General features: G+C 65.4%; 42 protein-coding genes and 1 pseudogene (1 of these 43 running past the window's edge). 24 read left to right on the top strand and 19 right to left on the bottom strand.

The window, feature by feature from the left end:
• Positions 1-1059 carry the 5' portion of a proprotein convertase P-domain-containing protein gene (locus tag BM125_RS14940; RefSeq protein ID WP_175498112.1) on the bottom strand. Its footprint begins 477 nt before the window's first position, so the window shows 1059 of its 1536 coding nt (coding positions 1-1059); the start codon lies at positions 1057-1059; its stop codon lies beyond the left edge, outside the window.
• Between the two features lie 540 nt (positions 1060-1599).
• On the opposite strand from BM125_RS14940, the gene BM125_RS14935 reads away from it, so the two are divergent.
• Complete coding sequence (locus tag BM125_RS14935; protein ID WP_092409408.1) at positions 1600-4008, top strand: penicillin acylase family protein; 2409 nt, start codon at positions 1600-1602, stop codon at positions 4006-4008.
• A gap of 54 nt (positions 4009-4062) precedes the next feature.
• Here the strand turns inward: BM125_RS14935 and BM125_RS14930 are convergent, their stop codons facing one another.
• The 11 genes and pseudogenes from BM125_RS14930 to map all read right to left on the bottom strand — a co-directional run bounded on the left by BM125_RS14930 (position 4063) and on the right by map (position 17924).
• Positions 4063-6006 (bottom strand): hypothetical protein, encoded by a 1944-nt coding sequence (locus BM125_RS14930; protein ID WP_139225038.1) that lies wholly within the window; start codon positions 6004-6006, stop codon positions 4063-4065.
• Positions 6007-6164: 158 nt separating this feature from the next.
• Entirely contained in the window at positions 6165-7343 is a 1179-nt protein-coding gene (locus BM125_RS14925) for a hypothetical protein (RefSeq protein WP_139225037.1), read from the bottom strand.
• A 10-nt stretch (positions 7344-7353) separates the two neighbouring features.
• Complete coding sequence (locus BM125_RS14920) at positions 7354-8022, bottom strand: C40 family peptidase (RefSeq protein WP_139225036.1); 669 nt, start codon at positions 8020-8022, stop codon at positions 7354-7356.
• 28 nt (positions 8023-8050) lie between these two features.
• Positions 8051-9058: a hypothetical protein gene (locus BM125_RS14915; protein WP_139225035.1), complete on the bottom strand. Its 1008-nt coding sequence runs from the start codon at positions 9056-9058 to the stop codon at positions 8051-8053.
• A gap of 192 nt (positions 9059-9250) precedes the next feature.
• Positions 9251-9871 carry a hypothetical protein gene (locus BM125_RS14910; protein WP_092409398.1) on the bottom strand — a complete coding sequence of 207 codons (621 nt, stop codon included), beginning with the start codon at positions 9869-9871 and terminating at the stop codon, positions 9251-9253.
• Positions 9872-9880: 9 nt separating this feature from the next.
• On the bottom strand, positions 9881-11737 hold the full coding sequence (locus BM125_RS14905; RefSeq protein WP_139225034.1) for a hypothetical protein: 1857 nt from the start codon (positions 11735-11737) through the stop codon (positions 9881-9883).
• A gap of 340 nt (positions 11738-12077) precedes the next feature.
• Positions 12078-13220, bottom strand: coding sequence for a succinyl-diaminopimelate desuccinylase (dapE, locus tag BM125_RS14900; protein WP_092409393.1), 1143 nt, complete (start codon positions 13218-13220; stop codon positions 12078-12080).
• A 67-nt stretch (positions 13221-13287) separates the two neighbouring features.
• Positions 13288-13650, bottom strand: a complete 363-nt coding sequence (locus BM125_RS14895; RefSeq protein WP_092409391.1) for a Spx/MgsR family RNA polymerase-binding regulatory protein — start codon at positions 13648-13650, stop codon at positions 13288-13290.
• Positions 13647-14627, bottom strand: a complete 981-nt coding sequence (dapD, locus tag BM125_RS14890; RefSeq protein ID WP_245778941.1) for a 2,3,4,5-tetrahydropyridine-2,6-dicarboxylate N-succinyltransferase — start codon at positions 14625-14627, stop codon at positions 13647-13649. Before dapD ends, BM125_RS14895 begins: the two co-directional genes overlap by 4 nt.
• Positions 14560-17070, bottom strand: a pseudogene (gene glnD / locus BM125_RS14885) ([protein-PII] uridylyltransferase); the annotation flags it as partial. The pseudogene glnD and the gene dapD, both read right to left, overlap by 68 nt.
• An 86-nt stretch (positions 17071-17156) precedes the next feature.
• Positions 17157-17924 (bottom strand): type I methionyl aminopeptidase, encoded by a 768-nt coding sequence (gene map / locus BM125_RS14880; RefSeq protein ID WP_092409388.1) that lies wholly within the window; start codon positions 17922-17924, stop codon positions 17157-17159.
• Positions 17925-18233: 309 nt separating this feature from the next.
• Here map and rpsB point away from each other — a divergent pair, with 309 nt between their 5' ends.
• The 19 genes from rpsB to BM125_RS14785 all read left to right on the top strand — a co-directional run bounded on the left by rpsB (position 18234) and on the right by BM125_RS14785 (position 42289).
• Positions 18234-19145 carry a 30S ribosomal protein S2 gene (gene rpsB / locus BM125_RS14875; protein WP_092409386.1) on the top strand — a complete coding sequence of 304 codons (912 nt, stop codon included), beginning with the start codon at positions 18234-18236 and terminating at the stop codon, positions 19143-19145.
• Positions 19146-19365: 220 nt separating this feature from the next.
• Positions 19366-20238, top strand: a complete 873-nt coding sequence (tsf, locus tag BM125_RS14870; protein ID WP_092409384.1) for a translation elongation factor Ts — start codon at positions 19366-19368, stop codon at positions 20236-20238.
• A gap of 269 nt (positions 20239-20507) precedes the next feature.
• Positions 20508-22070 carry a serine hydrolase gene (locus BM125_RS14865; RefSeq protein WP_175498111.1) on the top strand — a complete coding sequence of 521 codons (1563 nt, stop codon included), beginning with the start codon at positions 20508-20510 and terminating at the stop codon, positions 22068-22070.
• Positions 22071-22243: 173 nt separating this feature from the next.
• Positions 22244-22966, top strand: a complete 723-nt coding sequence (gene pyrH, locus BM125_RS14860) for a UMP kinase (protein ID WP_092409380.1) — start codon at positions 22244-22246, stop codon at positions 22964-22966.
• A 306-nt stretch (positions 22967-23272) separates the two neighbouring features.
• Complete coding sequence (frr, locus tag BM125_RS14855; protein ID WP_092409378.1) at positions 23273-23830, top strand: ribosome recycling factor; 558 nt, start codon at positions 23273-23275, stop codon at positions 23828-23830.
• A gap of 189 nt (positions 23831-24019) precedes the next feature.
• Positions 24020-24787 carry a polyprenyl diphosphate synthase gene (gene uppS, locus BM125_RS14850; RefSeq protein WP_092409377.1) on the top strand — a complete coding sequence of 256 codons (768 nt, stop codon included), beginning with the start codon at positions 24020-24022 and terminating at the stop codon, positions 24785-24787.
• On the top strand, positions 24784-25611 hold the full coding sequence (locus BM125_RS14845; protein ID WP_092409375.1) for a phosphatidate cytidylyltransferase: 828 nt from the start codon (positions 24784-24786) through the stop codon (positions 25609-25611). Before uppS ends, BM125_RS14845 begins: the two co-directional genes overlap by 4 nt.
• Complete coding sequence (locus tag BM125_RS14840; protein ID WP_092409373.1) at positions 25608-26786, top strand: 1-deoxy-D-xylulose-5-phosphate reductoisomerase; 1179 nt, start codon at positions 25608-25610, stop codon at positions 26784-26786. The genes BM125_RS14845 and BM125_RS14840 overlap by 4 nt, the downstream gene beginning before the upstream one ends.
• Before the next feature lie 76 nt (positions 26787-26862).
• Positions 26863-28209: an RIP metalloprotease RseP gene (gene rseP, locus BM125_RS14835; RefSeq protein ID WP_092409371.1), complete on the top strand. Its 1347-nt coding sequence runs from the start codon at positions 26863-26865 to the stop codon at positions 28207-28209.
• Positions 28210-28282: 73 nt separating this feature from the next.
• Positions 28283-30637, top strand: coding sequence for an outer membrane protein assembly factor BamA (bamA, locus tag BM125_RS14830; protein WP_092409369.1), 2355 nt, complete (start codon positions 28283-28285; stop codon positions 30635-30637).
• Between the two features lie 218 nt (positions 30638-30855).
• Positions 30856-31413 (top strand): OmpH/Skp family outer membrane protein, encoded by a 558-nt coding sequence (locus tag BM125_RS14825; protein ID WP_139225033.1) that lies wholly within the window; start codon positions 30856-30858, stop codon positions 31411-31413.
• A complete protein-coding gene (lpxD, locus tag BM125_RS14820; protein WP_092409365.1) occupies positions 31410-32453 on the top strand; it encodes a UDP-3-O-(3-hydroxymyristoyl)glucosamine N-acyltransferase in 1044 nt (347 codons plus the stop codon). Before BM125_RS14825 ends, lpxD begins: the two co-directional genes overlap by 4 nt.
• A complete protein-coding gene (gene fabZ, locus BM125_RS14815; RefSeq protein ID WP_092409363.1) occupies positions 32446-32919 on the top strand; it encodes a 3-hydroxyacyl-ACP dehydratase FabZ in 474 nt (157 codons plus the stop codon). Before lpxD ends, fabZ begins: the two co-directional genes overlap by 8 nt.
• Positions 32916-33686, top strand: coding sequence for an acyl-ACP--UDP-N-acetylglucosamine O-acyltransferase (lpxA, locus tag BM125_RS14810; protein WP_092409361.1), 771 nt, complete (start codon positions 32916-32918; stop codon positions 33684-33686). Before fabZ ends, lpxA begins: the two co-directional genes overlap by 4 nt.
• A gap of 126 nt (positions 33687-33812) precedes the next feature.
• Complete coding sequence (lpxB, locus tag BM125_RS14805; RefSeq protein ID WP_092409359.1) at positions 33813-35066, top strand: lipid-A-disaccharide synthase; 1254 nt, start codon at positions 33813-33815, stop codon at positions 35064-35066.
• Positions 35067-35137: 71 nt separating this feature from the next.
• Positions 35138-36934, top strand: coding sequence for a sulfatase-like hydrolase/transferase (locus tag BM125_RS14800; protein ID WP_092409357.1), 1797 nt, complete (start codon positions 35138-35140; stop codon positions 36932-36934).
• Positions 36924-37580, top strand: coding sequence for a ribonuclease HII (gene rnhB, locus BM125_RS14795; RefSeq protein WP_092409355.1), 657 nt, complete (start codon positions 36924-36926; stop codon positions 37578-37580). Before BM125_RS14800 ends, rnhB begins: the two co-directional genes overlap by 11 nt.
• 142 nt (positions 37581-37722) lie before the next feature.
• On the top strand, positions 37723-41238 hold the full coding sequence (gene dnaE, locus BM125_RS14790) for a DNA polymerase III subunit alpha (protein WP_092409353.1): 3516 nt from the start codon (positions 37723-37725) through the stop codon (positions 41236-41238).
• 91 nt (positions 41239-41329) lie between these two features.
• A complete protein-coding gene (locus tag BM125_RS14785) occupies positions 41330-42289 on the top strand; it encodes an acetyl-CoA carboxylase carboxyltransferase subunit alpha (protein ID WP_092409351.1) in 960 nt (319 codons plus the stop codon).
• Between the two features lie 110 nt (positions 42290-42399).
• Here the strand turns inward: BM125_RS14785 and BM125_RS14780 are convergent, their stop codons facing one another.
• Complete coding sequence (locus BM125_RS14780) at positions 42400-43227, bottom strand: DUF4097 family beta strand repeat-containing protein (RefSeq protein WP_175498110.1); 828 nt, start codon at positions 43225-43227, stop codon at positions 42400-42402.
• A 292-nt stretch (positions 43228-43519) separates the two neighbouring features.
• On the opposite strand from BM125_RS14780, the gene BM125_RS14775 reads away from it, so the two are divergent.
• Positions 43520-45940 carry an ABC transporter permease gene (locus BM125_RS14775; RefSeq protein WP_092409347.1) on the top strand — a complete coding sequence of 807 codons (2421 nt, stop codon included), beginning with the start codon at positions 43520-43522 and terminating at the stop codon, positions 45938-45940.
• Positions 45941-46015: 75 nt separating this feature from the next.
• Here the strand turns inward: BM125_RS14775 and mazG are convergent, their stop codons facing one another.
• Positions 46016-46801: a nucleoside triphosphate pyrophosphohydrolase gene (mazG, locus tag BM125_RS14770; protein ID WP_092409345.1), complete on the bottom strand. Its 786-nt coding sequence runs from the start codon at positions 46799-46801 to the stop codon at positions 46016-46018.
• A gap of 227 nt (positions 46802-47028) precedes the next feature.
• Between mazG and BM125_RS14765 the strand changes: the two genes are divergently transcribed.
• A complete protein-coding gene (locus BM125_RS14765) occupies positions 47029-48303 on the top strand; it encodes an MFS transporter (protein WP_092409343.1) in 1275 nt (424 codons plus the stop codon).
• A 72-nt stretch (positions 48304-48375) separates the two neighbouring features.
• Here BM125_RS14765 and BM125_RS14760 read toward each other — a convergent pair whose 3' ends face one another.
• The 5 genes from BM125_RS14760 to nudE form a co-directional block, all read right to left on the bottom strand.
• Entirely contained in the window at positions 48376-50967 is a 2592-nt protein-coding gene (locus tag BM125_RS14760) for a GGDEF domain-containing response regulator (RefSeq protein ID WP_175498109.1), read from the bottom strand.
• 522 nt (positions 50968-51489) lie between these two features.
• Entirely contained in the window at positions 51490-52275 is a 786-nt protein-coding gene (locus tag BM125_RS14755; RefSeq protein ID WP_092409339.1) for a LytR/AlgR family response regulator transcription factor, read from the bottom strand.
• Complete coding sequence (locus BM125_RS14750) at positions 52272-53351, bottom strand: sensor histidine kinase (RefSeq protein WP_092409337.1); 1080 nt, start codon at positions 53349-53351, stop codon at positions 52272-52274. The genes BM125_RS14755 and BM125_RS14750 overlap by 4 nt, the downstream gene beginning before the upstream one ends.
• A gap of 420 nt (positions 53352-53771) precedes the next feature.
• The gene (gene cysQ / locus BM125_RS14740) at positions 53772-54578 is read right to left on the bottom strand and encodes a 3'(2'),5'-bisphosphate nucleotidase CysQ (protein ID WP_092409333.1); all 807 of its coding nucleotides are present in this window, start codon (positions 54576-54578) and stop codon (positions 53772-53774) included.
• Positions 54575-55138 carry an ADP compounds hydrolase NudE gene (gene nudE, locus BM125_RS14735; protein WP_092409331.1) on the bottom strand — a complete coding sequence of 188 codons (564 nt, stop codon included), beginning with the start codon at positions 55136-55138 and terminating at the stop codon, positions 54575-54577. The genes cysQ and nudE overlap by 4 nt, the downstream gene beginning before the upstream one ends.
• A gap of 186 nt (positions 55139-55324) precedes the next feature.
• On the opposite strand from nudE, the gene BM125_RS14730 reads away from it, so the two are divergent.
• Positions 55325-56779, top strand: a complete 1455-nt coding sequence (locus BM125_RS14730) for a sensor histidine kinase (protein ID WP_139225032.1) — start codon at positions 55325-55327, stop codon at positions 56777-56779.
• On the top strand, positions 56776-57432 hold the full coding sequence (locus tag BM125_RS14725) for a response regulator (protein WP_092409327.1): 657 nt from the start codon (positions 56776-56778) through the stop codon (positions 57430-57432). Before BM125_RS14730 ends, BM125_RS14725 begins: the two co-directional genes overlap by 4 nt.
• Positions 57433-57671: the final 239 nt, after the last annotated feature.

Here is a 57671-nt window from a genome sequence, read left to right as displayed (position 1 = left end):
GGTGTGGTTGATGGCCACGGCCACCGAAAGATCGGTCAGGGTGAGGTCTTGGCCGATCGTGATCGTGGAGGTGGCGGGCGTTCCTGGCGAATTGTCGGGGATCGCAATCGGCAGCGTTTCATTGGGCGTCACGTTGCCGCTTTCGCCAATCTGCGAGGCAACCGAGCCCGAAGCCGTCGTGCCTTCGTTGCTGGTGACATCGATCGGCAGCGAGAACCCGGTGACGCAGGTCGCGCCGGCATCCGCGGTGACGGTGAAGGTCGCCGTGGCACTGTTGCCATCGGCCAGCGAGCCGATGTTCGAGGTCGAGTTGACATAGGTGATGCCAGCCGGAGCCGGTATGCCCAGCGTCGCCACAACGCCAGTGAAGCTGCCGCCCGCGGCACTGATCGGTACCTGCACGGTGACGGTCTCACCGGGTTCGATCACGCCATTGGACTGGCCGGGATTGCTTGCGCACTGGTCGACCAGGGTCGCCTGGGCCGAACCAACGGTCAGCGAGGGTCCACCCGGATTGCCGACCACGTTCATGACGATATTCATGCCCGCAAAGCCGATCGCGCCGGTCGTTGTCGGCGTGGTTACACCACAATCCGCCGCCTGCAGGTAGCTTGGCGCGGACTCACCCGAGGCATTCGAGCCGATGAAGAATGAATTTCCCGCGGTCTGGCCGTCCGGCGTGAACACCTCGACGACCAGATTCGATCCCGCGGTCGCCAGGCCGCTGACAGTTGCCGGGAATATCGTGGCCGACTGGTCGGGCACATTGACCGACGCCGTGCCGATTTGCGTGTACGAGCCCGGGAAGGTGCCCGGGAATGCGCCCGTGCCGCTGTAGAGATTGACCGTCACCGGCTGCGTTCCACCCGCTCCAGCTGCCGTCTCGACGCCGAACTGGACCTCGCAGACGTTGATGTCCGCCGTCAGCGGGAATGACCGGAAGTAGGAGTTGTCCGAATGCAGGCCACCCGCGTTGCACGACACGGAGTTGCCGGTCGTTATCGACTGCGAAGTCGACTGGGTAAGGACGATGGAGCCGCAGGAAGTACCTGCCGGCACGAAGGTTTGCCGCTGCGGCTTTGGAACCTCGAATGTCGAAGGAGAAAACGACTGGGCTACAACGGCCGTCGCGCACATGCTCAGCGCCATTGCAGCGGGTGCAACGAAGTATCGAATCGATCTTGGCATGGTGAAATCCCCAGGTGTTGGAACTCGGATTCTTGGCGGACGGGTCCGCCAAGCCAACAGAAACCGACCGTCCTGTAAGACCGGGTAGCGGTTCTCGGAACGGAATTGCAACGGCCAAAAATGGATGGCCGCAGACTCCACACTAGCACTGCTCGCGACTGAAATGAAGAAGTCGACCCAAATCTTTGACCCGTTCAGCCTTCACCCGCAAGATGTCGCCCATTTCCGGCCGTCCCAGCCCCTATCAAAGCCCATCCGTTCCCGGAGCTTCCCCTTGAACCAAAGATTCCCGAGGTCTTTTCCAAACCCGCGGGTCGCCGATGACGCCCCGGCGCGATCAACCCGACCGGCTCGCCGCCAGGCCGCGCGGCCCTGCGGGCCCTGGCGCATCGAGCGGAGCGAGATTTCGAAATGAACGTCCGCAATCGCAAACGGACCCTGTTGCGGTCGCTTTCACTGCTCGCACTGATCGTCGTACTGGTCGTTGCCGCAGTTCTGACGGGCGGCTGGCTGGCGTTACGCGGAAGCCTCCCACAACTGGACGGAACGATCCGTTCCACGGCATTGTCGGCCGCAGTGTCGGTCAAGCGCGACGCTCGCGGGACCGTCACCCTCAGCGGCATGAACCGAGACGACGTGACCTGGGCCCTCGGATTCGTGCATGCGCAGGAACGCTTCTTCGAGATGGACCTGATGCGCCGCAGTGCGGCCGGGGAACTGGCCGAACTGTTCGGCAAGGCCGCCCTGCCAATCGACCGCCGTGCGCGCGCGCATCGCATGCGTGCACGCGCCGGGGCCAGCCTTGCCCTCGCCTCGGCGGCAGAGCGGCACGCGGTCGAGCGCTATCGCGACGGCGTCAATGCGGGCCTGGCTGCGCTGGGCGTGCGTCCGTTCCCGTACCTGCTGACACGCACGACGCCGCGGCCTTGGAGCAGTGAAGACACGGTTCTCGTTGTCGATGCCATGTACTTTGCGCTCAACGATGCAGGCAACCAGCGCGAACTGGCCTTCTCGCTGATGAAGTCGGCCCTCCCCGACTCCGCCTGGCGGTTCCTCTCCGCGACCGGCGGATCATGGGATGCGCCGTTGAGCGGGCCGCCCATGCGCTGGCCGGATCCGCCGCCAGCGGGCGATCTGGACCTGCGCGCCATCGACGCCTCGCTGCTGCGGGGTACCGACGCTTCCATCGACAATGTTCCGGGCAGCAACAGCTTTGCGGTCGGCGGCGGATTAACCGGCGGCGCGGGCATGATCGCCAACGACATGCATCTCGAGCTGCGCGTACCGGACATCTGGTTCAGGGCCCGCCTGATTTTTCCGAGCCCACGACGCACGGGCGAAACCATCGATGTCAGCGGCGCCAGCCTTCCCGGCACGCCGGCGATCATCGCCGGCAGCAACCGCGCGATCGCCTGGGGTTTCACCAACAGCTATGCGGATCTGACCGACTGGGTGCGGGTCATCGTCGATCCGGCCGATCCGGGCCGCTACCGCACAGTCGACGGCAGCGAACCGCTCAGCACCTATGCCGAAACGATCCAGGCCAAGGGTGAAGCCGCGGAGACACTGGAGATCCGCGAGACGCGGTGGGGTCCGATCCTGGCCGAGGATGCCGATGGTACGCCGCTCGCACTGGCCTGGACGGCGCATCGCGAGGGCGCGGTCAATCTGGAACTGATGCGACTCGAATCTGCCGAGACGGCCGACGAAGGCGTTGCGATCGTGCAGGAGGCCGGCATGCCGGCGCAGAATTTCATGGTTGCGGATCGTTTCGGAAACATCGCCTGGACCATCGCCGGCCGCGTCCCCAAGCGTAGCGGCGGGTTCGATCCCCGCCTGCCTTCGGACTGGAGCATCGCCGGCACCGGCTGGCAAGGTTGGCTCGCGCCGGCGGAGATGCCACTGATCTCGAATCCGCCGGAAAAGCGCCTTTGGACGGCCAATGCGCGCGTGGTCGATGAAGGTCCTTTCCTCGACATGCTCGGCGATGGAGGCTACGACCTTGGCGCCCGTCAGGCCCAGATCCGCGATGATCTCCGCGCGCGGGACCACTTTACGAGCGCGGACATGCTCGCCATCCAGCTGGACGACCGTGCCCTTTTTCTCGAACGCTGGCACCAGCGCCTCGTCAACTTGCTCGAGCACAGCGCCAGCACGCCACTGCGCAGCGACGTACGCGAGGCGCTCGATGACTGGGACGGCCGCGCTTCGACCGCCTCGGTCGCGTACCGCATCGTTCGGGCCTGGCGCAACGAAGTAAAGGACACGGTACTCGATGGCTTTGCCGCCGCCGTCCGCGTCCACTACCCGGCGTTTGAGCTTCCGAAGCTCGGCCAAGCCGAACATGCGGTCTGGATGCTGCTCGAGCGCCGCCCTGCGAACCTGCTGCCTGCGGGCTATGCCAGTTGGGAGGCGCTGCAGGAAGCATGTCTGGACCGCGTCGCCCAACGCCTGCAATCGCAGCCAGGCGGCATCGCCAAGCGCAGCTGGGGTGAGCGCAATACCGCGCGCATTGCGCATCCGCTGTCGCGTGCGCTACCCGGGTTCCTTGCCACCTATCTGGACATGCCGGCGGACCCCCTACCGGGCGACAGCAACATGCCGCGTGTGCAGGGGCCCCGATTCGGCGCCTCGGAGCGATTTGCGGTGGCCCCGGGGGACGAGGCGCATGGCTATTTCGAATTGCCCGGCGGGCAGAGCGGACATCCGCTGTCCCCGTTCTACGGCGCCGGACACGAGGATTGGGTGCAGGGCAAGCCGACACCGTTCCTTCCGGGTCCGGCCATCCATGAGCTGCGTTTCGAGCCCGGCCCCGGATGAATTACGCCCTCGACGGGTGCCGGGCACCCGTCGAGGCTGAGTCGGAAACGCGGTCTACGGCGATTCGAATCCGTCGACGAAGATCGTGTCGTTGAGCGGACCGAGCAGATCGGCAGACAGGCTCTGCGGGTTCCCGGTTTCCGCGACATGCAGACTGGTCGCGACCTGCTGCGGACCGCCATCGGCGACGAACGAGAACCGGAACATCGTGCCCCAGTTGAGCGGATTGAGCTCGGCCGGCACGTTGGTCGGCGGCGTCGGGTTGACCGGCGCGCTCCAGGTCAGGCTTCCGCCCACCGTCGAAGTCGTCCAGTCGTTGCCCGAGTCGGTATCGCCATCGCTGAAGGTGATATTGGTGAGGTTGACACCCGCGGCCACGGGAACCGCGAATCGATCGAACCCGAAGTTGTGGACGACCCGCAGATTCGGTTCACTGCCTTCGGTAAACGGCCGCGCAAAGTCAAAGTTCATGACGACATAGTCATAGCGCCATGAACCGCCACCGAGATCAAACACCTTGACCGCAACCTTGGTGTGCCCTTCGCTGCTGGCCAGCTCCTCGGATGCGGAAGTCGCGCCCGGGCTCACCCCTTCAAGCCAGCGATCGATGGCCGGGCCCAGCCGGTAGGCCGCGCCGCTGCCGACGTTCCAGCTCGTGCCGCTCCGCGTGGGCGAAATGCCGCGGGTCGCCATCGAGTTGTAGATGTTGATGTCCTCGCGCGCCAGGTACCAGGATTCAAAAAGGTAGGTCGCGCCGGTCTGCACAGCCGGGTCGATCTGCGATTCGACCACGATCAGCCGCTGTGAATACTGCGTATTGCCCGAAGAGTTGGCAGCTCCGTCGCAGTTGGTGTCGTAGATCGAACCGCAACGGCCCCACTGGTTGGTGGCCGGGATGATTTCCGATCGAGGGCCGAGATCGCTGCTGCTGTCGTTGTTGCCCGTTCCATACGTGTCCGAGCACTGCCGGCCCAGCACGTGCGAATCGGTGCCATGACCCGACGCACATCCCTGATTGGTGGTCAGGAACGCGTGCTTGACCCCGGAGCGACCGATCTGGTCGATGCTGCCATCGGCGCTTAACCGGTAGATGTTCCAGATCAGGTAGGGATGCTGGTCGTTGCCATACGGGGGGAAGGTTCCCGAGAACTTGCCGTGCCAGGGAATATCGGCGGTCCACAGCGCGCTGCTGGTGCCCAGGGGATCGCCGGCAACGGTCGCCACGGCCGTGCCGTTGTTGACGTTGTTCTGCAGCGTCGAACTCGGCGTGAACACGACCTGGCCCGTGCTCGAGGATCCCGTGCAGCCATTGCATCGGCTGAACTGGACACTGAAAGTCTTCATGAACAGATCGGCCTGGAAGTTCGTTCCGTTCGGCTCACCCGGCACCTGCGTGCCGGCCCAGTCGAATACGCCGCCGCCGTTCGGAACCGCACCGCTGCCCTGGGTCAGGACCTGGGCCGTCAATTCCATATCCGCGATGGCCCAGTTGGCCATGTCGGGATGGCCCAGTCGGGTCGCCAGCGCCGGACTCACACGGAGATCCATCGTGCGCACGGCCAGCACCTTGTTGTCGTCGACCAGCTCGTACATGAGGCGATCGACATAGAACCAGGCCTTGCCATCGGCGCCGACCAGATCGAGGACGAGTGGATTGTCCGCGCGCGTCTTCAGGCGGAAATCAGTCAGATCGATATCGCCGGCCGCGGTCTTGAGTACATACCCGCCACGCGCTTGCACCGAGCCGCCGACGAAGGATTGCAGATTGCCATTGGCAACGCGGAAATCGAGGCTGCCCGACTGGCGAACAGCGAAACGCTCATGCTCGCGCCAGCTTCGTCCCTCAAGTTTCCCACTCGTCTCGAACGAATGGATGCCCATGTCGGCAGCCAGCTCACGGTTCCAGCGAATACCGACCTCGCCGCCCCAGGCCGACCAGAGCGAATCAGGGCTTTGGGGCTGTGCGGATTGACCTGTTGGCTCTGCGATGGCGTTCATCGCATATGGCCCCGCCAGGACAGCAGCCGTGGCAAGTGCCGCGGCCCGAACATTTGACATCAGCGTAATCATGTTTTTTGCACCTGCTCTGTGTTGTCAGCAGCCGCCCTTGGCAATTGTGTGCCACAACTCCCATCGCCGGGATTCGGCGTGCGGCACTACTCGAAACTGTTGCGGAATATGGGCCAGTCACCGATTCGCGTGATCGTCGGCCCGACATGCTTGCAAACCATTGAATTCTGCGCCTCGCAGCCTGCGCCACTGCACGACGGTGGCCAGTCGTTTCCATTTGCATCACGCACGCTGGCGCGATACCAGAACACCACATCGGAATTGGAAATATTCTGGCTGTTCGCAATGTTGCCGGCCGCCATCACACAATCGCTCAGGTTGTTGTCACTGTGGTCGGCATATTCGTTGTTGATGAACAGGCTTCCGATGACGTCCACCGAATGCAACCCGCGCCCCGACTGGTTGGGCGGATTGTAATCGCCGGAACCTGACACTATGCGGTACCCGAATCCACCCTTGTTGGTAATCACGTCCCAGTAGGTTGGACCTCCTCCCGGCCCGCCAGTCGCACTCCGCAGACCGGTGAACTCCGTGGACTGGGGAACCCCATTGGCGAGAATTGCATTGTCGTTTGCGCCATCAATGTCGAAATCGAATCGCCAATAGTTGTGGTGCCAATGAGTCAGGCTGTTGTTGGTTCCATTCGAGTTGCCGAATCCGAACTCGGGCTGGATGTCGCCGTTGTCCCAGAATGCATAGCGGCTGGTGTATTGGTACCAGGCGGCTGAGTACTGGGTGGTCAGCACAACGTGGTCGCCCATGTCTTCAATGGCCACACCACCAGGCGATCCTATGCAATCCGCTGCGACGAAGTTGAATCCAGGAGCGCCTGAGAACGGGCAACTGCCGTAAGAAGCAGTTGCGGCCTGCGAAACATCGCAACTTGTCGTTGCAATGAAAGGTGTTGGCACTCCGAGTTGGTTGCGCACCGGTGGCGACGCGACGAATCGCGCATCAGCATCCTTCCAGTCGCGGTAGCACGTACTGGTGTTGCGATATTCGGCGAACAGGATCGGCGCATGCATCCGCTTGGCGACAAGGATGCCCTTGTAGTGCACGTCTCGAAGCTCCATTCCCGAGCCATCGGCGGCAACACTCTGGCTGGGTGGCACCCAGCACATTTCCCAAACCGGATTCGCCGCGGGCCACTTGAGCAAAGAGCCGCCCCAGAGCGAACAATTGGCGCCCGCCGCCATGGCATTGGACACAAGTCCAATTCCCGCCAGCACCAAGACAGCGCCTGCCTTCAACGTGATTCTTCGCATCTCCCTTCCCCTATGAATGATCTGGAATCGGATCGGGCTTCCGATCCGGATCGAGCGACGCGTGAATGACGCGTCTGGACATCAAGTCGACAATCGCGTGCGCAACGTGACGCTGACCGTCGCCGGCTGAAACTATGACATGGACGCAGCGCGATCCCGCGCTGCAATCCGGTTCCTTGGCTTCGCGATAGGCAAAGCCCGCATAAAAATTCAGGTCACTCGCGGACAGGCGCTCATGCAGCGAAGTTTCCTCCCGGGCAAGCGCAATGGCGAGCTCCAGTTCTTCATTCGAAAAATTCAGAGTGTAGCCCGGCTTGTCGATCCGGCTCAGCCTCTCACCGTTTTCGTCGTACACGGTCTCGACAACGACGCCCCGACGGTAGTCCCATCCGTACTCGACGATGACCTTGCGATTTACGCCATTCGTCGTAAAGACGTCACCATATCGGCGAACGGGCACGTAGTCGGCCAGAACGATATCGCTTGAGGCGAGGTCCGTGCGGAGCTTGTCTCCACCGACGCCTGGCGAAGCCGACAGGGGGGGCAGCTTGCCCTCGACATGACCCGGCGCCGTCGACTTCGAGGCATCCGGTGTGGGTCTCGACACGTCAGCATGGCACGCTGAAAGCAACGCCATCGCCAGGACAATCAGGATGCTGGGGAACTTGTCTTTCGCCATTGCGATGGTCGCCATCCTCGTGGAAAAACTACAGGTGTGCACCGGGAACGAGAATGTCGAATCCGTTGGCGAATATGTAATCGGCCCAAGGACCGATCGGCACCAGGGTTGGACCCGCCTTTTTGCAGACCATGGAATCCTGCGGCAGGCAGTTTCCACCACTGCACCCGGGCGGCCAGCTGTTGGCGGTCGTGTCGCGAACACTGACATGGTAATAGAGCGCCTGGTTGGTGTTGGCGATGCTCTCGCCGTTGACCAGGTTGTCCTTGTGCATTTCGCAATCAAACAGGTCGTAGCTTGGCGTATCACCGTACTCCCCAACATGGGCCTTTGTGGCCATGAAATCGACCGTGTGGAAATCTCGGCCCGACTCGTTGGCCTGGAATGCATAGTCATTCGCACCGGGTACGAAGCGATAGCCATTTCCCGATACCGCATTGCGCACGGACCAGGTGCGGGGGCCTCCACCGATTCCGCCCCCTGCACTGCGAAGATCGCTGAACTCGATTGACTGGTCGGCATTGTCGATGCTGACGACATTGTTGCCCAGGCCGTCGATATCGAACTCGAACCGCCAGTAATTGTGATGCCAGTGGGTAACTTCATTGAAGGTCCCGTTTCGGTTGCCGAAGCCGAAGGAAGGTTGCATCCGTCCATCGGCATAGAACACGAAACGCGAGGAATACATGTACCAGTCGGCGATGTATTGGGTCGTTAATCTGACGCTGTCGCCAAGGTCTTCGATCGTGACCCCGTTCGCGCACGTGTAGCCGGGAGTGTTCAGGGCAAAAGGACAGGTGCCGTAGGACTGGGTGGGCTGATCGGAACGGTCGCAGGAGGTGACGGCCGCGGGCGTGTTGGGATCGGGATTTACCCCGAGCTGATTCTGCACGGCAGGCAGCGAGAATATCGGCGTTCTGATGTCCTTCCAGTCGCGGTAGCAGTTGCCCCCGAAGCCATCCTTGTACTCGGCGAACAACATCGGGGCGTGCGCCCTGCGCATGACGAGCTGGCCATTCCAGTAGACGTTGCGCAACTCCATTCCGGAGCCACGGGGACCCACGCTCTGATCCGGCCCCAGCCAGCACATTTCCCAGATCGGGTTCGTCGTGGGCCAGCTCAGCTTGACCTCCGGCGCAACGCAGGTCGGCGATGCGGCCTGCGCGACGGGGACCGCAGCCGTGGCCAGGAGAATCAGCGCAAAAAGGAGACGGAACCGGACCATTACTCAACCTCCATCCGAATGACGGGCGACGCTCTTGCCGGAAGGGACATATTTCGGGTAGACCACGCGATCGGTCATCAGATCGACCACCGAATGCAGGATCACGTCATCGCCTCCATGGATGGCGGCAATGACGCGGATGCAGCGAGATCCCCGATCGCAGTATTTGTCGCCGGGCTCGCGCATGACGAAACCGCCGTGCCAAAGTACGACGTCGGGCGCATTGACGATGTCGCTGATCCGGGGATCGGAACGAACGAGGGCTTCGACCCGGGCACGCTCCACATCGGTCAGGCTCAGGTCGGCACCCGGCGGCTCCTGTGTCGCAATGAGAACACCATTCGGATCATAGGTTCGAACGATGGTGACGCCCCGCGAGTAGTCGAAACCCCGGGTCACCACGCAGCGCTCATCATCCCTGCGGCTGGCCTGGTCCGGACAGAAGTCCGTGACCCGCTTTGATTCGATGTAGCCCCGCATCCTGCCGCTGTGATCGATGCCGGCCAGCGAATCGCTGCCGGAAGACTTCGGGCCAGCCGCGCATCCGCCGAGCAGGACCAGCGCGACCGGCAGCAGGGCGACTTGCCAGTCAGTTCGTGCCCGAATGGAGTTCCTGCGTGACATGGCAATGAATCAGTTCGGTGTCGTGACGGTGGATGCGTTGCCTGCCGTCTCCGGCGGAGACCTGCCGTAGGTCGGGTTGTTCCACAGGGCGAACATGTATTCGCCGCGCGAGGCTGATTGTGGACCGATATCGAAGGGTCGACCCGGACCTCCCGCACACAACGTGTTCTCCGCAGGAATCGTCGGCGGCGTGATCGCCTGATCGCGCAGGAACTCGATGTAGTCCTTGCTCGAGATCTGGAACTTCAGTTCGGCGTCGACCCGAATCGGTCGATCGGTTCCGGCCGGCAAGGTGAAGGTGTAGTCGGTCGTATCGTAGTTGACCAGGGTGCCCGAGCCCGGCGAGGTCTCGGGATAGCTGTAGCCGACCGGCCTCAGCTCGTCGCCATTCGGATCACCCGGGCTGACCGGATGGAAGCCCAGCGGTGGAATGCGATTGTCCTTGCGGATGCAGTTGTTGAGCACGAAATGGAACTGCGCCTTGCCGGCTTCCTCGATCTTGCACTCGCCCGGCGAGCCCGGCGTCCAGATTCCCTGCAGGGTCTCGTAGACCTTGGCCTGGGGATCGAGGGTGAGTTCGGCGCTCAGCGGATCATAGGCGGCACTTTCGGCGACGATGGCATCCGTGGCGCTGACGGCCTTGACGTTGAGCCACATGCGACGGCCTTCGGCGTAACCGGTCGGCAGCTTGTGGCCGCTCAGGTTGGTGACCTTGACGCGGACGCTGATCGAACCCGCGGAACCGGCCGTGGGCGCCGTGTAGGAAAGTATGCTCGTTTCCACGTTCGCGCTCGAGGCGAGCATGGCGCGGGCATTCGTGATCGTACGCTCGAAGTCGGCCTCGCGGCCGAAGCCGGTGACGTTGTTGGCGTATTCGACCTTGATGATGCCAGGGACCCACGCATTGGCGCCGACGAATTCATGGACCGGCAGGTTGCCGGTGCGCGAACCGTCGGGATTCTGGTTGCAGGCCTTGGCGGTCAGGTCCTGGCTGGAACGCATGTGGCAGGTCTGACACTGCTGGGCGCGCGCGAATGCGGGCACGCCGGACGGCCCCTCGCCCATGCCATCGCGATAGATCGTGTCGGCGAACAGGCTTCTGTTCCATTCCGAGTAAGTGCGTTCGATCGGCATCGGTCGTGTGGTGGCCACGCCGCCTTCGAGGACCAGGGTCTTTAGTGGACCCTCGTCGGTGTCGGGCGTCGACACGTCATGACAGGATCCACAAAGCTGGGACTGCTCGTGATATTCGGACTTGACCCAGCCATGCGGCGGCTCGAGCGTGCCGTTGGTGTACGTGAAGGGGCCGCGCCGGCACGGACCACCGTACTGCGATCCATCCGGATTCGTGCACGTCGTCGTGTTGTCGATCCAGGTATTGCCGTTGCCGATGAAGCCGGACTCGCCGTTCGGACCGGTCGGCATCATGCGATGGCAAAAGTGACAGGTCAGGCCCGAGTAGTCATTGCCCTTGCTGTCGAAATTGTCGTAGTCGCCGGTCAACTGGCAGCCACTGGCGCCGCCGGGTCCGCTGGTACCGCCGCCGACGGCCTTGACGACGCGCCCGTTCAACCAGCCCGGAGGTGTATGGCAGCGCAGGCAGAAGTCGCCGGCGCCAGGAAAATCCTTGTTGGCGACGTCGAGCGCTGCCCAGAACAGCGGGTCGCGGGTCGCATTGGCCATCATCGAGCCGCTCCATGTGCTGTGCGGCATGAATTCGGGTGCGGTTCCACTAAAGCCGCGATGGCAGGAGCTGCACGCATCGGGCTCTTCGAGGGCCCAGAGCAGCCCGGGCTGGGTGCCATGGGGGGTGAAATCGAGAGCCAGCGCCTGTAGCGAGACGAGCAATGCGCCGATCAGCAACACGATCCGCAGCAGGCGAAGTGCGGGAGGCCGACAGGCCGGGGAACAGGATCGCAAAACGCTCACCTCACAAATGATGGGACAAGGGGCAGGCTCAAGCCATGCCCGGTTCAATCAAGGCCGCAAGACCGGCCCCGTGGAGCCGCTCCGGCATGTCCAGGCCGGCAGTAGGGCTCGGGAACCCGGCGAAATTGCACCGCGGGCCGTCCCCCTGATTCCATTCGAAATTTTGCCGAACGGCAAAACACTCCGATTATTACCACGAACCGGCGACCAATATCACCTACCGGCCAGTGCGAGTGTGTTCAGATTGCGTGAATTCGTACCGTCACGGGCGCCTGGCTCAGTCCGCCAGCCTGCCCGTCAGGAGCCGTTCGACCACCGCCAGATACAACTCAGGCAAGCGTTCGAGCTCCGCCACATCGATATGTTCGTCGATCTTGTGGATACTGGCGTTGACGGGCCCGAGTTCGACGACTTCGGCACCCAGCGGCGCGATAAACCTTCCATCGGATGTGCCGCCCGCCGTGCTCGGCTCGGGGATTCGGCCGCAAACCGCGCCGACGGCTTCGTTGACCGCTTTGCGCAAGGGGCCTTCGGCGGTCAGGAACGGTTCCCCGGACAGGTCCCAGGCGATCGAGAAATCGAGCCCGTGCCGGTGCAGGCAGGCTTCGACGCGCTCGCGCAAACCCTCGGCGGTGCTTGCCGTGCCGTAGCGGAAGTTGAAGGAGGCAGCGAGCGTACCCGGAATGACGTTGTTGGCGCCGGTTCCGGAACGGATATTGGAGACTTGGAACGAAGTTAGCGGGAAGCCGTCGTTGCCCTCGTCCCATCGGGTCGACGCCAGTTCGGCGAGGGCCGGCGCCAGGGCATGGATCGGATTGAGTGCCTTGTCCGGGTAGGCAACATGGCCCTGGATGCCGCGCACTTCGAGGTGGCCGTGCAGCGAACCACGCCGACCGATCCGGATCAGATCGCCGAGCGCGGTCCGTGAGGACGGCTCGCCAACCAGGCACCAGTCGACGCGTTGGCCACGTCGGCGAAACTCCTCGGCCACCCTCCGCACGCCGTCGACCGATGGCCCCTCCTCGTCGCTGGTCAGCAAAAGGCCGACCGTACCGGCATGTTGCGGATGTCGCTGGACGAAGGTCTCGAGGGCCAGGGTCATCGCGGCCACGCCGGATTTCATGTCGGCGGCGCCACGTCCGAACAGCAGCCCAGCGCGAACCGTCGGCTCGAATGGCGGACTCGACCAGGCGGTCTCCGGACCGCTCGGCACGACGTCGGTGTGGCCGAGAAAAACCAGCACCGGCCCGGCTTGGCCGTGAGTGGCCCAGAGATTGGAGACCTCGCCATAGTGCAAGGTCTCGACAGCGAAGCCGGCGCGCGACAGGCGATCGCCTAGCAGGGCCTGACAGCCCTGGTCATCGGGGGTTACCGATGCGCGCCGGATCAGTTCACTGGTGAGTTCGAGGATGGCTGACATGGAACTCGGGATTGGGGATGGGGGACTCGGGATTTGGCTCGGGCAGGTTCCAGGCGATTGCCGTCGATCATGTCTCGGCCGCAAACAGGCGCGCATAGAGCTTGTCGCTGAAGCCGAGGTGGACCGAGCCGTCATCAAGCACCAGGACCGGGCGACGGACCAGGGCCGGGTACTCGCGGATCAGCAGGCTCCATTCAGCCGCAGATCCGGGCGATTTGCGCGCCGGCGAGAGCGTGCGCCAGGTCGTGCCGCTGCGGTTGACCAGGGATTCGAAACCACCGACCGCCTGCGCCCATTGCTTTAGGATCGCCGGCGATGCCGGTTGCTCGCGATAGTCGACAAAGCGGTAGTCGATCGCGTGGCGATCGAGCCAGTTGCGCGCCTTGCGACAGGTATCGCACTTGTTCAGGCCGAAGATTTCGATGCTCATGCGCGCAGCAGCTCATTGATGGCGGTCTTGGACCGGGTCTTTTCATCCACACGCTTGACGATGACTGCGGCATACAGGCTGTGGCTGCCATCGGCGGCCGGCAGGGACCCGGCCACGACCACGCTGCCGGCGGGTACGCGCCCATAGCTGACGACCCCCGTGGCGCGATCGTAGATCCGGGTCGACTGGCCGAGGAAAACGCCCATGCCGATCACGCTGCCGCGCTCGACCACGACCCCTTCGACCACTTCCGAACGCGCGCCGATGAAGCAGTCGTCCTCGATGATGGTCGGACCGGCCTGCAGCGGTTCGAGCACGCCTCCGATGCCGACTCCGCCGGACAGGTGCACGCGCGCGCCGATCTGCGCGCAGGAGCCGACCGTGGCCCAGGTGTCGACCATGGTTCCCGCACCGACATGGGCACCGATGTTGACGTAGCTCGGCATCAGCACCGCGTCGGCGGCGACATGCGCGCCGCGCCGGACCAACGCCCCGGGTACGACCCGCGCACCCGCCTCCCGGAAGGTCTGCGCATCGGCATCGACGAAGCGCAGCGGCACCTTGTCCCAGGCCTGCATCGGGCCACCGTCCATGACGCGATTTTCGTTGATGCGGAAATACAGCAGGACCGCCTTCTTCAGCCACGGGTGAACCTGCCAGCCACCGCCTGGCAGCGGCTCGGCCACACGCGCCTTGCCGCTTTCGAGCAGGTCGAGCGCCGTCTCCACGGCCGGGCGGATGTCGCTTGAAATTTCTTCGGGGGTCAGTTCGGAGCGGCGTTCCCACGCCGTTTCGATCCGGGAATCAAGGGTTGGCATGCATGACCTTCTGTCGTTCGGGCTGGCTAAGATCCAGTTGTTCGAGCAGTGCCGCACGCAGCGCTTCCTGACCGGCTTCATCGAGCAAGCGGTCATTTTCGTCGCTGATGCGGAAGAAGTCCTCGACGCGTTCGCCGAAGGTGGCGATGCGCGCATCATGCACGCGCACACCGAGTGAGCGGAAGGTTTGCGCGACCGAGGCGAGCAGGCCCGGCCGATCGGTGCAGACCAGGCCGAGCCGGGTACGTCCGGCGACCACGCTGAAGACGATGCGAGGAACGATGTGGAAATGTCGCAAGGTGCGCGGCAGGGCCCGGCGCACTGGCTGCTCGTTGAGGACGCGCATGCCGAGCGCCGAGCGCAGCGCCAATTCGATCGCCTCGACGCGTTCGCCTTCGGGCAGCGGCTTGCCGGACGCATCGAGGACGTAGAAGGTATCCAGGACCATGTCCGAATGGGCAGAAATGACCCGCGCCTCGACGACATTGAGCTGGGCCCGGTCGAGCACGGCCGTGATCGTGGCGAACAGGCCATCGCGATCGGGCGAGTAGACGAACACTTCGCTGGTACCGCGGACGCCGAGCGGATTGACGCGCACCAGGGCGCCGGAAGCCGCATCGTGGGTGGCGATGGCCGCGGTCTGCCAGGCGATCTGTTCGGGCCGGTAGCGCAGGAAACTCTCTTCGGGAAAATCCGCCCAGATGCGCGCGATGACCGACGGATCGAGGCCCTTCGGTTCCAGCATCGACGTTGCGCGCGCACGCGTCTCGGCCACGCGTTCCCCGGCCTTGGGCAGTTCGCCGGACTCCTCGCGCAGGACATAGCGCGTGGCCGCGTAGAGATCCGAGAGCAGGCGGTCACGCCACGTGTTCCACAATTTCGGGCTGGTTCCGTTGATATCGGCGACGGTCAGCAGATAGAGGTAATCGAGCCGCTCCCAGTCATCGACCTGCTCGGCGAAACGGTGCACCACGGCTGGATCGGTGATGTCCTGGCGCTGCGCGGTGACACTCATGAGCAGGTGCTGGCGAACCAGCCAGGCGACCCGGTCGACCGCTGCGGGGCGCAGGCCGAGGCGTGCGCAGAAAACGCGCGCGTCCTCTTCACCCAGTACCGAATGATCGCCGCCGCGGCCCTTGGCGATGTCATGGAAGAGTCCGGCCAGCAGGAGCAGGGCGGGTTGCGGAATGCGCTGGTAGACCGTATGCGCGAGCGGAAAATCGCGCGCACCGTCCTCGCTTGCGAAGCGCGCCATGAAGCGCAGCACGCGCATGGTGTGCTCGTCGACCGTGTAGACATGAAAGAGGTCGTACTGCATGCGCCCGGTTACCCGCGCGAAGCCGGGGATCAGCCGGGCCAGCACGCCATGCCGGGCCATCGCGGCGAGCGCCTCGACCGCCGCCGCGCCGCGCTCGAGCAATTCGCGCAGGGCGGCGAAGACTTCGGGGCGATCCAGATCGAAGGCCGGGTTGGCCATGGCCAGGCGGACCTGGCGCAAGGCATTCGCGCGCAGGCCGCGGATCCCCGGCTCGGTGGCGATCAGCGCATACAGCGCAATCAGGGTCTGCGGTTCTTCCTGCAGGCGGTGGCTGGCATCCACGTCGAGGCGATCGCCGATGCGTCGGAAGCCATCGCCCAGATCGCGGACGTCGGCGGCCGAGGTCGCCAGCATTTCGCTGCAACGCGCGATCAACTCCTCGTTGGTACCGGCAATGCGACGGGCGGCGCGATAGTAATCCTGCATGCACTGCTCGACGCCGAGGTTGTCGGCGTGCTCGTCGCGATAGCCGAGCAGACGCGCCAGTTCGCGCTGGTAGTCGAACAGCAGGCGTTCCTCGGCGCGACGGGCGAGCAAATGCAGGGCGTGGCGGATGCGGAACAACGTGGTCCGGGCCGAGCCCAGCGCCTCGGCTTCGGTGGCGTCGAGCAGACCCGCTTCGACCATCTGCGCCGGCTCGCCCGAACCGGCGATTTCCCGGCCCAGCCAGCCGATCAGCTGCAGGTCGCGCAGGCCCCCGGGACCTTCTTTCAGCTGCGGCTCGAGGTTGTAGGCGGTGTCGCCGAAACGCTGGTGCCGGGCCGTTTGTTCGGCGCGCTTGGCTTCGAGGAAACGCGCCGGCGTCCACAACGATTCGTCCGGAAGACGGGCGAGCAGGCGCTCGGCCAGCTCGCGGGAACCGACCAAAAAGCGCGCCTCGATCAGATTGGTGTAGACGCTGACGTCCTGTCCGGCCAATTCGCGACAGCAGTCCAGGTCGCGGACGGCCATGCCGGGCTTGATGCCGAGGTCCCAGAGGCCGGCGCAGAATGCCTCGATCGCGCGCATCACGCGCGGCTCGGGCGATTCCACGGTCAGGATCAGAAGATCGACGTCGGAGTACGGAAACAGTTCGGCACGTCCATATCCGCCGACCGCGATCAGGGCGGCATCGTCGGCCTCGCCGAGCCAGGAATGCCAGGCATAGTCGAGTACGCGATCGACCGCCGCGGCGCGCGCAGCGACGATCTGCTCGGCATCGGCATGTTCGCGAAACGCCCCGCCGAGGTCGCGCTCGTAGTCGGCCAGATACTGGCGAAGCGCCAACTTGGCCGGTCCGACCACGCCGACGCGATTGGCCGGTCGCGCCAGGCGAGGCAGGACCGGAATGCGCGCGGCCGATTCGGCGGACGGCTTCACCGCGGCACGCCTCAGGCGGCCGCTGGCCAGGGCGTCAGGATTTCGTGACCATCGTCGGTGACAGCAATGGTGTGCTCCCACTGCGCGGACAGCGAGTGGTCGCGCGTGACCACGGTCCAGCCGTCCGGCAAGAGTCGCGTATGCGGCTTGCCGGCATTGATCATCGGTTCGATCGTGAAGGTCATGCCCTTCTGCAGTTTCAGGCCGGTACCGGCGGTACCGTAGTGCAGCACCTGCGGATCCTCGTGGTAGATGCGACCGATGCCGTGTCCGCAGTATTCGCGAACGACCGAAAAGTTGCGCGCTTCGGCGTATTTCTGGATGGTCTCGCCGATGTCGCCCAGGGTGACCCCCGGCCGCACGATCGAGATCGCCGCCAGCATTGCATCGCGCGTGGTCTCGACCAGGCGCCGGGCCAGCACCGAGGGCTCGCCGACGAAATACATGCGGCTGGTGTCGCCGTGCCAGCCATCCTTGATCACGGTGACGTCGATATTGATGATGTCGCCGTCCTTGAGCACCTTGGAGTGGGTCGGGATGCCGTGGCAGATGACGTGGTTGACCGAGGTGCAGACCGTCTTCGGGAAGCCCTTGTAGCCGACATTGGCCGGAACCGCCTGCTGCACGTCGACGATGTGTTCGTAGCAGAGCCGGTCGAGCTCCTCGGTAGTCACGCCGGGCTTGACGTGGGGGGCGATCATTTCGAGCACTTCGGCGGCCAGGCGGCCGGCAATGCGCATCTTTTCGATCTCATCGGGGGTCTTGATCGTTACGGACATGGTTTCTCGTAGTGCTGGGCGCTTGTGGTGGGCGCAGGGGACAGGCTACAATTCTACGGCTAAGCCGAGCCACTTGCTTAAGTGGTTGCCGGCAAACGAAATAAGGCCTCGCAGCGTCACCGCAAGGCCCTCACTGGCGGACAAGGGTAGTCACTTGCCTGCGTTACGCCAAATCCGCACACGTATCGTCACCGTTTTCGGGGTGCCTCTCCGGAGGTCGCAGACGGCGGATACGTGGAGGTCTCAACCCCGGGCATCACCGCGCATTACGCCAATGGCCGTGCGGCTGCCCACGATTGGAGTTACACCATGCCTCAGGTCACCATGCGCCAGATGCTCGAAGCGGGCGTCCATTTCGGCCATCAGACACGTTACTGGAATCCCCGCATGGCGCCGTACATCTTCGGCGCGCGCGGTCGCATCCACATCATCAATCTCGAAAAGACCCTGCCGCTGTTCAACGACGCGATGAACTTCGTGTCCGGACTGGCCCAGAAGCGCGGCACCCTGCTGTTCGTCGGCACCAAGCGTTCGGCTCGCGAAGCGGTCAAGGAAGACGCCACGCGTTGCGGCCAGCCCTACGTCGCCGCGCGCTGGCTTGGCGGCATGCTGACCAACTTCCGCACGGTCAAGCAGTCGATCGCCCGCCTCAAGGAAATCGAGGCCATGGCCACCGACGGCCGCTTCGAAAAGCTGGTCAAGCACGAAGTACTGCAGCTCGGCCGCGAGCGCGAGAAGCTCGAGCGCTCGCTCGGCGGCATCAAGGACATGGGCCGCCTGCCCGACGCGCTGTTCGTGGTCGACATCGGCCACGAGAACATCGCCATCCAGGAAGCCAAGAAGCTCGGTATCCCGGTCGTCGCCGTGGTCGATACCAACTACGACCCTAGCCTGGTCGACTATGCGATTCCGGGCAATGACGACGCCATCCGCGCGGTCCAGCTCTATACCAGCGCCGTTGCCGACGCCGTACTCGAGGGCAAGGCCGCCGCGCCGCACATTGCCGTGGGCGCCGACGAATTCGTCGAAATGGATGCCGAAGGCAACCCGATCGCGAAGGACGATCGCCGCAAGCAGGCGCCGCGTGGCAAGCCGGCGGCCAAGCGTGGCGCTCCGCCAGCCGGCCGTCGCAGTGGCCCGGCCAAGCCGCGCTCCGACACCAAGCCGGCCGAGGGCGATGCCAAGCCGGCCAAGGCTGCGGAAGCCCCGGCTGCCGAGTAAGTCATACGCCTGCCATCCCGGACAGGGAAGGTAGCGGTCAGGCCGCGCTGTCCCGCGCAAACCGCGGGGCAGACCGGCGCAAGGTGCCTGCTCCCGGCATCGAACCGGCCAGGAAAGCGTGCGCAGGTCGCCCTTTCCCGCGCCGGTCGGGTCCGGACTGCAGGCATCCCGTTTCCCATTCGCGCGACTTTGCGTTGCGCCAAGCTGTGAGGTTTTACCGATGGATATCACTGCCCAGATGGTCAAGGAACTGCGCGAGCGTTCCGGCGCCGGCATGATGGAATGCAAGAAGGCCCTGACCCAGAACAACGGCGACATCGACGTCGCCATCGAGTGGCTGCGCAAGCAGGGCCTGGCCAAGGCCGACAAGAAGGCCGATCGCGTCGCCGCCGAAGGCCGCATCGTGCTGGCCCAGGTGGGCCACAAGGCCGCCCTCGTCGAAATCAATAGCGAGACCGATTTCGTCGCCAAGGACGAGAACTTCGTCGCCTTCGCCGACCAGGTCGCCACGGCCGCACTCGACGTGAATGACGTCGAAGCGCTCAAGGCCGCCCCGTTCCCCGGGGGCGGTACGGTCGAGGAAGCTCGCGCCGCCGTCATCGCGAAGGTCGGCGAGAACGTGCAGATCCGCCGCATGGTGCATATCGACAGCCAGAACGAAGTCGCCGGGTATCTGCACGGCGGCCGTATCGGCGTGCTGGTCGAGGTCAAGGGCGGTTCGCCGGACCTGGCCCGCGGCCTGGCCATGCACATCGCCGCGATGAACCCGCCGCACATCACCGAAAAGGACGTGCCGGCCGAGTTCATTGCCAAGGAAAAGGAAATCGAGCTGGCCAAGATGTCCGAGAAGGACAAGTCCAAGCCACCGGAAATCCTCGAGAAAATCATCAGCGGCAAGATCAACAAGATCGTCAACGACGTCACCCTGACCGGACAGCCCTACGTGCTCGATACCAACGACACGGTTGGCGCGGTGCTCAAGAAGGCGGGCGCGGAAGTGATCTCGTTCCATCGCCTCGTGGTCGGCGAGGGCATCGAGAAGGTGGTCGAGGACTATGCCGCCGAAGTGATGAAGCAGGCCGGGCTGGCCTGATCCGCTCCTTCACGCGACAGCCGGGAAAGCCGCAGTCATCTGCGGCTTTCCTGTTTTCGGACCCCGGAAACACGCTCGCCTGCACGCAGATCCTTGTTGCGCCGGCTTGAAACGTCTGCAGTGATGCAGGAGGCAGGGCAACCCAGGAACAGTGACGGCCAGCCTGTCGGCGTCGACGCGTGGCGATCTGCCCACGGGCAGGCATCGTGACGGTTGCGCCAATGGCCCAGACCCTCCCTAATATCGGTTGGCACTTGGGGGAGTTTCCGATGCGCACATTCCTGCTGGCGTCCTGCCTGTTCCTGTCCTGTTCGTGGACCGACCTGGCCCATGCCGGCGACTCCCCTGCCCGGGCTGACGACCACGGTGCCGCACTCGATGCTTATATCGAGAAGGCCATGGCCGACTGGAAGCTTCCCGGACTGGCAATTGCCGTGGTCAAGGACGGCCAGACGGTCTATGTAAAGGGCTTCGGCGTGCGCGAACTGGGTCGCCCGGAACGCGTCGATGCACACACCCGCTTCGGCATGATGTCGACAACCAAGGCAATGACCGCCCTGGCCGTGGCCATGCTGGTCGACGAGGGCAAGCTGGCCTGGGACGAACCAGTGCAAAAGGTGCTGCCCTGGTTCGAGATGCCCGACCCGGCCTTCAGCCGCACGGTCACGGTGCGCGACACCCTGCGCCACAACGCCGGCATCGGGCCCGAAGCCGATCTGCTCTGGCTGCGCGGCGATCTCGACTCGCGCCAGATCCTCGAGCGTGTTCGCGAGCTGACTCCCGCTTACCCGCCCTATTCGAGTTTCAGCTACGCCAACGTCATGTACCAGTTGGCCGGAGAACTGGTCACGAAAGCCTCCGGCATGCCCTGGAACCGATTCGTCGAGACCCGGATCATGGCCCCGCTCGGCATGGACGAATCGAGCGCGACCTACGCCGGCATGAAGAACAGCGGCAGCGAAAACGTCTCGGCGCCCCATTTCGAGATCGACGGCAAACTCGTGCGGGTCAGGGACGGCTCGGTCGACGGCGTTCCGGCTGCCGGCGCGGCCTGGTCGAGCGCACACGACATGGCGCTCTGGCTCGCGTTCCTGCTCGATGACGGCCAGGCCGGCGGCAAGCGACTGGTCAGCGAGAAGAATTTCCACGAGCTGTTCCGCCCGCAGGCCCTGGTCCCCGACGAGCAGTTCTATCCGACCGCCCAACTGACACGCCCGCACTGGATCAGCTATGGACTCGGCTGGTTCGAGCAGGACTATCGCGGCCATTTCGTCGCCATGCACACCGGCAGCATCGATGGCCGCACATCGATCATCGGCCTGATGCCCGATGCAAACCTCGGAGTCTACGTGTTCGGCAACGCCGATCATGTCGAACTGCGCCACGCCCTGATGTGGAAGGTCATGGACCTGTACACCGGCGCCCCGGATCGTGACTGGAGTGCCGAGTTGCTCAAGCTCTACGGCGAGAGCAAGGCAAAACGGAAGACCCTGGAAGCCGCGGCCGATGCCCGACGCGTCAAGGGGACCCGGCCGTCGCATGCCCTGGCCGACTATGCCGGCACCTACAGCAACCCGGCCTTCGGCGACGTCGAAGTGACCCTCGGCAAGCGCATTCTGTCCATGCATTTCGGGCCGCTGCCGGAAAATGCCGGCCCGCTGTCGCACTGGCAGTACGACACGTTCCGCTGGCACAGCGGTGACGGCCGCGGTGGCGAGACTGCGGTCCAGTTCGGCCAGGCAGGCGACGGCAGTATCGCTTCGGTGACCCTGGGCGGTGACGACGGCAGCGTGCACTTCGTGCGCAAGGCGCCACCGGCAAAAAGCGAATAATCGCGCGCAAGCAACCGAGCAGCGAGTCCCGCCCATCGTGCACGAACGCACCTCGGCGTGGTCCGGATGGCCACGAATGGAACGCCGGACGGACGGCGCAGTGTCGCAATGCATGGCGGAAGCTCCGCAGTTCCTTACAATAGGTTCGTTTTGCCATCCTGCCGGAGCACCGCATGCCTGCGATCATCTACAAACGCATCCTCCTCAAGCTCTCCGGCGAAGCCCTCATGGGCGAATCGGACTACGGCATCGACCCCAAGGTCATCGGCCGCCTGGCCCGCGAGATCATCGACGTACGCAACGCCGGCGTGCAGGTCGGCGTGGTCATCGGCGGCGGCAACATATTCCGCGGCGCCGGCCTTGCCGCCTCGGGCATGGACCGCGTTACCGGGGACCACATGGGCATGCTGGCCACGGTCATGAACGCGCTGGCCATGCAGGATGCGATCGAGCGCGCCGGTGGCACCGCGCGCACCATGAGCGCGATCAAGATCAACGAAGTCTGCGAGGATTTCATCCGTCGACGGGCCATCCGCCACCTCGAGAAGGACCGCGTGGTCCTGTTTGCCGCCGGCACCGGCAATCCGTTCTTCACCACCGATTCGGCCGCGGCGTTGCGCGCCATCGAAATCGGCGCCGACCTCCTGCTCAAGGCGACCAAGGTCGATGGCGTGTATTCGGCGGATCCGACCCGGGACCCGAACGCCACGCGCTACGAGACGCTGAGCTACGACGACGTGATCCAGCGCAACCTGCAGGTCATGGATACCAGTGCGATCGCGCTATGCCGCGACCATCGCATTCCGCTGCGCATCTACAACATGTCGCGCGAGGGCGACCTGATGCGGATCATGCAGGGCGAACAGATCGGCACGCTCGTGGGCGGCCCGGGCTGAGCCCGGACTGCCGGCGCCCCCGAAGCACTGCATTCGAACCGGCTGCGGGACTGCCTCGGGCAGACCCTTCCACGGAGCCGGCGCGCCTCATCATCCCGGATCCAGCGACGCGCTGGTCCGAGCCGAAATGGCGGACGCCTCGGACCGCCTGAAGCCCGCAGTGTTGTGCAAATCCCGCCACCCGGCCCGCGTGCGAACGGGCGCCCCGAAAATCCTCGATGCCGCGAGCTCGCCTGCGGTACTGGGCAGGTCCACCCCGCTGCTATACTTCGCGGCCGACAGCAATGCACAACGGGTGACCGCACCATGCTCGAAGCCATCAAGAAAGATGCCCAGACGCGAATGACCAAGAGCGTCGAATCCCTGCGCCAGGATCTCACCCACCTGCGCACCGGCCGCGCCAGCGTGGCCCTGGTCGACCAGCTGCTGGTTCCCTACTACGGGTCCGACGTGCCCCTGCCCCAGGTTGCCAGCATCGCCGTTGCCGATGCGCGTTCGCTGACCATCACGCCGTTCGAGAAGACCATGGTGGCCGTCGTCGAGAAGGCCATCCTCGGCTCCAACCTCGGCCTGACCCCGACCACGGTCGGCCAGGTCATCCGCATCAACCTGCCGGCCCTGACCGAGCAGCGCCGCAAGGAGCTGTCCAAGCAGGTCTCCGGCGAAGGCGAAAACGCCAAGGTGGCGATCCGCAACATCCGCCGCGATGCCATCCACCACGTCAAGGAGCTGCTCAAGGACAAGCAGATCAGCGAGGACGAGGAACGCCGCGGCGAGGACGACATCCAGAAGCTGACGGACCGTTTCGTCAAGGAAGTCGACGGTGTGGTCAAGGCCAAGGAAGAGGAATTGATGGCGATTTAGGAATTTGTCGGACTTGAATCGATCGGGCTGCAAATCCGTCTGCGCGGTCCATATTTCCGCCGCTTCTTGGCCCATGGAACCACTATGGGACTGCGAATCGTCGGAAATCTGCCCTCACGCAGCCGAATTTTCGCCTCGACCGCTCAAGTCCGACAGACTCCTGGGCCGTCGACCCGCTTGCGCCCCGACATGAATCCGACTCCAGAGAGCGCCAATGCGCCGCGCACTCCGCGCCATGTCGCCATCGTCATGGACGGCAACGGGCGCTGGGCCCAGCAGCGCCGGCGTCCGCGCAGCTTCGGCCACCGCGAAGGCCAGAAAGCCTTGCGTGCGACGGTCGAATACTGCCTGCGGCGCGGCATCGAGGCGCTGACCCTGTTCGCCTTCTCGAGCGAGAACTGGAAACGGCCCGAGGATGAAGTCGGTGCGCTGATGCAGTTGTTCCTGAAAGCGCTCGACCGCGAGGTCGACGAATTGCATGGTCACGGGGTGCGCATCGAGTTCATCGGCGATCTCGACGCCTTTTCCCCCGAACTTCGCGAACGCATGCACAAGGCCATGGACAAGACCCGGGCCAATCGCGCGCTGTTCGCCAACGTCGCGGTCAACTACGGCGGCCGCTGGGACATCGCCCAGGCGGCGAACCGGGCCGCCGCGGCGATGCTGCGCGGCGAATTGCCAAACGACGGCATCACCGAGGACTCGCTGGCCCCGTTTTTCGCCCTGGCCGGCCAGCCGCCGGTCGATCTGTTCATCCGCACCGGTGGTGAACTGCGCATCAGCAACTTCCTGCTCTGGCAGTTGGCCTATGCGGAACTGGTTTTCATCGATACGCTGTGGCCGGATGTCGATGCCGGCGTGCTCGATCACGCGATTGCGGAGTTTGCCCGCCGCGAACGGCGTTTCGGGCAGACTTCTGCCCAGGTCGCGGCCGTTTCGAACCAGGGATCCGCATGAAACAACGCATCTTGACCGGCCTGATCCTCGCAGTCATCGCGGTCGCATTCATCCTGCTTGCGTCGGGTCCGCTGTTTGCCGGACTGCTCGCCCTGGTCTGGCTGCTGGCGTACTGGGAGTGGACCCGGCTGATCGGCATGCCGCGGATGGCCACCCGCCTGCTCGCAGTGGCGGCCAATGCGCTGCTCATCGCCGGCCTCTGGAGCGTGCGCGGCGAATCGGCCTGGTGGGCTGCGATCATCGTTGGCCTGCTCTGGTGGCTGCTGAGCCTGCTCTGGATGCGCCATTTCTCGTTCGCAGCCTCGCCTACCCTCGGCAACCGCCTGATCAAACTGGCCGCCGGCACGCTGGCCCTGGTGCCGGCCTGGACCGCCCTGGTCGAGATCCACGAACACCCGCAGCTTGGGCCGGTCTGGACCCTGTTTGCCCTGGTCCTGGTCTGGGCCGCCGACAGCTTTGCCTACTTTGCCGGCAGCCGCTTCGGTCGCAACAAGCTGGCTCCGCGGATCAGCCCGGGCAAGACGCTGGAGGGGGTCTGGGGTGCCCTGGCCGGTAGCGGTGTGGTCGCCGCGGTGGGCGGATGGTGGCTCGGCGAACGCGACTGGGCGCTGGCGCTGCTGATCGCGCTCGGCCTGCTCTGCGTGGTCTATTCGGTCATCGGCGACCTCTTCGAGAGCCTGATGAAGCGCCAGGCCAACGTCAAGGATTCCGGCTCCCTGTTTCCCGGCCATGGTGGCCTGCTCGACCGCCTCGATGGCGTCTTCGCGGCGATTCCGGTGTTTGCCGCGGGCAAGACCGTGATCGACCTGTTCTACCCGTCATGATGCGCATCGCGCTGCTCGGCGCGACCGGCTCGATCGGCGCGAGTACGCTCGACGTCGTCGCCCGGCATCCCGACCGATTCCGCATCACCGCCCTGAGTGCCCATCGCAATGTCGCCAGCCTGGCCGAGCTGTGCCGGCGCTTCAACCCCGAGATGGCGGTCATCGCCGATCCGGCCGGGGCCGACGAGCTGGCGCAGCGGCTGCGCGACTTCGCTGTCGGTTCGCGCGTCATGGCCGGTCCGCAGGCCCTGATCGAAGCGGCCGCTGGCGCGCATGCGGATTGCGTGGTCGCCGCGATCGTCGGGGCCGCCGGCCTGGAATCCACGCTGGCCGCGGCCCGGGCTGGCAAACGCCTGCTGCTGGCCAACAAGGAATCGGTGGTGATGGCCGGGTCGCTGCTGAAAGCGGCCCTGGCCGAGGGCGGTGGCGAGCTGCTGCCGCTGGATTCCGAGCACAACGCCGTCTTCCAGTGCCTGCCGGGCGGTCGCCCGGACCTCGCCCGGGCCGGCGTGCGCCGCATCGTCCTGACCGCCTCCGGTGGCCCGTTCCGCGGGCGCAGGCGCGAGGAACTGGCCGGGGTCACCCCCGACATGGCCTGCGCCCACCCGAACTGGAGCATGGGACGCAAGATCTCGGTCGATTCGGCAACCCTCATGAACAAGGGCCTCGAGGTCATCGAGGCCCACCTGCTGTTCGGCGCCGCTGCCGCCGACATCGATGTCGTCGTGCATGCGCAGAGCATCATCCACTCGATGGTCGAATACGTGGACGGCTCGGTGCTGGCCCAACTCGGCAATCCCGACATGCGCACCGCCATCGCCCATGCCCTGGCTTGGCCCGAGCGCATCGAAGCCGGCGTCGCCGCACTGAACCTGATCGATATCGCCCGGCTCGACTTCGAGGTCGCCGACCGTGCGACCTTCCGTTGCCTGGACCTGGCCTACCAGGCCATGGCAGCCGGCGGCACCGCGCCGATCACCCTGAATGCGGCGAACGAAGAGGCCGTTGCCGCCTTCCTGGCCGGGACCCTGCCTTTCCTTGCCATTGACCGGGTCATTGCAGACTGCCTGGAACGGCTGCCTGCCGGCAGCGTGCAGGATCTGCCCGGCCTGCTTGACAGTGATTTAACCGCGCGACGGGAAGCACAACGTATCATTGCGGGCCTGGCGGCCTGATTTTCATGCCGCGACAGCGCCTGCCTGCCCACCGAACCGCGCCGGCGCCGGCCAAAGCAACGCGAGAGATGCCTGGATGAACGAGTTTTTTGGTTCCGTGTGGTGGCTGATCGTCACCCTCGGCCTGCTGGTCACCTTCCACGAGTTTGGCCATTTCATCGTGGCCCGGCTGTGCGGGGTCAAGGTGCTGCGTTTCTCGGTCGGCTTCGGCAAACCGCTGTGGATGCGCCGTGACCGGCGTGGTACCGAGTTCGCCGTGGCCGCGATCCCGTTGGGCGGTTATGTCAAGATGCTCGACGAGCGCGAGGCCGAGGTTGCGCCCGAGGAACTGGACCAGGCGCACAACCGCAAGCCGGTCGGCCAGCGCATGGCGATCGCCGCCGCCGGCCCCGCCTTCAACCTGATTTTCACCCTGTTCGCGTTCTGGCTGATGTTCGTGGTCGGCAAACCCGACTACCTGCCGATCGTCGACGCACCGACAGGTATCGCCGCCGAGGCCGGCATGCGTGCCGGAGACCGCATCACCTCGGTCGACGGCACGGCAGTCGGTTCCTGGAGCGATGCCCTGCAGAAACTCGGCGAGGATGCCGTCGGACGCTTCGACGCCAGCGTGGGCGTGACCACGGCCGACGGCGCCACGACGACGCGCACGCTGGCCTTCAGCGGCCTGCCGCGCAGCGTCGGCGAAGACCAGCTGTTCGATGCGATCGGTCTGCGCCTGCAACCGCGCGAACGCGAGCCGGTGATCGGCCGGGTCGGCGACGGCATGCCGGCCAAGGCCGCCGGCCTCGAGGTCGGTGACCGCATCCTGCGCATCAACGCCCGCGACATCGCAAGCTTTTCCGACATCGAGACGATCGTTCCCGAGGAAGCGGCGAAGGATCCCGAGCTTTCCCTGGTGATCCGGCGCGGTGACGAACAGCTCGACGTTCGCCTGATCGCCACCGAGACAGACGGCGCCGACGGCAAGAAACGCTACGTGATCGGGATCGGCAGCACCGATGCCCACGACGCCCTGCAGCAATACGGCCCGCTGGCCGCCATTCCGCAGGCCTTCGCCAAGACCTGGGACACCACCAAGAGCTCGCTCGGCATGCTCAAGATGCTGGTCGTAGGTCGGGCCAGCCTCGAAAACCTGTCCGGACCGATCACCATAGCCCGCTTCGCCAACGGATCGGCGCAACTGGGGCTGCCCTGGTTCCTCAATTTCCTCGCCATCATTTCGCTGTCGCTGGCGATTATCAACCTGCTGCCGATTCCGATCTTGGACGGCGGCCACCTGCTGTATTACCTTATCGAACTGGTCAAAGGCAGTCCGGTGAGTGAACGCACCCAGATTTTCGGCCAATATGCCGGCCTGATGATGTTGGTGGCCCTGATGGGGCTCGCGTTCTACAACGATATTCTTCGGCTGCTCACCTGAGCCGGTTCTGCCCAATAACAACGGATGCGGTGCGCCCTCACCGCAAGCCGACCCTGTCTCAACGGAAGTGACGATGAAACGTATCGCCGCCCTGCTCTTGCTTGCCTGGCTGAGCACCCAGAACGCCTTCGCCTTCGACGCCTTCACCGTGTCGGACATTCGCATCGATGGATTGTCGCGCATCGCGCCGGGCACGGTGTTCACCTACCTGCCGGTCGAGAAGGGCGATGTGCTGACCCCTGATCGCGCCGAACAGGCGATTCGTGCGCTCTACAAGACCGGCTTCTTCAACGACGTCTCATTGAGCCGGCAGGGGGATATCCTGGTCATCACGATCGTCGAGCGACCTTCGATATCGAAGATCGCGATCCGCGGCAACAAGGATCTCAAGGACGAGGACCTGCGCAACGGCCTCAAGGGCATCGGCCTGGCCGAGGGTGAAACCTTCAACCGTCTCAAGCTCGATTCGGTGCAGCAGGAGCTGACCCGTCAGTACTACAACCGAGGCAAGTACAACGTTTCGGTCAAGACCTCGGTAGTCAACCTCGACCGCAACCGCGTCGAAGTGGCGATCAACATCGCCGAGGGCAAGCCGGCCAGGATCCAGCATCTGAACGTCGTCGGCAACGAAACCTTCAAGACCAAGAAGATCCTCGAGGACTTCCAGTCCGACACGACCAACTGGACCTCGTGGTACTCCAAGGACGACCAGTATTCGCGCGAGAAGATGTCCGGCGATCTCGAGCGCCTGTCCTCGTTCTACCTCGATCGCGGCTATGTCGATTTCAGCGTCGATTCCACCCAGGTCTCGATGAGCCCCGACAAGCGCAAGATGTATGTGGTCGCCAACATCAAGGAAGGCGAGGTCTATTCGGTCACCGACATCAAGCTGACCGGCGATCTCATCCTCAAGGACGAAGACCTGCGCAAACTGCTGCAGATCAAATCCGGCGAGATCTTCTCGCGACGCCAGGTCGAACAGTCCGCCGACGCGATCACCTCGGCCCTGTCCAACATCGGCTACGCGTTCGCCGAGGTCAACCCGATTCCCGAGATCAACCGCGAGACGCGGGAAGTCGCACTCAATTTCCAGGTCGTCCCCGGCCAGCGCGTGTACGTGCGCCGGATCACCTTCAAGGGCAACCAGCATACCGAGGACCAGGTGCTGCGGCGGGAAATGCGCCAGCTCGAGGGTGCGTGGTACTCGCAGGCCGCCATCGATCGCTCCAAGATACGGTTGCAGCGCCTCGGCTACTTCAAGACCGTGACCATCGACACGCCGCGCGTACCCGGCCAGGAAGACCAGGTCGACGTCGCCGTGACGATCGAAGAGCAGCCATCCGGCAGCTTCACGTTCGGTGTCGGCTACTCGCAGGTGCAGGGCCTGATCACCAGTATTGCCCTGCAGCAGAACAACTTCTTCGGAACCGGTGACCGCGTCGGCCTGACCCTGCAGCGCAGCTCGTACCTGAAGACCTACAGCATCTCCTACTTCGAGCCGTACCTGACCGACGACAGCATCGGCCTTGGCTATGACATCAGCCATCGCGAACTCGATTCCGGCCAGGCCAACATCGCGAACTACCTGACCAACTCGGATAACTTCAGCACCTACGTCGGCCTGCCGCTGACCGAAAGCGATACCCTGAATACCCGGATCGGACTGAGCAAGACGACGATCCGGACCTTCAACGGGACCACGCCGCAGGTCTTCATCGACTACCTGCGCGCGCTGAACCACAACACCTTCCACACGGGCAGCCTCGAGTTTTCCTGGGCCCATGACACCCGCAACAAGTTCTACAACCCGACCCGCGGTTCGCTGCAGACCGTTTCCTTCGAAACCACCCTGCCCGGCTCCACCGTCGAGTACTTCAAGTTCCGCTATCTGTATTCGCAGTACATCCCGATCACCGACAAGTTGACCTTCTTCGGCAGCGCCTCGCTCGGCTATGGCGGCAGCTACAAGGGCGTCTACCGCACCGGCATCGACGACGGCCAGGATCCTCCCGTGGTCACGGAATACGGTGCCCGCGGCCTGCCGTTCTTCGAGAACTTCTTCGCCGGCGGCACCTCCGACGTTCGCGGCTTCCGCGACAACACGCTTGGCCCGGTCGATTTCACCGGCGGGTTCCGCCAGCCACTCGGCGGCGCCTTCAAGACGGTCGCAACAGCCGAAATCATCTTCCCGACGCCGTTCGTCAAGGAAAACGACAACTCCACCCGCCTGTCCTGGTTCGTCGACGTCGGCAACGTGTTCAAGGACTACAACTCCTGGAGCGCCAAGGAACTGCGTGCGTCGACCGGCCTTTCGTTCCAGTGGCGGGCGCCGATCGGTCCGATCATCATCAGTTTCTCGAAGCCCTTGCGCAAAAAGCCCGGGGACGAAACGGAATCCATCCAGTTCACCTTCGGTCCTCAGTTCTAATCTGGGCAAGCGGCGGTCGGGTGGTCGAAACGAGATCGGGAGAACTCGCTTGACTGGTTCACGGCTTCACCTTTCCCAGGCTCCGCAGGTCCGGCCGACATCGGCGGGACCGGGCCCAGCGCACAGACAGGGCGCGAAGGCCAAGGCAGCATCCGCTGCGTGCGCGGCCCCGGATCGGGAGCTGCACCGCAAACGAGCTGCCGGATGGGTGGAATAAGGTGAAACGTTCCATCTGCGCAACGGGAACCAGGCTGTGGAGGGCCTTGCTGATGGCGCTCGCCCTCGGCCTGGCCTCCTCCGCTGGTGCGCAATCGCCGGCCATGCGCATCGGTTACGTAGACATGAAGCGTCTGCTCGACAATGCCCCCCAGGTGATGGCCGGCAGACAGAAGCTCGAACGCGAGTTCGCCCCGCGGGATGCCGCGCTGAATGCGGATGAAGCGCGTCTTGCCTCGATGCGTTCGCGCTACGAGCGGGAGAATGCCGGCATGAACCGAAGCGACGCGGAAGCCCTGCGCCGCGAGATCGACGCGCTGGACCGTTCGATCAAGCGCAATCGCGAGAATCTCCGCAGCGAACTGAAGACTCGCAGCGACCAGGAACTCGACCGCAGCTGGCGCGAGATCAACAACGCAGTGATCGAGTTCGCGCGCGAGCAGGGCATCGACCTGATCGTGCCAAGCCCGGTGGTCTATGCGAGCCCGCGCATCGACGTGACCGACCAGGTCCTCGAACGGCTCCGGCGTGAACAGGGTGCAAGAGGTGCGACGCCATGACTCCCCTGCCTCGTGCCTTCGCCCTGGGTGAAATCGCCGAACGCTTCGGGCTCGAGCTCAAGGGCGATCCGGCGAAGCCGATCCGCGGCGTCTCGACGCTTGCCTCGGCCGCGGATGACCAGATCGGATTCCTTGCCAATCCCCGCTATCGCTCCCAATTGGCCACGACCGCCGCGGCTGCCGTGATCGTCGGGCCGAAGGACGCCAGCGAAGCCGATGGCCGGCAAACCTCCCTGCTTGTTGCGGGGGAGCCGTATGTCGCGTTTGCCCGGGTCGCATCCCTGTTCGAACATGAGCGACCGCCCGCACCGGGGATCCATCCGACCGCGGTGACGGCCGAATCCGCACACATTGCGGCAACGGCATCGATCGGCCCGCATTGCGTCATCGAGGACGGCGCCGTGATCGAGGAGGGCGCGGTCATCGGCCCGCATTGCGCTATCGGTCCGGACTGTGTCGTTGGTACGCAATCGCGGTTGTCGGCCCGCGTCGTGCTGGTCGGCCGCGTCCGCCTGGGCCGGCGCGTACTCGTACACCCGGGGGCCGTGATTGGCGCCGATGGCTTCGGGCTCGCCTTCGATCGCGACCACTGGATCAAGGTGCCACAGCTGGGCGGGGTCGTGATTGGCGACGATTGCGAGATCGGCGCAAACACGACCATCGACCGCGGCGCCCTCGAGGATACGGTCCTCGAGGAGGATGTCCGCCTCGATAACCAGATACAGATCGCGCACAACGTACGGATCGGGGCGCATACCGCGATCGCCGGTTGCGCGGCCATCGCCGGCAGCTCGAGGATCGGCCGCTACTGCCTGATCGGCGGCGGGGCTGGCATAATTGGCCATTTGACGATTGCCGACCGCGTGACGATCACGGCGATGAGTCTGGTCACCCACTCCATCCGCGAACCCGGCGAGTACTCGTCCGGAACCCCCATCCAGGAAAGTCGGCTCTGGCGACGCAATGCCGCGCGCTTCAAGCATCTCGACCAGCTGGCACGACACGTTGCAGACAAGAACAAGGGACATCCGCATGAATGAAGCAAATCCAACGACCGCGCATGGCCCGATCGATGTGCGCCGCATCACCCAGTTGCTGCCGCACCGATTCCCGTTCCTGCTGATCGACCGCGTGCTTTCCTGGGAACCCGGCAAGCGCCTGACCGCGATCAAGAACGTGACCTTCAACGAGCCGTTCTTCCAGGGCCATTTCCCGGGCCATCCGGTCATGCCCGGCGTTCTCGTCATCGAGGCCCTGGCCCAGGCTTCGGGTGCGCTGGTGCAGTTGTCCGCCAGCGATGATCCGAACCAACCCGCCCTGTTCTACCTGGTCAAGATCGACAAGGCACGCTTCAGTCGGGTCGTCGTGCCGGGCGACCAGCTCGTGCTCGAAGTCGAGCAGAAGCGCACCCTGCGCCGCATGGGACTCTTTGTCGGCCAGGCCAAGGTCGACAACGAAGTGGTCGCCGAGGCCGAATTGCTCTGCGCCGAACGGAGGGAAGGATGATCCATCCCTCAGCCCTGATCGACCCGAGCGCGAAAATCGGCGACAACGTCAGTATCGGCGCTTTCAGCATCATTGGTCGGGATGTGGAAATCGGGGACGGCACGACGATCGGACCGCACGTGGTCATCGAAGGACCGACCCGGATCGGCCGCGACAACCGGATCTGGCAGTTCGCCTCGATCGGCGCGGCGCCGCAGGACAAGAAATTCCATGGCGAGCAGTCGCGCCTGGAGATCGGCGACCGCAACATGATCCGCGAATTCGTCACCTTCAATCGTGGCACCGAGGAAGGCGGCGGCGTGACCCGCATCGGCAACGACAACTGGCTGATGGCCTACGTGCACATCGCCCATGATTGCGTGGTCGGCAACAACGCGATCTTCTCCAACGCCTCGTCGCTGGCCGGCCACGTGACCGTCGACGACTGGGTCATCCTCGGCGGTTTCACCCTGGTCCATCAATTCTGCCAGGTCGGCGCGCATGCCTTCACGGCGATGGGCGCAATCATCAACCGCGACGTGCCGCCCTACGTCACCGTCGCCGGCAGCTTTGCCGAACCCAAGGGCATCAACTCCGAGGGCCTGCGTCGCCGCGGCTATTCGTCCGACCGGATCATGTCGATCAAGCGCGCCTATCGAACCCTGTACAACTCCGGACTGCCCCTGTCGGAAGCCCGATCCGAGCTGGCCCGCGCCGCCGAAGGCGCACCCGACGTCAAGCTCATGCTCGATTTCATCGAACGCTCGCAGCGTTCGTTGGTGCGCTGAGGGCCGGGATTCGGGATTGGGGATTGAGGATTCGAAAGGGCTTGCCCGCAGCGGACAGCATTCCGCGAACCGCAACCGCCTACCTTGGCCTGGGGCTTGCGCCGCACCACAAGGTCGCAGGAAATCATGACCGAATCCCGAATCCCCAATCCCGAATCCCGGCTCTTCGTGCTTGTCGCCGGCGAAGTCTCCGGCGACCTGCTTGGCGCGCGGTTGATCGAAGGGCTGCGCGAGCGCTTCCCGGATGCGCGCTTCGCCGGCATCGGCGGGCCGAACATGGTTGCCGCCGGTTTCGAGGCCTGGTTTCCGGCCGAACGCCTGGCCGTGATGGGCCTGGCTGAAGTATTGCGTCACCTGCCGGGCTTGCTGCGGATCCGGCGTGAGGTGCGCCAGCGCACGCTGGCGTTGCGCCCGGACGCCTTCATCGGCATCGATGCGCCCGATTTCAACCTCGCTCTCGAACGTTCGCTCAAGCACGCCGGCATCCGCACCATCCACTACGTCAGCCCTTCGATCTGGGCCTGGCGCGAAAAACGCGCCGAACGGATCGGCGAGAGCGCCGATCGCGTGCTCTGCCTGTTCCCGATGGAACCGCCGGTCTATGCGCGCCATGGCGTCGATGCCCGCTTCGTCGGCCACCCGCTGGCCGACGCCTTTGCCCTGGATCCCGACCAGGCCGCCGCGCGGGCGGCGCTCGGACTGGCCTCCGATGGGCCGGTCCTGGCCATGCTGCCCGGCAGCCGGCTCGGTGAAATAGCCCGACTTGGCGCCGACTTCATCGGCGCCGCGCGCATCCTCTCCGCTCAGATTCCGAATCTCCAGGTTGTCGTACCGATGGCCAACGAGGCGTGTCGGGCTGCTTTCGCCAGCTTGCTGGCGAAAGCGGGATTGGGAATTGGGGATTCGGGATTCGGACAAGACGCAGCGGAGTCCGCGACGACCGGGCGCCATTCCGAATCCCCAATCCCGAATCCCCAATCCCGGCCATCGATACTTGTTGTCGATGGCCAGTCCCACACCGCGATGATCGCCGCGGATGCGATCCTGCTTGCCTCGGGCACGGCCGCGCTCGAGGCCATGCTGGCCAAGCGTCCGATGGTGGTCGCCTACCGCATCGCCCGACTGACATACTGGATCGTCAAGGGTCTCGGCCTGCTCAAGGTCGACCGCTACTCGCTGCCGAACCATCTGGCCGGGCGCGACCTCGTTCCCGAACTGATGCAGGACGACTGCACGCCCGAGGCGCTGGCCGCCGCGTTGCGTGGCCCGTTGCTCGAGCGACACATCGATGGTGCCCTGCTTGCCGAATATCGCCGTCTGCACGAGCTGTTGCGGGGCGATGCCGACCACAATGCGGCCGCTGCGGTCATCGATGCATAGGCGCCGCTGCGAGCACGTATTGACGCCCGCGGCCGGTGCGCCCACGATTTCGCTTTCAGGCAGGAAACCCGATGCAACCGGATCCGGTCATCGAAGCCGCTGACGACCCGGGCCCGGGGTCACCCGACGCACCGAAGGCTTCGGCGCGGAACGCGGGACGACAGGCCCTCCTGCGCGCTTTCGCGCTGCTCGCCTTCGTCGCCATGCTCGCGTGCGTCCCGCTCGCCGAAAAGCTCGAGCTGGAAAAGGAGTTCGCCCTGGCCGTGGTCTGTGCCAGCACGCTGGTGCTCCTGTTCGTCACGGCGCGGCTTTCCTTTGCCTTGCTCCTGGTCGCCCTGCTCGTTTCCACCCTGGCCACGGCCAGCATGTTCAAGCTCGAGTTCCTGCTGACCCCGGTGCTGGCGCCCGACCTCGAGTACTACATCAACACGCAGTCGCTCGAGTGGCTCGGCCGCTATCCGATCCTGCTCGCCTTCGTCGTGATCACCGTGGGACTGGTGCCGCTGCTGCTGGTTCCGGCCTGGCGCTGGGACCCGGCGCCATCCGCGTGGCACTTTCGGCATGGCCGTGCGCGACTGATTCGCGCCATCGGGACGCTCGGTGCGGCCGCCGTTCTCGCCGCATGCCTGTCGCCGCGGGGCCCGTTCAGTGGCGCGTTCAACAAGCCGATGTGGGCGACCATCACCGACCGCAGCTACCTCACCGCATTCCTTGCCTCCTTCAGCGATACCGAAGTCCGCATACCGCCATCACCGCCGACGGTCGATACGTCGATCAGCTGGAAACTCGATGCGCCGCTGCGGGCACCGCAGCATCGCCCGGATGTCGTCGCCGTGCTCGAGGAAAGCACCTTCGACCCGCGCATGCTCGACGTCTGCACGATCCCGCAGTGCAAGCTGTCGATGTTCCTGCCCGATGCGCGCACACGCGCCAGCGGTCCCCTGATCGTGCATACCTTCGGCGGCGGCACCTGGACCAGCGAGTTCGCCCTCGAAACCGGCCTGGCCGATGTCCTGTTCGGCAACGCCGGTCTGTACGCACCGTACAGCCTGGCGCCGCGCGTCGGACATACCCTGCCGCGGGCGTTCAAGGCCGCCGGCTATCGGACGATCGCCGTGTATTCGCACAGCGGTGAATTCCTCAATGCGCGCAATGCCTACGCCAACTACGGCTTCGACATGTTCTACGACGGTACCGACCTCGGCCTCGGCTGGGACAGCACCGACGCCGACCTGCTGCAGGTCCTGCGCCAGATCTATTCCGACGAGACCGAGGCGCACCCGGATCAACCGCTGTTCCTGTTCACGCTGACCCTGCACCAGCATGGTCCGCACATGACACCCTTGCAGGAATTGCCGGCGCCGTTCGACAAGCCGCTGTTCACCGGCAAGTTCAAGCCGGCGGACCTGGATCGCTGGCTGAATCTCAATCTCGGCAACTATCTCCATCGTGCCGGGCTCTCCAGCCAGATGCTGGAAGCGCTCGAATCGATGCTCTGGTCGAGTGGCCGCGAAACCGTGCTGATGCACTTCGGCGATCACCAGCCGTCATTCGACGGCGCCATGCACGCGATACCGAAAACCGTGCCGAAGGCCGCAGGCCCGAATGCCAGCCGGGTCACCTACTTCATGCTCAAGACCAGTTTTCCGATGGCCAGGATGCGCCAATACGATGCCCTCGACATTGTCTATCTGGGCTCCCTGCTGCTCGATGCCGCCGGCGTGCCCAAGGACGCCTTCTACCAGGCCAATACCCTGCTGCGCGAACGCTGCGCCGGTCGTTACCTGACCTGCAAGGATTCCGGCATGCTGGCCGCGTACCACGACTACCTGTTCAACAGGCTCAAGGACCTGCGGGATGAGGAGTGAGTCGCTGTTCCCCGAAGCCGACGAGTGCAGCCGTTTGGCGCACGTCGCCGGCGTCGACGAAGCCGGCCGCGGGCCGCTGGCCGGCCCGGTCGTCATTGCCGCGGTGATACTCGATCCGGCGCGTCCGATCGACGGCCTGGCCGATTCCAAGGCCCTCGATGCGAGCCGGCGCGAGCAGCTTGCGACATTGATCCGCTCGCACGCGCTGGCCTGGGCAGTCTGCGCCGTGGAGGCCGACGAAATCGATCGCCTGAACATCCTCGCGGCGACCCTGGTCGGGATGTCGCGTGCGCTGCGCAGGCTGCAACCGGGGCCGGCCCTGGCCCTGATCGACGGCAACCGGCTGCCGTCCGACCTGCCCTGTCCGGGCCGCGCGATCGTGCGTGGCGATGCCAGCGAACCCGCCATCAGCGCCGCCTCGATCCTGGCCAAGACCGAGCGCGACCGCCTCATGCTCGAACTCGACCTTCGTTACCCCGGCTACGGGTTCAAGCGCCACAAGGGCTACCCGACCGCAGCCCATGTCCGCGCGCTGGGCGCGCTTGGGCCCTGCCCCGAACACCGACGCAGTTTCGCCCCCGTACGCGCCTGTCTCGCCCCCGGCGCGCGGATTCCGCCGCCGCCCCGCTTCGAGGGCATGGGCTGACGCCAACCCGGGCGCACGTGCTGCGGGCAAGGACACCGCGGATTCCCCACGGGCAGGGCGTTCCAGAGTTGCGCTGCCTGCGCAAGCTTGTTCGCCTCCGGTCGCCCCGCTACCCTGTGGGTTCCCTACGTTCGTTGCCGCCATGCCCGCGGATTTTGTCCATCTGCACGTCCACAGCGAATACTCGCTGGTCGATTCGACGATCCGCATCGATTCGCTCGTGGCGGCCTGTGCGGCTGCCGGCATGCCGGCGGTGGCGCTGACCGACCAGGTCAACCTGTTTGCCCTGGTCAAGTTCTATTCCGCCGCCGAGAAGGCCGGCATCAAGCCGATCGCCGGTTGCGACGTCTGGATCGATGATCCGCTCGAGCGCGGCAAGCCGCACCGGTTGACCCTGCTCTGCCAGGATCTCGAGGGCTACCGGAACCTGTCGCGACTGGTTTCGCGTGCCTGGTCGGACGGACGGCATGGCGATTTCGCGCTGATCGACAGCGCCTGGCTGGTCGAGGCCAATCGCGGACTGATCGTCCTCGCCGGTCGCGACAGCGAACCGGGCCGGATGCTGGTCAGCGGCCGCGACGAGGCCGCGCGCGAGAGCGTGCGCGAATGGCAGCGCCACTTCGGCGACCGTTTCTACCTCGAGCTGGTGCGCAGCCAGCGCGCCGACGAGGACGCGTTCGTGTCGGCGGCGGTGGCCCTTGCCGTGGAACTCGACGTGCCGGTCATTGCCAGCAACGACGTGCGCTTTCTCGAGCACGAGGATTTCGAGGCGCACGAGGCACGAGTCTGCATCCACGATGGTCGCGTGCTGGCCGACCCGAAGCGCCCGAAGCTGTATTCGGCCGAGCAGTACCTGAAATCGCCGGCGCAGATGCGCGCGTTGTTCGCCGACCTGCCGCAGGCGCTCGAGAACACCGTCGAACTGGCCAAGCGCTGCAATCTCGAGTTGAGCTTCGGCACCTACTTCCTGCCCGATTTCCCGATCCCGGCCGGATTCACCCTGGATTCCTGGATCCGCACGCAGTCGCGTGAGGGCCTGGTCGCTCGCCTGGACACGCAGGCTCCGGCAGCGGGCTTCACGCGCGAGGACTACGCGCGTCGACTCGAGACCGAAGTCGATGTCATCGTCGAGATGGGTTTCCCGGGCTACTTCCTGATCGTCGCCGACTTCATCAACTGGGCCAAGCAGCACGACATCCCGGTCGGTCCCGGACGCGGCTCGGGCGCTGGCTCGGTGGTCGCCTGGGCGCTCGGAATCACCGACATCGACCCGCTCCGTTACGGCCTGCTGTTCGAGCGCTTCCTCAATCCCGAACGCGTGTCGATGCCCGACTTCGACATCGACTTCTGCATGGACAAGCGCGACCGCGTGATCGAGTACGTGGCGGCGAAATACGGGCGCGACCATGTCAGCCAGATCATCACCTTCGGCACGATGGCGGCCAAGGCCGTGCTGCGCGACAGCGGCCGCGTGCTCGGCATGCCGTATGGCCAGGTCGACCGTATCGCCAAGCTGATCCCGATGCGTCCGCTCGACCTGAGTCTCGGCGACGTCCTCGGTCGCAGCGAAAAATCGCGCAAGGAACCGGACCGCGTGGTCGCCGAGTTCAGGGAACTCTACGAGACCGACGATGCTGTGCACGACCTCGTCGACCTTGCCCTCAAGCTCGAGGACCTGACCCGCAACGCCGGCAAGCATGCCGGTGGCGTCGTCATCGCACCGGGACCGCTGACCGACTACGCGCCGCTGTACAGCGAAGCCGGCGGCGACGGCGTGGTCACCCAGTTCGACAAGGACGACGTCGAGAAAGTCGGCCTGGTCAAGTTCGACTTCCTCGGCCTGCGCACGCTGACCATCATCGACTGGACGGTCAAGGCGATCAACGAGCGTCGTGCGAAGACCGGCGAAGCGCCGCTCGACATCAGCCAGCTGCCGCTCGACGACGAAGCCGTCTATGCGCTGTTCAAGCGCGCCCAGACGATTGCGGTGTTCCAGTTCGAGTCGCGCGGCATGCAGGGCATGCTCAAGGATGCCAAGCCGGACCGCTTCGAGGACCTGATCGCGCTCGGCGCGTTGTACCGACCGGGCCCGATGGACCTGATTCCGAGCTACTGCAAGCGCAAGCACGGCAGCGAGGCCATCGAATACCCCGACCGGCGCGTCGAGCCGGTCCTGCGTGAGACCTACGGCATCATGGTCTACCAGGAACAGGTCATGCAGATGGCCCAGATCGTGGGCGGCTATTCGCTCGGCGGCGCCGACCTGCTGCGCCGGGCGATGGGCAAGAAGAAGGTCGAGGAGATGGCCCGCCACCGCGCCATCTTCCGCGAGGGCGCGGCGAAGAACGGCGTCGACGAACGCATGGCCGATGCGGTGTTCGACACCATGGAGAAGTTCGCCGGCTACGGATTCAACAAGTCGCATGCGGCGGCCTATGCGCTGGTCTCCTACCAGACCGCCTGGCTGAAGACCCACTATCCGGCCGAGTTCATGGCGGCGGTGCTGTCGGCCGACATGGACAACACGGACAAGGTGGTCAACCTGCTCGGCGAGGCGCGCGCGCTCGGCCTCGAGGTCCTGCCCCCGGACATCAACAGCTCCGGACACAAGTTCCGCGCCCTCGATCCGTCCGACCGGTCCTCCGCCTCGAAGACGATCCGCTACGGCCTCGGCGCGATCAAGGGCGTCGGCGAAGGGGCGATCGACAACGTCGTCGAGGCGCGCGAGCGCGCCGGCGCGTTCCGGGACCTTGGCGACTTCTGCGTGCGGGTCGACGCCCAGAAAATCAACAAGCGCACGCTCGAAGCCCTGATCCTGTCCGGCTCGATGGATGCGCTGGCGAAGAACCGCGCGAGCCTGCTGGCGCAGCTGCCCGAAGCCATGCGCGCGGCCGAGCAACTGGCCCGCGATGCCCTGGCCGGCCAGAACGACATGTTCGGCAGCAGCAGCCCGGCCGCCGCTCCGCTCGAACTCGTCGAGGTCGACGACTGGCCTGCGGAGCGACGCCTGGCTGGCGAGCGCGACACGCTCGGCCACTATCTTTCCGGTCATCCGACCGACGCCTGGCGTGAGCTGCTGGCGCGCGTCACGACCTGCCCGATCGGTGAAGTCGGCAGGCTCTACAAACCCCAGGAGGGGCGTGGTCGCTATGGCGGCAGCCAGCAGGCCTTCATCCTGGCTGGATCCGTCGTCAGCCTGCGCAAACAGGGCGAGTCGCGCGCCTTCGTCCAGGTCGAGGATTATTCGGGTCGCTTCGAAGCCGTCCTCTATCGCGAATCCTGGACAGAATTCGCGCCACTGCTGACTCGCGACGCGATCCTCGTGTTCGAGGGCTCGCTGTCGATCGATGATTTTTCCGGCAACTACCAACTGCGCACGCAACGCGTCGCCACGATCGAGTCCGCTTGCGAGCGCCAGGCGCGCGTCCTGCGCGTGCGTGTCAACGGCATCGGCAACGACTTCGCCTCGCGCCTGTACGAGGTTCTCGAGACCTGCCGCGGCGGCAGCACCACGGTGCGGATCGCCTTCAGCAACCAGAGCGGACGGGGTGAAATCGAACTCGGTCCCGAATGGCGCGTGCGCGCGAGCCCGACCCTGGCCCGCACTGTGGCCGACCTCGATGGCGTCCTCGGCGCCGAATTCGTTTACGGCCAATGACTTGACGGGACATTCCGCGAGCCTGGGAACGTTGCACTGCACGGGCGTTCGACCCGCTATACTCGCGCTCTTCTGATTCAAACATCGCTGAATGAACCCGAACTTCCTCGAATTCGAAGCACCGATTGGCGAACTGGAGGCCCGAATCCAGGAGCTGCGCCATGCCAGCCATGGCCAGGCCTTCAACATCGAGGAGGAAATCGGCAAGCTGCAGGCCAAGCTGAAGACACGCACGGCCGAGATCTTCCGCAACCTCAGCGCCTGGCAGATCGCCCAGATTGCACGCCATCCGGCGCGCCCGTTCACGCTCGACTACATCAAGGTCATGTGCGAGGAGTTCCACGAACTCGCCGGTGATCGCGCCTATGCCGACGACGCCGCGATCGTCGGGGGCATCGGCCGCATCGACGGCCGCAGCGTGGTCATCATCGGCCATCAGAAGGGGCGCGACACCAAGGCCAAGATCCGGCGCAATTTCGGCATGCCGCGGCCGGAAGGCTATCGCAAGGCCCTGCGCCTCATGAAGATGGCCGAGCGCTTCAAGTTGCCGCTGCTGACCTTCATCGACACGCCAGGCGCCTATCCGGGCGTCGGCGCCGAGGAGCGCGGCCAGTCCGAGGCGATCGCGCGCAACCTGATCGAGATGTCGGAGCTGAAGGTGCCGATCCTGTGCACGGTGATCGGCGAAGGCGGTTCCGGCGGCGCCCTCGCCATCGGCGTCGGCGATCGCACGATCATGCTGCAGTACTCGACCTATTCGGTCATTTCACCGGAAGGCTGCGCATCGATCCTGTGGAAGACCGCCGAGAAGGCCAAGGACGCCGCCGAGGCGCTCAGCATCACGGCGCCTCGGCTGCTCGAACTCGGCCTGATCGACAAGGTCGTGCGCGAGCCGCTTGGCGGCGCCCACCGCAACCCGCACTCGATGGCGATTCGCCTCAAGGCGGTCCTGCTCGGCCAGTTGAACAGCCTCGAACAGCTCGACGTCGCAACCCTGCTCGAGCAGCGCTACGAGCGCCTGCGCGGTTACGGCGCTTTCAAGATCGCCTGAATCCGCGGCCGCGACCGGGTCAGGCGAAATCAACGCCGGCCCGGCCGAAGCGCATGCGGCCGCACGACCCGACTGAGCGGTTCGCTGCGGCCGCTCTCGGCGCGCGCCGATCAGTCCGAATCCGGCACGTCGACCTTGCCGCCGATGTTTCGGTGGTAGACGTCGCCGCTGCCGCTCGATTTCACGGTCAGGTTGCCGCGCACATCGGCCGCATCGAGATCGCCCGAACCGATCGAGTCGAGCGTGACGTCGCCGGTGACATCGCGCAGGTCGACATCGCCCGAGCCGACGTGATCGATGCGCACGCTGCCACCGACCTTGCGGAACGTCAGGTCGCCGGAGCCGACGCCACCGACCTCGACATCACCGCGGATGTCGTCCAGGGTGATGTCGCCGGAGCCGGTTGACTTGAGATGGAAGCGGCCAATGTCCGAACCCTCGACGTCGCCGGAGCCGACGCTGACGACCAGTTCGCCAGCGATGTTCTGCACATTGAGGTCGCCCGATCCGGCATCGAACTCGAGGCTGGCCAGGTCACGCGCATCGATGTCGCCGGAACCGCTGTCGACCTCGACGGCCAGGCTGGCCGGCATGCGGATCTCGATATCGAGGTAGGCATAGTGCGAGCCGAAGATCGAGAACGAGAAAGAGCCGCGATGCCGTTCGCTCTCGACGACCAGGCGGTCGCCGTCGACGCGATGATTGAGCACGAGTCGATCGAGATCGTCGGCATCGGACGCGCAGGCACGCGCACGGACCTCGACCTTGGCCAGGCCCGGAACGCCGCGCAGGCGCAGGTCGGTCGAGCCGAAATGCGTGGCCAGGGTGCGCAGACCGGCGGCATCGACATCGAATGATCGGTCGGCCTCGTGTTCGCAGTTCGTTGCCAGGGCCGGCCCGGAAGCGATCAACAGGGAAGCAAGGACTATCCAGCGCATGGGAGTTTCCTGAGGGTGGGTAGGAAATTGGATACGGTGCAAGCGCGAATGGTTTAAGCCGCGGTTGCGCTCGGAGCAGTTTTGCTCGATCGGGATTGCGGACACGGTGTCCATTGCAGGGCATCCCGCTGCACGATTCCGGACAGGCGCGAACGTGCCAGTGCCTCATCGGCCACCGTGCCATGCCGATCCGTGACCGTTTGCGTCTGGCACGAATCCTGCCAATGGCTTTGCCAGCGAAGTGTCATTCGCATCCGGTGCCACCACCCCCAGCCTGCCATCGGGAGAAATCATGGCCGCGTTCCTTGACGATCTTCTGGCTGGCTGGCGTTCGGCCTGGCGCCGTCCCGGCTCGAATGCCCTGCTGATCGCCGTGCTCGCCCTTGGTATCGGCAGCGCGACGGCGATGTTCAGCGTGATGCGGCCGGTACTCATGCAGGCCCTGCCGTATGCGGATCCGGAACGCCTCGTCTATGTCTGGGAGACCGACCTCGCCAACGGCGAATTGACTGGCGGCGCTTCGTTCCCGGACCTGGCCGACTGGCGCGCACGAACCCGGACCCTGGCCCGCATCGGCGCCTATGCCCGCAGCAATGCGAGTCTGGCCACGCCCGGCGGATCGCCGCGGCGGATTCTCGCCCTCAACGTGACCCACGACCTGGCGGCTACCCTCGGCGTGACGCCGATTCTCGGTCGTGATTTCCAGGACAGCGACGACAGGCTCGGCGCGGCGCCCGTGGCGATGCTCAGCGAGGGCTTGTGGCGCGGGTCGTTCGGCGCCGACCCGACGGTGGTCGGCCAACGCCTCGAGATCGATGGCGCCTCGACCGAGATCATCGGCGTGATGCCGGCCGGGGGCCCCTGGGCCTTGCGCGGCGATATCTGGCGGCCGGTCGTGCCGACCCAGAAGAACTTCCTCGAAGAGCGCGGCGTGCACAGCCTCAGTGTTGTCGCCCGGCTCGCTGCGGGCACGACCATCGACCAGGCCGACCAGGACATGCGTCGCATCGCCTCGGCGCTGGAGTCGGAATACCCCGAGGAAAATGTCGGCCGCAACGCCCGCGTCGTCGGCATGCACGCCTTTCTGCTGGCCGACATCAAGCGTCCGCTGGGCATGCTGGCCGCCGCGGTGGGCATCCTTTTGCTGCTGACCTGCTGCAACGCCGCGATGCTGCTGATCGCCCGGGCCGGGGCACGTGAAGCCGAACTCGGCCTGCGCAGCAGTCTCGGCGCCGCCAGGGCGAGGCTGCTGCGCCAGTTCGCCGCCGAGAGCCTGATCCTCGCGCTGATCGGCGGCCTGCTTGGTGTCGCCCTCGCCCATGCATCGTTGCAGGTCATGGTTGCGCTCAATCCCTTGCCAGCGCTGGCGCCCGATCGCTGGCGCGTGGACCTCGCGGCACTCGCCTTCACCCTGCTGACCTCGGTGCTGGCGGCCTTGCTGGCCGGTACGGTGCCAGCCTGGATCGCCTCGAAGATCGATCCCGCCCGTGCCCTCGGCAATGCGCGCGGTACGAGCGCGATCGGCGGCGAGGCCGCGCGTCGCATCCTCGTCAGCGTCCAGGTGGCCGTGGCCATGGCCCTGCTCCTCGGCGTCGGCGTGCTGCTGCGCAGCTACGTCCAGTTGACCCGCATCGATCCCGGCCTGCGTCCCGCAGGGGTCGCCACGGTGTCGCTCGATCTGCCGCCCAGCGATTATCCGATGCCACCGCTCGAGGAATATCCGCACTGGCCTGCGCTGGTCCGATTCATGGACAACCTGATCGAGCGCGCACGGGCAATTCCCGGCGCGCAATCGGTGGCCTTGACCCAGCACGCGCCGCTGGCGCCGGCATGGACCACCAGCCTCGAAGTCGAAGGCCGGTCCGTGCCTGCAGGAACGCATGAGGAAATCCAGCTCAACGGCTTCAGTCCCGGCGCCCTGGCCACGCTCGGCATTCCGCTGCTCGCCGGCCGCGATTTCGATGCGCGCGACCGCGCGGACTCGGCAAAGGTGCTGCTGATCAATGCAGCCGCGGCGCGGCGCTATTTTCCCGGGCAGGATCCGGTCGGGCGACGCATCCGCTTCTGGCGAACCTGGCGTGAAGTCGTCGGCGTCGTCGGCGACGTCCGCAGCGATGGCCTGAGCGAACCCGCGCAACCGATGCTGCATGTCCCTCTGGCGCAGGCACCGATGTCATCGATGACGCTCAGCGTCCGCACCAGCGGCGATCCGACTCTGCTGCTGAAACCCATGCGCGAAACCCTATGGGCCGTGGAACCGGCTGCGGTCCCATTCGATGAGGGCAGCATAATCGAGCGCCTCGACCGGTTGCTGGCACCCCAGCAGTTCGCCTTCGCCCTGACCGGTCTGCTCGCCCTGTTGGCCGGACTGCTCGCGCTGTCCGGACAGATTGGCCTGATCACCCTCGAAGTTCAGCGCCGGCGCAGCGAGATCGGTGTCCGCGTCGCACTCGGAGCGAGACCGCACCACGTGCTCTCGACCATTCTGCAGCGCTCGCTGCGCGCAACGGCAGTCGGCATGGGACTGGGCCTCGCGGTCTATCTCGCCGCCGCGCCCGTACTCGAACATTTCGTCTACGGCATCGCCACGCGCGATCCATTGTCCTCGATCAGCGTGATCGCGATCTTTCTGGTCACGGCCCTGCTTGCCGCTGCGATACCGGCGCGGCGTGCACTGCGACTCGACCCCATGCAGGCCCTGCGCGCGGAATAGCAATGCGGTTGCGTTGCGCTGCCGACCGGCGCGGTCTCCGAGTGGCGCTGTCGACCTGCCGGCACGCCCGTCTGGCTATTCTCGTGCCTTGACCCGATCCCATAGCGCCTCCTGCTCGGTCAGCGAGTGCGAGGCCAGTTGGCTACCGGCCTCGGTGGCCAGCGTTTCCATGCAGCGGAATCGTCGCTCGAACTTGGCATTGGCGTGACGCATCGCCGCCGATACGTCGACCCGGGCATGCCGGGCGAGGTTGGCGCAGACGAACAGGACATCACCGATTTCGTCGGTCAGACGCTGCGGGTCAGCGCCCTGCGCGAATGCCTCGCGGACCTCGTCGATTTCCTCATGCAACTTGGCGAACACCGGCTGCACGTCGGGCCAGTCGAAACCGACGCTGGCGGCGCGCTTCTGCAGCTTGATCGCGCGTTGCCATTCGGGCATGCCGCGCGCGATGCCGGACAGTGCGCTGGTATCTTCGTCGCCGCGGGCGGCGCGCTCCTGGCGCTTGATCGCCTCCCAATGGGTCAGCACCTCGTCGGCGCTGTCGGCCCCGGTGTCGGCGAATACGTGTGGATGTCGCGTCACCATTTTTTCGCAGATGGCGGCGACGACGTCGGCGAAGCGGAAATGTCCGGCCTCCTCGGCCATGCGGGCGTGGAAGACGACCTGCAGCAGGAGATCGCCGAGTTCGCCGCAGAGGTCCCGGTAGTCGCGACGGTCGACCGCGTCGGCGACCTCGTAGGCCTCTTCGATGGTATAGGGCACTATGCTGTCGAAGTTCTGTTTGACGTCCCAGGGACAACCGTTCACGGGATCGCGCAATCGCGCCATGATGGCAAGCAGGTCGTCAATCGTATGCATCGCAACTCCAGGAATTCTGCGCCAGTATCAGTCCGCCTAGAGTGCGGGATTCGGCGGACCCACGCCAACCCCGCAAACGCCCCGGGCGCGAGCATGAATACGCACCACCTCCGCCGCCGCGTGCGGCCAGACAGGGCGGGCGGGACCGCCACACGCAATGTCAGACGGGAGGCCGAGCGGCCGGCGGGTCCGGTCGTGGCGAACTCGTGCGACGGAGGCCGCCGCCGGTGAGCGGTACCTTCCGCTCGCTGCGTGCCATCAATTTCCGCATCTGGGCGGCCGGCGCCTTCGTCTCCAACATCGGTACCTGGATGCAGCGCACCGCGCAGGACTGGCTGGTGCTGGCGGAACTGACCGACAGAAATGCAACCGCGGTCGGCATCGTCATGGCCCTGCAATTCGGTCCACCGTTGCTCCTGTTGCCGCTGACCGGCTTCGTCGCCGACCATTTCGACCGGCGCCGGCTGTTGATGCTGACCCAGACCTGCATGGGCCTGCTCGCCCTGGGCCTCGGCCTGTTGACCATCAGCGGGCTCGCCGAGCTCTGGCACGTGCACGTCTTCGCCTTCCTGCTCGGCTGCGTGACCGCCTTCGACGCGCCGGCACGGCAGACCTTCGTCTCCGACATGGTCGCCGAATCGGAGCTTTCGAACGCGGTGGCCCTCAATTCCACCTCGTTCAATGCGGCGCGGCTGATCGGCCCGGCCGTGGCCGGACTGTTGATCGCGGTGATCGGTTCGGGCTGGGTGTTCGTACTCAATGCGGTCTCGTTCGCCGCGGTGATCGCTTCGCTGAGCCTGTTGCGCGTCGGCGAACTGCGCCGCCACGCGCGCGCCGTGCGTTCGCGCGGCAGCCTGCTCGAAGGGTTTCGCTACGTCTGGAAACGACCGGACCTGGTGGCGATCCTGACCATGCTGTTCCTGATCGCCACGTTCGGCCTGAACTTTCCGATCTACATCTCGACCATGTCGGTGACCGTGTTCCACGGTGGTGCCGGACAATATGGCCTGCTGATCTCTACCATGGCCATCGGATCGGTAGCGGGAGCGCTGATGTCCGCGCGCCGCGCCAGTCCGCGCCTGTCGCTGCTGCTGATTGGCGCGACCGCCTTCGGCCTGGGCATGGTCGTTGCGGCCAGCATGCCCAATCACGTGCTGTTCGGCCTGGTGCTGGTGCTGGTCGGGGCCTCGGCCCAGACCTTCATGACCACGGCCAACAGCATCGTGCAACTGTCCACCGAGCCGGCCATGCGCGGCCGCGTGCTTGCGATCCTGCTTGCCCTGGCCCTGGGTGGAACGCCGATCGGCGCGCCGATCGTGGGCTGGGTGGCCGACACCCTGGGCCCGCGCTGGGCGATGGGCATCGGCGCGTCGTCCGGATTGCTCGCGGCCCTGGTCGGCATCCGCTACCTGGTCCGGTACCGGCACCTGCGCATCCGCTTCGGCAACGGCCGGATACAATTTGCGCTGGACGAACCCGGTTCGGCACCACCGCATCCCTGAGCGCCAGCGATCACGATTCCACTGGCTGGAAAAAACAGGCAAGGCGAAGCATTCCGCCCTGCCGCGGCAAGCTCAGGTTCCCGTCACCACCGGCTGTTCCTCGAACAGGGTCGTACCAAAGGTGGGCAGGGTCCGCGGCAGGTGCAGGCGCGGCACACCGACGAAGAACCCCTGGGCCATGTCCACGCCGCATTCGTAGAGTGTGCGCAGCATAGAAAAATCCTCGACGCACTCGGCGACGGTCTTCTTGCCGGCGCTGCCGGCGATCGAGGCCAATGCGGAAATGATGGTGCGGTTCAGGTCGTCGACCGGCAGGCCCTGGCTCAGGGAGCCGTCGATCTTGAGCAGGTCGGCTTCGATCTGCCTGAGGTGCACGAAGGTGGAGAAACCGGTACCAAAGCCATCGACCGCGATCCGGCACCCGAGCGCGCGCAACTCGCCGAGCTGGCGCCGGGCGTTCTCGATATCGTCGATGGAGTGTGACTCGGAGATCTCGAGGACCAGGGCCGCGGGATTGATGTCGTACTCGACGATCTTCGCGGTCACGTACGCGGCGAGGCCTCCCTTTTCCAGCGTCTGCGCGGAGATGTTGAGGGTCAGGGCGATCGGCCGCGGACTTTCGCGCGCCTCGCGCAGCGCCTTCAAGGCATGGTCGATCACCCAGTAGTCGATGTCCTGCATCAGGCCGAAACGCTCGGCGGCAGGCAGGAACGCATGCGGCGAGATCAGTTCGCCCTGGCCGTCGCGCAGGCGCACCAGCACCTCGAACAATGCCTCCTCGTAAGGATTGCGCTCGAGCTGGCGGAGCCAGATGTCCTTGCTGTTCCTGCCGTCAGCCTTGTCGTTCTCCATGCCCTTGAGTGGCACGATGGGCTGGTAGCAGAGCACGAAACGGTCCGTGCGCAAGGCCTCCTCGAGGCGCACCGACCAGCCTAGATCGACGTCCAGTGCGGCGCGGCGACCGGTCTCCGGGGAGTAGAGCTGGCACTGGTTGCGGCCGGAACGCTTGGCCATGTGGCAGGCGATGTCGGCAAAGGCCATGGCCTCGCCCGGCGAGTGCGTGGCCTGGTCGATCTTCGCGCAGCCGATCGACAGGGTGATGCGGTAGCCCTTGCCGCCGTAGGTGAACGGCATGGCGGTCAGCACGCGCCGGAAACCCTCGGCCAGGGTCATCAGATCGCCGTTGCCAACGTTGCTGAGCAGCACCGCGAATTCATCGCCGCCCATGCGGGCCAGTGAATCGCTGCCGCGCAATCGCGACTTGAGGCGCTGGCTGACCTCGACCAGCAGGCGGTCGCCGGCCGCATGCCCGGCGGTATCGTTGATGTACTTGAAACGATCGAGATCGATGAACAGGAGCAGGGAAATCTGGCCGGTGCGCCGGACCCTGCTGCATTCCTGCTCGAGCTGGGATTCGAACCAGCCACGGTCGTGCAGCTTGGTCAGGCTGTCGTGTTCAGCCTGCCAGCGCAGCTCCTGCTCGAGGGCGCGGCGCTCGGAGATGTCGCGGAAGGCAACGACCGAGCCGCTCAGTTCGGAATCCAGGCGCAATGGATGGATATTGCATTCGACCGGTATACCGCGCTTGCTCGAGGTCCAGAACCGCGTTTGCCAGGCCGAGACCTGGCTGCCGTTGGCGTAGCAGGAGTTGAGGTAGGACGCGCCGCGCTGCATCGGCTGGCCGTCTTCGTCGGCATAGTGGAAGGCGTGGAAGGCGCACTGGCCGACGAGCTCCGAGGGATCGCTGTAGCCGAGCAATTCAAGCGCGGCCGGATTGACGAACTGGATGACGCCCTCCGCGTCGACACCATAGACGCCCTCGCCGACCGACGAAAGGATGTCCTGCAGGCGGCGGCGCTCCTTGTCGATTGCCTTCTGGTCGTTGATCGTGCGCGCCAGCGAGGCCAGCCTGGCCAGCAAAAGCTCCTTCGATTCGCTCTTGAACAGGCATTCCAGCGCGCCGCAGGCCAGCGATTCGGCGATCACCGCATCGGAGTAGGTACCGGTGATCGTTGCCGTGAGGATGTGCTGGGTTTCGGGATTGTTGCGGATCATCGTGATCAGCGCGGTGCCGTTCTGCACCGGCATCAGATAGTCGATGATGGCGATGTCGTAGCTGTTCGCGGTGACCTTCTGCCAGCCTTCGGCCACGCTCTCGGCGGTTTCGACCTGGTAACCGTGCTTCTGCAGCAGCTTCGAATAGCCCGCACGCACGGTGGCCGAATCGTCGACCAGGAGGATCCTGATCTGCTGGTCGTGGGCGCTGCGGGCCGGCTCGATGCTCTGGTCCGGCCGCAGCAGATGGCTGATCGCGCTCGGCGCCTCGAGGTATTCGGACCAGAACGTCAGCGCGGTGCGTGGTCGCGACATGCGCCAGTTGACCGCATTCGCATTGCTCGAATCGGCCATCACCAGCACTGGCAGATGTTCGAATCGCTCGCCATGGAGCAGGCCGAACACATCCTCGGCCACGCCTTCCGAGTACTCTGGCCAGCCGAGGACCACGGCATCGAGGTTGCCGTGGCCGATGCGCGCCCGCATCAGCGCCTCGTAGGCCTCGGAAAGTCCGTCGACAGCAGTGACGCCGAAACCGGCGTTGCTAAGCGCGGCGGAAAGCGCGCGGCGCCGCGTCTGCGAAGTATCTGCGAGCAGGATCATTTTCATCGGTACCGCACTCCAGGGGATCGAACCACGCTTGGGCTGGTCGACCGCGGAGCGGAACCTGGGGGTCAGACGGTGCCGATCCGGTCGCGGATGCGCCAGAGGCTCGCGTTTGATCGTCCCCCGGGCCAATGACGCCACCCTGCTGCCGATCATGTCTTCGATGCCCCTGCTCCGCCTTCGCGGAATCCAGGCACGCCAACTCCCTGGCCACGCCGACCCGGGGTCTCCCGCCGGGTCAGGGCGGGTTGAGGATGCATGTTTCATGCCCGGTTTCGGCGGGGCTGGCGCAATCGTGCCGTCCCGCCTGCACCGGTCGGGCGCGAGGTTGGCCCAAATGAACCCCGGCAAGGCCTCGCGCCGCCCAGGGACCGCAGCGCCGGGCCGGGTGTGGTTTCGCCCCGGGCACCGGCAATGCCCGATGGACGCCTATTCCCGATCCCGGCTGATCGACAGAATTTGGGTTATCCGGCCACTTCTGGCACGGTCCGGCGCGGCCTGGATGCCATGACTTCGGCGTCGCGCCTACATCTGCCGGAAGTGGTGCAGATAGCGACGACTGACCGGCAGGACCTCGCTGCGTTCCCTGAGATGGATGCTCGCCGTCTCGTTGTCACCGCGCGTGACGTGGCTGATGGCGCGCAGATTGACGACCACGGCGCGGTGGACCTGGATGAAGTGGACCGGGTCGAGCTGGCCGACCAGTTCCTTGAGCGGCGTGCGGATAAGCGCTTCGCCGGGCCGACCCTCGTCGCCGTGCCAGGCGATCCGCGTGTATTTTTCGTCGGAGCGCAAATAGTCGATCTCGTCTACCGGGATCAGGCGCACGATGGATCCGACCGAGGCGCGGATCCAGCGCAGCGGTGCAGGGGCCGCGCTGCGGCTCAGGCGCGCCGCCAGTTGCTCGATCAGCGCATCGGTATCGGCCGCCGGTTGCGCCGTGCCCAGCCGTTCCTTCAGGCGCGCCACCGTCTCGGCCAGACGCGCCGGCTCGACCGGCTTGACCAGGTAGTCGAGTGCGCCGCGTTCGAATGCCTCGACCGCGTATTGGCTGAACGCCGTCACGAACACGAGATGGGCGCGTCGACCGATGTAGCGCGCTGCATCCACGCCGGAAAGTCCGGGCATCTGCACGTCGAGAAGGCAGACGTCCGGTTGCAGTGCCTCGAACTTCTCGACCGCCTCGCGACCATTGCGCGCCTCGGCAACCACCTCGAGTTCAGGCCAGGCCTCGGCCAGCAGTCGGCGCAGCGACTTGCGCAACAGCGGTTCGTCATCGGCGATCAGGGCGGTCGGGAGCGGGCGCTTCATTCGTCGCTCCGGGCCGCGGGGAAATCCAGCTCGGCCGAGACACCGTGCGGCGCGATGCGGACCAGCTCGAGACGGGCCGCTTCGCCGAACATCAGCTGCAGGCGTTCGCGCAGGGTCGCCAGCCCGGTGCCGGCAGCGCCGGCCGGTTGCCACAATCCGGCGCCGGTGTCGACGACGCGAACCCTGCAGCGAATGCCATCCGTTTCGACGCGGACGTCGATGCGGCCGCCTTTTTCGCTCGGATCGATGCCGTGACGTACGGCGTTTTCGACCAGGGTCAGCAAGGCCATGGGCGGGCAGTCCAGGGGCTCCGCGTCAGCGTCCGCATGCAGGGAGTACTGCAATCGATCCGGAATGCGCATGTGCATGATCTCGAGGTAGGCGCGGACCAGGTCCAGTTCCTCGTGGATCGTCGTGGTCGACTTCTGCAAGCGCGGCACCGCGGCACGCAGATAGGCGATCAGGCTGCCGAGCACGGTCGAAGCCTGGCCCGATCCCGAATCCACCAGCTCGCGCACGTTGGCCAGTGTGTTGAAGAGGAAGTGCGGCTCGACCTGGGCCTGCAGCAGGCGCAAGCGCGTATCGATGGCCTTGCGCTCGAGCTTGCTGCGTTCGAGCTCGAACGCCAGCGCCTGCTTCTGGGCCGCGCCGCTGATCTGCCCGACCAGCGCCGAGACCGCCATCCACGGCGCCAGCAACAGGCCGAGGATGCTCATCGTGGCGAACCCTTCGAGGCGGTCCTTGTCCTCCCAGAACGGCAGCGGATTGCCGAGCGTGGTCAGGCGATAGGCGACCCAGGCCGCGATCGGCATGACGATGGCGACCGCGAGCACCTGCAGGACCCAGCGCGCGAGCCAGCGCGGCAGGCGCCTGGGCTTGCGCTCGAACAGGCCGAACACGAGCACGCCCATGGCGGCGATGAAGAGCAGGCGCCCGAACAACACCGCGTAGGATGCCTTCCAGCCCGGGGCCAGCAGCAGACCGAAGAGCAGCGCTACGGCAAACGGATAGCGCACACGACGCCAGCCGAACAGCGGCGGCTGGTGGGGGCGGCTTGCGGATTCCTGCGCGGCCATCAGGCAACGACGAGGGCGGCGAAAGACGCTCGGGCGACCTCGGAACCGTGTCTGCAGGCCAGGCCGGGGCGCGCCCCGCCGACGGCCATTTCGCGGCACGGCTCGAAACGGGCGCCAGCGAACAGTCGGCCGGCGCGCAGACAGCTCATTCCGCCACCGTTCGGCGGCAGTGACGGGCGATGCTCAATGGCGTTGGGCGGGTGCATTTGCATGGTCGTTCCAGGGCAGCCTCATTTGCCAAGCGCAGATCGGCAGGCCCAAGCCGATACGGCGACGGGATCGCTGCCGGAGCCCTGTCACCCCGCAGTATGGCCCGCTCTCCAGGCCTGCCGGAACCACCATGCGCTCCGACGACGATCAGCCGGCATGAAGCACGCCAGGCGGGGATGGGCGGCGAACGGGAGCGCCCGCGAGGGCGTTCTACCCGGCCGGCAGCGTGCCCAGGACGCGCGTCCAGTCCTGGTCCGGATCTCCGCAGGCGATGAATTCCGGGTTGAGCAGGGAGTCCTTGCGGTTGTAGCGCAGCGGCTGGCCATGGAGATCGATGACGGCGCCGCCGGCCTCCTCGAGCACACACTGCGCCGCGGCCGTGTCCCACTCCGAGGTCGGCCCGAGGCGCACGTACAGGTCGGCCTCGCCAGAGGCGATTCGCAGGAACTTGAGGGATGATCCGAGCGGCGTCAATTCGTAGGACCCGACCCGCTCGAGCATGCCGGCGAGGCGCGGATCGCCATGCGAGCGGCTGCCGGCGACCACGAGGGTCTCGCGCCGCCTACGGGTCCGGCAGGATCTCGGCCGTTCATCGGGTCCGGCCATCCAGGCGCCGCCGCCCTGCCAGGCCCAGGCGAATTCGCCAGTCACCGGCGCCTGCACCATGCCGAGCACCGTACGATCGCCGTCGATCAGCGCGATATTGACCGTGAACTCACCGTTGCGCTTGACGAATTCCCGGGTACCGTCGAGCGGGTCGACCAGCCAGTAGCGGCTCCAGGTGCGGCGCTCGCTCCAGGCTATGGCGGCGGATTCCTCGGACAGGATCGGCAGCTCGGGCGTGAGCCGGCGCAAGCCGTCGACGATGACCCGATGCGCAGCCAGGTCGGCTTCTGTCAGTGGCGATCGATCGGTCTTGCGCCCGACGTCGAAGTCTTCTCCGTAGACCGCAAGGATGGCAGCGGCGGCATCGAGCGTGATGCTGCGCAGGGTCGGGATCAGCGATTCGAGGTTCATGCGCTCGGCCGGTAGCGGCCGGCGAGAAACTCGCGGGCGATGAAGAGCGCGGCGATCGATCGACCTTCGCTGACTTCAGGCTCCAGCAGCAGGGTATGCAGTTCGCTCAGCTTCCATGGCACGACCTCGAGTTCCTCGGGCTCGTCACCCTGCAGGCGCTCCGGATAGAGATCGCGCGCCAGCACGACATGGGTCATCGCGCTCATGTAGGTCGGCGACAGCGACAGCGTGGCCAGGATGTGCAGTTCGCGGGCGCCATAGCCGATTTCTTCCTTCAGTTCGCGATCGGCTCCCTGGGCCACCGTCTCATCGCGGTCGAGGCGGCCCTTGGGCAGGCCAAGCTCGTAGCTCTCGATGCCCGTGGCGTATTCGCGGACGAGCAGCACGGTGTCTTCATCGAGCATCGGCACCATGATCACGGCGCCGAATCCCGTAGTCCGCAGGCGCTCGTGCGTGCGACGTTCTCCGTTGGAGAATTCCAGGTCGATCTGTTCGGCCTTGAGGAACCGGCTTTGTTCGACCAGGCGCCGGGCCAGGATCGTAGGAGATTTCTTGCGCATCGGCGAATTGTAACCGCATGCGCGCCGCACGCAGCGGCAAGGGCATGCAGGGCCTCAGCGCGATGCATCGACCCCGGGGCAGGAACGGGTCGAAATCGCGCAGGCCTGGCAGGACGATGCCGATTCCGCGCACCGGACTGCCGGCGGCAGGTATGCTTGGACATCCGCTCGGTGGATCCGGATGCCATGACCGTGTTCCGACCGCGCTTGCGCGGCCTCGTGTCGAAGCTGGCGTTGTTCTATGTGCTGCTCTCGCTGCCGACCCTCATCGTGGTCGAATCGGCGATCCTCATCTATGAGTTCCAGCGCTTCACGAGCGGCGTCCGCGCCAGCAGCCTGGATCATGCGGCGCAGCGCGGTGCGCGGGAGTTGAGCGGCCTCTGGCCGCACCTGCGCGGCACCGGCACGGAGGATACGACCGCTTTGCAGCTCTGGCTGGACGCCTGGATCCTGCGCCTGCAGCAGCCGCATGGCGGGTTGACGCCGGACGAGTCCTACGTGCTCCTCGAATTGACCGAAGTACCGCTCGGCGCGGCCATCGTCGGCGCCGACTCTCGGGTTCTCGCGCAATCCGGCGGCGACGCGAACTGGCTGCTCGATCTGCCGACCCGTGACGAAGTCGCCCGTGCCCGACAGGCCCGGGATCGTTCGGCCATCGAGCTGTCCGGCAGCAGCGATTCGTACACGATCCAGCGCGTCCTCGTTCCGCTCGAGGGTGCGGCCGGGCAAACCGGCGAGTTCCTGTTCATCGAGCTTCGCGTGCCGTCGCCCTGGCGACACCTGCTGTTCGATACGAGTTTCGAGTCGCCGACCGTGTTTGCCTTCCTGATCGTGTTCGGACTGGCCTCGTCGATCTTCCTCGCCGCCTGGGTCACCCGGCGACTGAGCCACATTGCGCGCGCCGCGACCGCCTGGAGCCGCGGCGATTTCTCCAATCGCATCGATGACCGCTCGGGTGATGAAATCGGCGGTCTGTCGCGGATGCTCGATGGCATGGCCCTCGACCTCAGGAGCCTGCTGCGATCCCGCGCGCAGCTGGCGACCCTGGCCGAGCGCCAGCGCCTGGCCCGGGACCTGCACGACACGGTCAAGCAAAAGGCGTTCGCTCTGAACCTGCAACTGGCGACGGTGCGACGCATGCTCGGCGACAGTGCGGGCGGCTCCCGGCTGGAGCCGGCGCAACGCCTGACCCAGCAGATCCAGCAGGAACTCGGCCAGATCCTCGACGAAATGCGTGCATCGGATGCCGAGCTGCCGTTTGCCGAGCGCGTGCGCATGCGCGCCAACGACTGGGCCCACACCAGTGGTGCAAGCCTCGGTTTCGCCATCGACGACATCCCGTCGCTGGCACCGGCAGATGAGGACTCGCTGCTGCGCGTCGTCGACGAAGCGCTGTCGAACGTGCTGCGCCACAGCGGCGCCCAGCACGTGGACCTCAGCCTCCGCCGCACGGCGGAACGCGTCAGCCTCGTCATCGCGGATAATGGGCACGGCGCGTCCGACGAATCCGGCGGCGGCATGGGCCTGCGCAATATGCGCGAACGCGTCGAGGCCCTGCCCGGTGGACGCTTCGACTTCGAAAGCAGTCCCGGACGGGGCGCGCGCGTGACCGTCAGCTTCAGGATCGAGGAACCGAGATGAGCAAACCCATCCGTATCGTCATTGCCGATGACCACGACCTGGTCCGTCAGGGCATCCGTGCCTTCCTCGAGACGCATGCGGACCTTTCCATCGTCGGCGAAGCCAACGACTCGGCGACGGCCGTCGAACAGTGCAGCCGCCAGAAGCCCGACATCGCCCTGGTCGATCTGGTCATGCCAGGCGGCGGCATCGAAGCCACGCGCGCCATCCGCGCGACCAGCCCGGGCACCCAGGTCGTCCTGCTGACCTCGTTCGAGGATGTCCAGCAGATCGTTTCGGCGATCCAGGCCGGCGCGCTGTCCTGCCTGCTCAAGGATGTCGATGCGGACGCCCTGGCCGATGCCTTGCGCAAGGCCGCCAAGGGCGAAGCGGTGCTGCACCAGCGCATCGCCGCGCGCCTGATGGATGCATTGCGGCGCGGCGTCGAACCGGGCAGCGGCGTGCTCGAGTCGCTGAGCCAGCGCGAGCGCGAGACCCTGACCCTCGTGGCCGAAGGGCTGAGCAACCAGATGATCGCCGAACGCCTCGGCATCGGCGAAAAGACCGTCAAGACCCACGTCAGCAACGTGCTCGGCAAGCTCAACGTCAGCGACCGCACCCAAGCCGCCGTGTATGCCTGGAAGAGCGGGATGAAGCAGCGTCCGCCGCAGTAGCATGCTGTTTCGGGCCTGTTGGGAGGCTCGTATTCGAAGGCCGGAAAACCAGGTGCGCGGGATTCGACCACCGACCTCGCGTTGCCGCTTCGTTGTAGGAAGCGGCTTCAGCCGCGATGCTTTTTCTCGCACGACGTCGAAGAGCGTCGAGCCTGAAGGCTCCTCCCAAGATGAGCGTGCGAAGTGCGGCGCGGGCTTCGACCACCGACCTCGCGTTGCCGCTTCGTTGTAGGAAGCGG

It is taken from the genome of Dokdonella immobilis (assembly GCF_900115085.1).
GTDB lineage: Bacteria > Pseudomonadota > Gammaproteobacteria > Xanthomonadales > Rhodanobacteraceae > Dokdonella > Dokdonella immobilis.
This window is presented reverse-complemented; position numbering and strand designations above follow the sequence as displayed.

Bases quoted from the DNA above. Each gene is read 5' to 3' on its own strand.
- lpxB (WP_092409359.1), top strand. From the start codon at position 33,813: ATGACCGAATCCCGAATCCCCAATCCCGAATCCCGGCTCTTCGTGCTT.
- BM125_RS14840 (WP_092409373.1), top strand. From the start codon at position 25,608: ATGATGCGCATCGCGCTGCTCGGCGCGACCGGCTCGATCGGCGCGAGT.
- BM125_RS14725 (WP_092409327.1), top strand. From the start codon at position 56,776: ATGAGCAAACCCATCCGTATCGTCATTGCCGATGACCACGACCTGGTC.
- frr (WP_092409378.1), top strand. From the start codon at position 23,273: ATGCTCGAAGCCATCAAGAAAGATGCCCAGACGCGAATGACCAAGAGC.
- BM125_RS14865 (WP_175498111.1), top strand. From the start codon at position 20,508: ATGCGCACATTCCTGCTGGCGTCCTGCCTGTTCCTGTCCTGTTCGTGG.
- lpxA (WP_092409361.1), top strand. From the start codon at position 32,916: ATGATCCATCCCTCAGCCCTGATCGACCCGAGCGCGAAAATCGGCGAC.
- BM125_RS14800 (WP_092409357.1), top strand. From the start codon at position 35,138: ATGCAACCGGATCCGGTCATCGAAGCCGCTGACGACCCGGGCCCGGGG.
- dapE (WP_092409393.1), bottom strand. From the start codon at position 13,220: ATGTCAGCCATCCTCGAACTCACCAGTGAACTGATCCGGCGCGCATCG.
- BM125_RS14750 (WP_092409337.1), bottom strand. From the start codon at position 53,351: ATGGCCGCGCAGGAATCCGCAAGCCGCCCCCACCAGCCGCCGCTGTTC.
- BM125_RS14935 (WP_092409408.1), top strand. From the start codon at position 1,600: ATGAACGTCCGCAATCGCAAACGGACCCTGTTGCGGTCGCTTTCACTG.
- BM125_RS14930 (WP_139225038.1), bottom strand. From the start codon at position 6,006: ATGAACGCCATCGCAGAGCCAACAGGTCAATCCGCACAGCCCCAAAGC.
- nudE (WP_092409331.1), bottom strand. From the start codon at position 55,138: ATGCGCAAGAAATCTCCTACGATCCTGGCCCGGCGCCTGGTCGAACAA.
- BM125_RS14775 (WP_092409347.1), top strand. From the start codon at position 43,520: ATGGCCGCGTTCCTTGACGATCTTCTGGCTGGCTGGCGTTCGGCCTGG.
- BM125_RS14910 (WP_092409398.1), bottom strand. From the start codon at position 9,871: ATGTCACGCAGGAACTCCATTCGGGCACGAACTGACTGGCAAGTCGCC.
- cysQ (WP_092409333.1), bottom strand. From the start codon at position 54,578: ATGAACCTCGAATCGCTGATCCCGACCCTGCGCAGCATCACGCTCGAT.
- BM125_RS14780 (WP_175498110.1), bottom strand. From the start codon at position 43,227: ATGCGCTGGATAGTCCTTGCTTCCCTGTTGATCGCTTCCGGGCCGGCC.
- mazG (WP_092409345.1), bottom strand. From the start codon at position 46,801: ATGCATACGATTGACGACCTGCTTGCCATCATGGCGCGATTGCGCGAT.
- lpxD (WP_092409365.1), top strand. From the start codon at position 31,410: ATGACTCCCCTGCCTCGTGCCTTCGCCCTGGGTGAAATCGCCGAACGC.
- tsf (WP_092409384.1), top strand. From the start codon at position 19,366: ATGGATATCACTGCCCAGATGGTCAAGGAACTGCGCGAGCGTTCCGGC.
- BM125_RS14895 (WP_092409391.1), bottom strand. From the start codon at position 13,650: ATGAGCATCGAAATCTTCGGCCTGAACAAGTGCGATACCTGTCGCAAG.
- dnaE (WP_092409353.1), top strand. From the start codon at position 37,723: ATGCCCGCGGATTTTGTCCATCTGCACGTCCACAGCGAATACTCGCTG.
- bamA (WP_092409369.1), top strand. From the start codon at position 28,283: ATGAAACGTATCGCCGCCCTGCTCTTGCTTGCCTGGCTGAGCACCCAG.
- BM125_RS14845 (WP_092409375.1), top strand. From the start codon at position 24,784: ATGAAACAACGCATCTTGACCGGCCTGATCCTCGCAGTCATCGCGGTC.
- rpsB (WP_092409386.1), top strand. From the start codon at position 18,234: ATGCCTCAGGTCACCATGCGCCAGATGCTCGAAGCGGGCGTCCATTTC.
- BM125_RS14755 (WP_092409339.1), bottom strand. From the start codon at position 52,275: ATGAAGCGCCCGCTCCCGACCGCCCTGATCGCCGATGACGAACCGCTG.
- map (WP_092409388.1), bottom strand. From the start codon at position 17,924: ATGTCCGTAACGATCAAGACCCCCGATGAGATCGAAAAGATGCGCATT.
- BM125_RS14760 (WP_175498109.1), bottom strand. From the start codon at position 50,967: ATGAAAATGATCCTGCTCGCAGATACTTCGCAGACGCGGCGCCGCGCG.
- BM125_RS14785 (WP_092409351.1), top strand. From the start codon at position 41,330: ATGAACCCGAACTTCCTCGAATTCGAAGCACCGATTGGCGAACTGGAG.
- BM125_RS14730 (WP_139225032.1), top strand. From the start codon at position 55,325: ATGACCGTGTTCCGACCGCGCTTGCGCGGCCTCGTGTCGAAGCTGGCG.
- fabZ (WP_092409363.1), top strand. From the start codon at position 32,446: ATGAATGAAGCAAATCCAACGACCGCGCATGGCCCGATCGATGTGCGC.
- uppS (WP_092409377.1), top strand. From the start codon at position 24,020: ATGAATCCGACTCCAGAGAGCGCCAATGCGCCGCGCACTCCGCGCCAT.
- rnhB (WP_092409355.1), top strand. From the start codon at position 36,924: ATGAGGAGTGAGTCGCTGTTCCCCGAAGCCGACGAGTGCAGCCGTTTG.
- rseP (WP_092409371.1), top strand. From the start codon at position 26,863: ATGAACGAGTTTTTTGGTTCCGTGTGGTGGCTGATCGTCACCCTCGGC.
- BM125_RS14925 (WP_139225037.1), bottom strand. From the start codon at position 7,343: ATGCGAAGAATCACGTTGAAGGCAGGCGCTGTCTTGGTGCTGGCGGGA.
- BM125_RS14920 (WP_139225036.1), bottom strand. From the start codon at position 8,022: ATGGCGAAAGACAAGTTCCCCAGCATCCTGATTGTCCTGGCGATGGCG.
- pyrH (WP_092409380.1), top strand. From the start codon at position 22,244: ATGCCTGCGATCATCTACAAACGCATCCTCCTCAAGCTCTCCGGCGAA.
- dapD (WP_245778941.1), bottom strand. From the start codon at position 14,627: ATGATGCGCGCATCGCCACCTTCGGCGAACGCGTCGAGGACTTCTTCC.